A 57,671-nucleotide genomic window follows, 5' to 3' on the forward strand; every position below is an offset into this window, starting at 1 on the left:
GCCGTGATCGGTGAACTTGACCGCGTTGCCGACCAGGTTGAACAGGATCTGGCGCAGTCGGTGGGGATCGCCCAGGAAGGTCTCCGGCAGATCCGATTCCAGATCGAGTTGGAGCTTCAACTGTTTTTCGGCGGCCTTGATGGCCATCATGTCCAAAATTTCGTGCAGGACGCGCGGCAAGTGGAAGGGCCGGATTTCCAGGGCGAGTTTGCCCGATTCGATTTTGCTCACATCCAGGATGTCGTTGATGATGCGCAGGAGGAATTGGGCCGAGCTGTGCGCGATCGCCAGGTGCTTGCGCAGGTGGCCCGGCAGGCCGCTGTCCTCCAGCGAAAGGCCCAGGAAACCGAGAATCGAGTTCATCGGCGTGCGGATCTCGTGGCTCATGTTGGCCAGAAAGATACTTTTGGCGCGGGCGGTGGCCTCGGCCTGGTCGCGCTCTTTCTGAAGCTGGTTGGCGCGCCGCAGCTCTTGCGACACCAGCCGTTCCTTCTCCACCAATTTGCGTTCCTGGTCCAGTTCGCGGTTCTTGCGCGCCAGTTCCTCGGCCTGGGCGCTGGTACGTGCGCGAATGAAGGTGCCCACGAGCGCCAGCGCGAACAGGGCGTAGGCCGTCTTGGCCCACCAGGTCTGCCAGGGCGCGGGTAACTTGACGATGCGGATGTCGGCCCCGGTTTCGTTCCAGAGCCCGCTGTTGTTGCTGGCCTTCACACGGAACCGGTACTCGCCGGGCGGGATGTTGGTGTAGGTGGCGATGCGGCGCTGGCCGACGTCGTTCCAATCCGAATCGAAACCTTCCAGCCGATAGGCGTATTGGTTTTTGCCGGGTGCCGAATACTCCAGGGCCGCGTAGAGGAACGAGATGACGTGGTCGCGGTGGGTGAGGGTCAGCGAAGCCGCGGTGGTGATGGATTGCGGCAGCAGCACGCGCTTGTCGAGAACCTTCCCGATCTGAACCGGTTGGTTGAACATCAGGAAATCCGTAATCACCACCGGCGGTGCATAGGGGTTGTCGACCATGCGATCGGGTTGGAATCGGTTGAACCCGTTCATGCCGCCCATGTACATGGTGCCATCCGGTGCGGTGTAGAAGGCGCCCCTGTAAAACGTGATGTTGTGCAGTTCCTGAAAGTCGTAGGTCTGAAAGTGCCGGTCCCCGGGGTTGAAGCGACAGAGCCCACTGCCGGTGGCCAACCAGAGCTGGCCGCGCTCGTCTTCCTGAATGCCGTAGACCGCGTCGTGGGGCAGTCCATCCGGCTCCTTGAAATGGCGGAAGGCCTGGGTGTCAGGATCCAGCCGGTTCAACCCGTTTTCCGTGCCGCACCACAGGGTGCCGGTTCCGTCGCGATGAATCGCCCAGACCATCGTGTCGCTGAGGCTGTCGGGATTGTCCACATTGGCGAAAAAGTGTTCGATTTCAAGGGGTTCGGCCCGTTTGTCCAGGCGCATGCGGAAGAGTCCCTCGGTGGTGCCGATCCACAGCAGATCGGCGTAGTCCTCGTGAAGGGAGAGTACCGGTTCGGCGGGCAGGCGCATGGCCGCGCCGGGGCGATCGGCGTAGCGAATGAACGCCCCCGATTCGGGGTCATTGCGATCCAATCCACCTTCGGTGCCGATCCACAGTCGTCCCTGACTGTCCTGGTGCAGCAAGGTGATGTGGTTGTCGCTGAGGCTCGAGGGGACCTCCTCGTCCGAGAGGAAGTGGGTGAAGGTCTCCGTTTCGCGGTCGAACCGGTTGAGCCCGCCTTCGTCGGTACCCACCCAAAAGTCGCCGCGACGGTCTTCCAGAAGGGCCGTGATCTCGTCGTTGTTCAGCGATTTCGGATCGTTCGGGTCGTGGCGGAAGTGGTGGAAGTCCCGCGAGTCGGTATCGAACCGATTGAGGCCACCGGCCTCGGTGCCGATCCACAGGGTGCCCTGGCTGTCCTCGAGAATGGCCTGGACCCGGTTGTGGCTCAAGCTGGCCGGGTTGCGCGGGTTGTTGTGGAAGTGTGCGAACTGACGGGTGCGCGCGTCGAACTTGTTGAGGCCGCCGCCGTCGGTGCCGATCCAGACGATGCCCGATCGATCCTCGAAGAGCGAGCTGATTTCGCTGTAGCTCAAGCTTGCGGGGTTGAGGGGATCGGTGCGAAAGCGGATGAATCGTTCGCGATCGGGGCCGATCAGGCTCAGGCCATACAAGGTGCCGACCCAGACGAGGCCCTGCGCGTCGCAGTGAATCGCGTTGACTTGATGGTGGCTCAGGCTGTGGGGATCCTCTTCGTGATGGAGGTACTGGTGGAAGTCTCCCGTTCGCCGGTCGAGGCGCATCAGGCCGGAGGCTTCGGTCCCGATCCACCAGACTCCCGCAGCGTCCTCGACCAGGACGTTGATGTCGCTGCGTCGCAAAGGATGATCGTCGGGGAGGGGTTGTTTCAGCGAGGCGGCATCGTTCTGTATGTACCGGAGCAGGCCCGCGTCGGTACCCAGCCAGATCGCGCCGTCTTCCGTTTCGCGAATGGCCTTGACGCTTTTATCGGCAAGGTGGCGCGCGAGGTCGGCCGGGAGCGGGATCGCTTTCCAACGGCCGTCCTTGACCCAGAACCGGACCACGCCTTGCTCGGTGCCGACCCAAAAGGTGCCCGCCTCATCCTGATACATGGTGAGGACCAGTTCCTCGAGCCGTTCCAGGAAGGCATCGGGATCCTCCGCTGGATCTGGTTCCTCCTCGTCCTCCTCGTCCTCCTCGTCTTCATCCCCCGATTCTTGGCTTCTGGTGGGTGTTTCGCGTTGCGAGGCTGGGGAAACGAAGCGCTCCAAGTGCGGATCGTAGGTGTTCAATCCTCCGTCGGTGCCGATCCACAGCGAGCCTTGCGCATCTTCGAAAAGCACGGTCACGTTGTTGTTGCTCAGGCTGAAGCGGTTTTTGGGATCGTGGCGAAAGCTTTTGAATTGGTAGCCGTCGAACCGATTCAGGCCGTTTTCGGTCCCGATCCAAATGAACCCGGTTCGATCTTGAAGAATGCAGGTCACGATGCCGTCCGACAGGCCCTGCTCCACCGAGAAATGGGCGAACGAAAGGTCCTTCAAGGAGGCCTGGGCGCAGAGGGGTTGGAAGCGTTCGAGGAACGCGGGAATCAACAGCGAGAAGAACAGGACCTGGGGCCAGAGGGAACCGGCGCCGCTCGTTGGTCGTTCGCCGCATGATTCTCGACAGGTCGACAGTTCCAGCCGCGCCGCAGAATCGCGGTCATCGTGATCGCGGCGTCTCAGCATCGGGACCACCGGTTGGGTGAGCCGGCACGGCATCCTGCAAGCGGACTGACCGCGTTCGAACATGGGAAACACATCGGTGCTCCTGGGGCGTGGGGAGGATTGGGTTCGTGGCCTGGGTGGGGTCTTGGCCACGAAAGGCGGGTCGCCGTGTTTTGGGGACAGGTTCGGGATGGTTGCGGGGCGGTTCTTCTCCTTCTTTCGACCGGGATCGACAATTGATTTAGACCCCGACCCGTCGAAAATCCGACGTGGCATCACTTATTTGAATGTCAGCATCGCTTTGTCGAACTCTCGCGGTTTTGCGCACGGGCTCTGCGATCTCCGTGACCACTCTTGAAACAAAGTTGCTCGGAGTGCCCGCATACCGAGAGATTCGTCGTGCCCAGTAGGTACATCCGCCGGATGTACTTTTCGAAGTGATCCAGGCTTCGCAAAATCAAGTGGTAAAAAAGCGAAGCAGATAAGTCGGGCATCCAGATCTCTCGATAGCACTAAATATTGCTGCTCAAATACTTCGATTGGTGGAGCAGGGCCGGTAAGGCAAGCTGTTCCACTTACAGGCTTTGGGTCTCTTTCGCGCGCACGGGCTCTGCGATCTCCGTGACCTCTATTATGTAACAAACTCTGTAAAGCTCGAAGATAAAGATAAAAATATAAAAAGGCGAATGTGCGGGGAGTTCGTCGAAAAACGTCGGCCCGGCGGGCCAACCTACTGCAACGACGCCCCTCTCACAATTGCGGGAACTCCAAGCAATTCGCTTCGATTAGTTACCCACCTGAAACCCGGGCCCCCGGCCTGGGCGGCGACTCCGTGGTAAAGGATCTTCCCCTCTCTCGAAACCAGACCGGGTCGGGGTCGACATCTCCTTCCGACACTCAGCTTGCGCTCTCGGACGCGCCGGCTTCTTTCGGTTCCTCCTCCACCGGTACCAGCGGCAGGCTCAGGTAAAACACGGCGCCCTGTCCCGGCCCCTCGCTCTCGGCCCACACGCGACCGTTCATCTCGCGCATCGCGTTGGCGCAGCTATGCAGACCGAATCCGTGACCGTGTGGTTTGGTCGTGTAGCCGTACTGAAAAATCGTGGTCAACTCGTCCTCTTGGATCCCGACGCCGTTGTCGCGCACGCTGATTTGCACCGTCCCGTTCATCACCCGCGTGCCGATCCAGACTTGGCGGTCGTCTTCCTCGTTCGCGGCAAGGGCCTCGCGTGCGTTTTCCAAGAGGCTGAGGAAGGCGTAGGAGAGTTTGGTGCGAATGCCCTTGATGGTGGGGATCTCCGCCATGTCGCGGTTCAGCCGGATGTGGTAGCGCTCTTCCAACTGGGCATCCGCCAGCAGGATGTCGGTCAGGATTTCGTTGATGTCGAGCGGTTCGTCGTACTGGATCTGGCGAGCGAAGTTGGTCTGTGCGGCCAGGGCGTTGCAGATCTGGTCCACGTAGTGTTGCAGGGCGATCAATTCCCCGCGGAATGTCTTGTGCTCGTCGATCAGCGCGTCGCACAGCTTGATGAGGTAATGGGTGAACTGTTCGAGGCCTTTTTCGGACGACACCCAATCGCGGAAGGCCTGGCCTTTCTCCTCGATCAATCGCTGGCGGATCTTGGTGAGCCTTTGGGTCTTGGAGTCCTTGACCCGCTGGTTGGCCGTTTGTACCGATACCCGAAGGCTGTTGAGTACGTTGCCGATGTTGTGGAGCACGCCACTGGCGATCTCGGCCATGCCCGAGTACCGGGCGCCCTCGATCAGCCCGCGTTGGGTGCGGCGCAGGCGCTCGGTGCGTTCGCGAACCTTGTCTTCCAGGGTTCGGCTGTACTCGCGCAGGTCGTGAATCATGGTGGCCAAGCGCTCCGTCAGGGTGTTGAAGGCTTCGGCCAGGGCGGCCATCTCCTCGCTGCCCCCCGGCTGGGCGCGTTTGTCGAGATCGCCCAGCACCATGGCCGAGGCGGTTTGTCTCAGGCGCTCGATCGGACGCCCCTGAACCCGCGCCGTCATCGAGGAGATCCAGACGCTGAGCGCCAGCACCATCAACCCTACGAGCAGCGCCGCTTTGGTGGCTTTGGTGACGCCCACCAGCGCCGCATCGTGGCTTTGGCTGACCACCACCCGCCAGTCCAATTGGGCGATGTCTTCGATGTTGACCCCGCTGCTGGTGCGCAACGGCGCATGGGCGATGAGGGCGCGTTTGCCGTGGAGATCGCGGCCGTGGTGCCTGTCCGGCGGTGCGGTGCCGAAGCGGGCGTCTTGCGGCAGGTTCATGGGCGAGTCGTCGAAATCCCACCAGGTCGTGTCCGTGACCGCGGTGTTCGCTTCGCCCGAAGCGATGATCAAACCTCGTTTGTCGACGAGATAGACCGCGGTCTCCTTGCCACGGCTCAGTTTCTGGAGGGCGCTTTGGATGGCGCGCATTTGGTAGGTGGAGGTCATGACCCCCGCGATGCGGCCCTGGGTCTTGTCCAGAATCGCCGCCGCGATCCGCAGGGAGGGCAATCCGGTCGACCGCGAGAACTGCAGATCGCCGAACCAACTGGCGCCCAAACCGCTGTTCCACGCCTCGCGCCACCAGATCTCGGTCGCGAACGAGCTGGACGGGGGCTTTTTGCCTTGGGCTGCGACCAGCGAGCCATGGCGGTCGGTGAGGAACAGGTCCTGGTGCGAGTGCTCGTTGGTGCGGAACCTGGCGAATACCATCATTTGGGCGTTGCCGCGGATATTCAGGATAAAGGGACTGTCGGGTGACTCGTTCTGCCAGCGCCGTTCCTTTTCGGCAATCTGGGCGCGGACCCGATCGGGATCCTCCGGATAAGCGTCGTTGGCCTGACGCAACCCCTCCTGAATGACCGGTTCACGACCCAATGCGACCAACTTGTACAGGTGCGATTCCAGGTCGTCGGCCACTCTACCGGCCGCGATCTCGGCCAGGTAGCGGAGATTCTGGCCGACCTGATCGATATGTGCGTCGCGGATGAGGGCCGCCAGCACCACGGTGACCGGAAGGACCGAGAGCGAGGCGACGCCGGTGGTGATCAGGGTTTGTTGGGCCGACAAATTGATGCGGGTGAAAAAGGGAGACTTGGGGCGCATCCGGTAATACCAAACCATCCATCCCAGCAGGATCAGGTGCATCGTGAACAGCGGAATCGCCAGGGCGTGCGCCCCGGGGAAGTCGGTCAGGACGCTGCGCCGGTTCGGCATGGCCACCAAGTCGACGGCGATCATGACGATCGCGCCGGCGAGCATCAGGCCCAGCGCGCTGGGGATGCGCCGCAATCGGTCGGCGATACACACTTCGAGCGGCACCATCAGCAACAGGAACGGGGCGATGTGGAGGTAGTCGGCCATGAACAGCGGGGCCGTGACGGCGTGGATGACCTGTGATCCGGCGAGCCACCAGATCGCCACGCGGTGTTTGCGATGGCGCAGGGCCAGCAGCCAGGAGAGGGTGTGTCCGGCGGCCATCAGGCCCGTACCGGCGAGCAGCCATGCGTACTGGCGGTCGCCGGTGCGCAGCAGGCCGACGATCATCAGCGCGAGGGAAGTCGCGGTTGCGATCGTCGCCAAGGCGGCCACCGGATAAAAGGGATGGCGGGGTCCCGCCCCCAGGATTCGATCCGGCCGAGCGTCACTCATGCTGAACCCCTAGGGCTGTTCGGCCCTGGCCAGGGTCGGGTCTGCAATGATGGCGTTCCGCGCCGATTCGACGTGCTGTCGACACGCCGTGGGTATGCGGGTTTCCCAATCGTGGAACGGCGCCAAATCCACGCCGCCGTTGGCGAGGCTGGCCGTGCGAATGCCGGGTTCCAGCTTTCCTTTGGCCAGGTCCTTCAAGAGATCCGCGACGGCGATGTCCAATTTCTTGGAAGCACTCGTCAACAGGGCGCTTCGCGCGATCGGAAGGGAATAGTATTGATCGCCGTCGACACCGATGGCCATCAGGTTCATTTCGGCGGCCACCACCAGCGCACCGTTTCCGCTGTTGCCGCCCACGCCAAACACCACGTCGGCGCCCTCCGCGATGAATTCACGGGCTTTGACCTTGCCCAGTTCCGGATCGTTGAAGCTGGGCAGGTACACGTTCAGAGTTTGGATGTCCGGATTGACCGAGCGTGCGCCGTTCTGGTAGCCGGTCACGAAGCGCACCACGGGCTCTACATCGGGACCGGAAATGGAAGCGATGATGCCGGTTTGGCTCATACAGGCAGCCAGGACCCCGGCCAGGTAGCCGACCTGGTCCTCGGCGAAATTCAGGCTGGTCACGTTGTCGAGCCCGCCCTCCGGGGAGTAGCAGTCTTCGATGTGGTCCGGACAACCGAAGCCCGGCTCGTAGACGACGTCGACGATGGCGAACTTCAGGTTCGGGTGGCGCCGGGCAGCCCGGGCGGTGGCGTGGCCCATCAGAAACCCGCTCGTGACGATCAGGTCCGGGTTCTGCCCCGCTTGATATTCGATGTGGGCTTCGTAGTCGAATTCACTGGAGGCGCTGGTCGCGGTCAGGGAGATCAGTCCCTGGCGCTCCGCTTCCCGGGCACCTTGCAGGATGTGGGCGTTAAACGTCTTGTCGTCATCCTGGCCGGTATCGAGGATGACCGACACTCGGGCCTTGTCGCCCTGGGTTTCGGGGGCCGGGGGCGCCGATCGATTGCAGGCCGTCCCCAGCCAACAGGGAACCAGCACCCCCAACAGCAGGATGCGAACGGTCCGCTGATGCCTGGGCGGAATAAGGGCTGCGTTCCAAGTGCGCCGGGGTCCGAGCATGGATTGCCTTCCGTATGTGCCGCTTTGTTTTCATTTTCGGTCGGATTCGAGAAAACATGAAGCACTCACGGAAGCTCGTGCACACCATGAAATCGGGAAAATTGTCAGATCGGGATGGAAATGCCCCCATCTCGATTCGCGGTGACTGCGGATTTTTACCATCACGGTCGCAGCAGGAACGGAGTTGTTCAAAATTATAAGTTGCTCGAGTGGTGGTTGAGGAGAACCTCGGCTCACGATACGGAAGGCAGGAAGCGACATGGATGCGGAAAGGGCAGGACAGTGTCTCGCCTATTCCGGGCCCCGATGCATCCGGGTTCCGGATATTTTCTTGACATCCAAGGCACCTGCCCTCGCGACGGGAACCCATGCCACGAGCGAATCGGCCGCCGAACCGTGGATTCGAAGGCCGATCGCTCGATCAGGGCGTCAGGTGTCGCCGATCTTGGTTTCCTCGTCGCGGCGCCACTTCTGGATCTGTTGCCAGAAGTGTTCGGTGAACGCTTCGACCTCGTGAGGCGGATACAGCGCGGTCACTTTTTGGCGAATGGCGTCCTTGGCGATGTCGGATCCGAAGAACTCCCACGTGATTTCGTCGAGATGGGCCAGGTGCTGGTCGCAGAACTCTTCGAACCGTTCGGTCTCGAAGTGCGCTTCGGCCAGGGTGGCGTACTGCTCCACCTTCTCTTCGAGGGAGGCCTTCTCGCGGGCGATCTCGAAGTAGGGCTCCCAACTCTGGTTGAGGCGCATTTTGCGCTCGGTCACCGCGCAGAAGATCGACCAGCGGATGTTGGCCTTGATCAGCCACGGGAAGTGCCAGTGAAGGGAGGTGACCTGCGAGTCCGGACAGGGATTGGCGAAGTCGATGGGATACCAGGTGCCTTCCTTGCTGAGGCACTCGCAGGAGTTGAAATCCCACAGGAAGAAGCTGTTGATGATGATGGTCAGTTTGCGCAGCCAATCCTGATCCTTGACGGACAGGGTGGAGGACCCTTCCACGTACCGACCGTGCAGCGGTGCGGCCGGATTGTAGTGGACCAGCTTGACCTGGGGACCCAGTCCGACACAGCGAATGAAGTGTTCGTGGGGGGCGACCGCGGCCTGCAGGTGCATTACGTGTTTGCCGCTTTGTTCATACGAGGCCCGCAACTCGCCGTCGTTGTCGATCTTGGTGACGCCGACCCAGCCGCCACCGTCGTAGGGCTTCATGAACATGGGATAACCCATCTTCTGACCGACCTCGCCCAGGTTGAACAACCGGGCGTAGCTCTTGAGGGTGTGGTCCAGGTCCTTGCTGCGCTCGTAGGATTTGGGCGGCACCATCCAGGTTTCCGGAATGGGCAGGCCCAGTTTCATCATGGCGCAGTAAGTGGTCTGTTTCTCCATGGACTGAACGGCCCAGGGATTGTTCAGTACGTACAAGTCATTGAGGATGATGGCCTTTTTGATCCATTCCCGACTGGTGTGGTACCAGTGGGTGAGACGATCCAATACCACCGCGTACTTGCAGTGCTGGCGCAGCGAATAGGGTTCGATGGTGACGCGCTCCACGTTGAAGTTGACGGTGTTCCCCTCGTGGGGAATGGCCAGTTGCAGCCTCCTGATGATTTCCTCATAGCAAATGGGCCAGCAGATATCGGCGCCCAGAGAGAGGCCGATCGTCTTGGTGATGTTGCCCATGGGTCACTCCTTGGTTGATCTGGATGAGTCGATGCGACTGGAAACGTACGTGTCGGTGCCGGCTCGAGACGCGGGGTCGGCGGTGGAAGGGGCACGTGAAGGCAGCGAGCGATGGCGAACCCGGCATGGGCACGAGGATCCCAGCGGTCGACCGCCCGACCGGTGCCCATGACCGGCGGGCGCATGGCGGCTCACCACGACCTGTGTCGCGATGGGCAAACCCTTGGTTTCCAATGTCCTGGCTAGGACACCCAGCGCTGCGTCGCTACCCGAATCGCACACCTTGGCTGTGAAACGACTGAACGTTCACCCACCGGCCTGGTGAAAAACCTATTCGTAGACCATCCACAGGGGACCGGGAAACAGCCATGACAAACCTTCGCGAAGGCGATCGCGCCAGTTTTCCCAGTTATGTCCGTCTCGAGCTTCCACGTATCTTACCATCATACCGCTGGCTTGAAGTAGGGGAACCAGCGAACGATTTTCGTAGATCAGCGACTCGTAGGTGCCGCAGCTCACGAACAGTTTTTCCGCCGGTTTGCCGCACTTGTCGCGAAACTGGTTGACGAAGGGCACGATCGGGTCGAAGGCCGGGCCGCGCTTGTGCTTGCCGATGTCGGTGAACGCGAAGGATCCCGATTGCAGCAGCAAGCGACCGAAGGTGCCCTGATTGCGCCAAGCGGTGTAGAGCGAGGCCACGGCGCCGAACGAGGCGCCCATCAGGCCGCGATAGGCGGGGCGCGGGTTCAAGGGGAATTTGGATTCCATGTAGGGCAGCACGCTCTTGACGATGAAGTCGGCGTGGCGCTCGTCGGCGGCGTACTCGCGCAGACGGTCGCCGGCCTGGGTGAGGACCACGATCATCGGCGGGATCTCCAACCGGTGGATCATGTTGTCCAGCACGGTCTGCATCGAGGCGTAGCGCATGTAGTCGTGGCCGTCGTGAACGATCAGCAGGGGATACTGACGGGTCTTGCGAAAGCGGGCCGGCAGGTACACCGAAATGCTGCGTTCACCGAGTGGCGTATCCTCGAGGACGTGGTCCTCGATACTGCCCGGCCGGGTATCGGGATCGTGGTAGGACCACTCCGGCGTTTCGTAACCCTGGGTGTGGCACACGGAATTGAATCCGAAGGGATCGCGGGCCACCTGGGGGTTGTAGGGGTCGTGGACCCAGTGGCTCTTGCCCTTGACCGTGATGTTGAACTTGTATTCGATGCGGCTGCGTTTGGGCAGGTCGAGCGTCAGGTACCAGAGGTCGGTCTTTTTGAGGCGGCCAAACTCTTGGGACGATTCGAGGCCGAACACCCAGTGCATCAGGTAGACGGCGTCCACCTGGCCGCGAAACACGAAGGTGATCGAGGTGCCCTCCATCAGCGGAAAATCGTGACTTTCGATGAAGGTGTCGATATCGGCTTCGGTGACCGTTTCCTTTTCTTCCAAAACTCTGATCGCCAGTGTCACGCTTCCTCCCCTGAGTGGTTGCCGTCCCCCGTTCCATTGGCTTCGGATCGCGCCGGGTCGGGGCTCCGGTGGCGGTCCTGTGGTGCCTCGAACCCTGCTAGATCTCTTCCCATTGCTCCAATTGGCCGCCGACGGAGAGCTTGCGGGTATTTTCGGTGGTGCGCCACCAGTTGCCGTCCCAATCGATGCGGTCACCCTCGTCCAGCGGCACGCAGATCGAATGGGAAAAACGGCGAGCGAAAATGCTGACGCGGTCGAGGCTTTCCAATTGCAGGCGCTTCTCGGCGTGGGGCAGCGGAATCAGGTTGCTGAACAGGCCGAGGCCGGACTCGAAGACCTCGGCGAAACCCTGACCCTGGGGCGGCGTGTCGTGGAACAACACGATGCGCTTGGCGAGCACCATGGCCCCGGCCGACCAGGCCACCAGGGGCTTTTGCGAGAGCATGGGCTCCAGTTTGAAGAGGCGCAGACGGTTCAGCAGGACCGCCACGTGGCCGCCGGCGATCAGGACCCCGCCGCAGCGCTCCAGGATTTCGGAAAGTTCCATGCGGTGGCCGGCGATCGAGGGCCGGTCGCTGGGCTGCCATTTGCGCTCGAATTCGCGATTGGCGCCGCGGATGCGCCGCAGGTGGTGCTCGTCGAGGTTGCGGATCGCCTGCAGGCTGTCTTCGATTTCGGGGCCGATGATTTCGTGGGGCCACTGGTGCTTGGCCATGAGCTCGTGGACCGCGCCCTGGGTCTTGCTCAGGCGGATGCGATAGATCTCCTGGAGGCGTTTGAGGAAGTCCTGGTGCTGGCGGTGGGCCTCGGTGAAGGTCGTGTCGCGACGAAAGACCTCTTCGCCCCGTTGGTGCAGGTTCAGGTTGACCGTCTCCATGCCGAGATGGGCATCCAACTCCTCCAGCTCGGCTTCGCGTTCCTGCCATCCCGCGGTGATGACCGCCAACGGGCCCTTCAAGTCGAGATCGGTGACCGCCCTCGCAATGGTCTGGTTGTGACGTTGCGGCCCTAAAAGCACCACTCTTACCATGGGCAACTCCCTAATTTGTCAAGGGTTTCGTGGAAATATCCGGTTTTGTGCACCCGGCTCTTCAAACCTCGTGTGCGCCGTCGATTCTCCGACCGGGACCGCTGCGCCCGGCTCAGGACGTTCGAAGGCGGGGAGGCGCCGTCGGGAACAGGTTCCGCGAGGGGTGGCGTACATCGCCCAACTCGACTTCGAAAGCCTCCGATCATATCAAATTTCCCTAGATTCCCAAGTAGTTTGTGCCCGTTGGGAAGCGGAGCCTTTTCTGGGATGGTTCGCGGGAATCGGTGGGATGGGCGGGTCCGATCGGCGGTATCCCCGCAAATCCCCATGCCTCGCTTGAATCTTTGTCTCGGGGTAGTAATTTTTGTTGAAAAGGGTTCTTTTCATTCTTAATCTTAGGTAGCTGTCGGACCTGGCCGAAGTCGGGGTTCGAAGCTCGGAAGGTTGGCTGCCAACCATTCCGAGTTGCGGCATTTTCCGTGGGAAGGGACCGGAGGGAACGGTCGCCATATTTTGTTCGGTTTTCCGATGCGCCGTTCGTGTCGGGGCCGGCGAAAGGGGGGGCGATCACATGGTGGACTCACCGTTCCACGTCGATGTCAAGGCCGGCTTTTCCAAACTCATGCCTTGGAGATGACACCGTTCATGAAGATTCTCGATCAGTTCATTGTCAAAACGCTTCCATTGGTTCCCAAACCGATCGTGGCACGTCTGTCGAAACCCTACATCGCCGGAGACAATCTGGACTCGGCGATGGCCGTTTGCCGGGACCTCAACGAGAAGGGTTTCAGGGTCACGGTCGATATTTTGGGGGAGTTCCTGACGAATATTGATCAGGCCGAGGAATCCCTGCTGGGGTACAAACAGGTGCTCGAGGCGCTCGTCGCAAACGAGATCGACGGTAATATTTCCATCAAGCCCACCTTCTTCGGGCTTTTACTTCAATTGGATCGTTGCCGGGAACTGTTGCACGAGTTGCTGACACTCGTCGCCAAACACGAAAATTTCATGCGGTTGGATATGGAAGACACGCCATGCACCGACATGACCATCGACCTCTACGATGCCTATCGCGAGGAGTTCGGACCCAAACGCGTGGGGATCGTGCTCCAGGCGTACCTGCGACGCACGATGGACGATATCGCCGCCATCACGGCGCGCGGCCAGTCGCATTTCCGTCTATGCAAGGGCATTTACGTGGAGCCTGAGAACCTGGCCTACCAGGGGTATGAAGAGGTTCGTGCCAACTTTCTCGAGTGTTTGAAAGCCATGTTCGACGCCGGGGCGTTCGTGGGCATCGCCACCCACGACGATTACCTGGTGGCGGAATCGGAAAAGATCATTCGCGAGCGTGGCCTGGGGCCCGAACACTACGAATTCCAGATGTTGTTGGGGGTCCGTGAGACGTTGCGCGACCAGATTCGCGCGGCGGGACACAACCTGCGCATCTACGTACCGTTCGGCAAGGATTGGTACGGGTATTCGGTGCGGCGTTTGAAGGAGAACCCGGCCTTGGCCGGAACCTTCTTCAAAGCCATGTTCATCAAGGGCTGACCGAAGGAATGCGGCGCCGTCGCGGGGGGCGGCGGTGCCGATTTCTGTGCCGGAAGATGGCGCCTTTGCAGGAATAGGGCTTCGCCGTCGGCGCTTGGCGGCGAGCCGGTAAAAAAAGCGGGAAACCGGAAACCAAGAAAGCCGGGAAGTGGGTTTCACTTCCCGGATATCGCGATCGATGATCACACCGAATGAATTGTGGTGGCTCCCGGAACGGGGTATACCCGTGTTTCCGCGATTGAACGGAGCGATTCGCGGCGGTGCGTCGCCGTTGGCCGGTCCCGCCGATCCGTTGGACCGCAGCGGCATCTCGGTACGACGCATTCACCCGAATCGCCCACCTCGATCTAGAAGGTCTTGGTCAAGCTCATCCAAACGTTGCGGCCCTTTCCACTACGGGTCGTGGTCTCGACGTTTCTCGCGTTGATGTACCGATCGTTGAATGCGTTGTTCACGCCGATATGGAATTCGAAAGATCGATCGAAGAACGCGTTGAAGGCTCGATTGGGTTTCCAACGAACCCAGAAGTTGCTGATGGTGAATTCTTCCGTCACGAAGAAATACTCGGTGCCCCTGGAGAAGATGCTCTCCGGATTTTGATCGGGCTCGAACCAGTGACTGACATCGCCACCCAAGATCACATCGATACTTGGGAACTTGTAGGAAAGCGAGAGTCGCGCCTTGTCGGCGAAGGCATTGGGCACTTTCTCCTTGGTTTCTTCATCGTACAGGTCCAAATGTTCGAAGGATCCGTCCGTCGACCAGTTGCCGATGTAATAGTTGAAGGAAAATTCGTAACCCTCGCGCTTGGCATCGTCGACGTTCTGATAGGTGCCGTAGGGGCTGCCGTCGGGGCTGTCACCCAAGTCCGGTAGGGTTCGAAAAGAAATCATCTGATCGATATCCCCGTTGAAGTACATGCCTTTGACGAGAATGCCCGATGTGCCGCCATTCAAGTTGTCGTTCAGATAGGAGAATCCGCCCTCGTATTCACCCGCGGTTTCCGGTTTCAAATCGGGATTGGGAAGATACCAGTAATGGGGATTCAGGGGGCCGTAGGACGAGGTTTCGTGCGGCGTCGGTGCGCGGAACGCCTCGGAATAGTTGCCGAGCAGTCTCAAGCCGGGCATCACTTCGTACGACACGCCGGCGCGCGGTGAGAAACGGCTTGCATCGTACCCTTCTTCGATGTGGTCGACACTGCGATCGAATTGATCGTAGCGACCTGCGATCAGTAACATGAGACGTTCTTCCAACAGGAAGATATTATCCTGGAAATAAAAACCGTAATCTTTGTAGTCGTTCGGCATGGATCCGAAATCGGACGGTACTCCGTTGCGGACATAGGTCGCGTCTTCTTCGCGGTTGTCGAAATCCATCCCTACCACGATGTGATGGGTGACGTTCGAGCCGATATAGGTGGCAATGTTCTTTAAATTGACACCGCGGCTTTTATCTTCGTTTTTGTAGTCCACCAAAATGTCATTCGACGTGTAATCGGCCGTGCGATCATAATATCCTTCGGATGAGTAGGCCTTGGCCGTAAAGTCGATCCAGTCCGAGTCGGGCTTGTAGTTGTACGTCAGGACGAGATCTTCCTGTCTCAGTTCACCGATCACGGGTCCGTCCTGGGGGAATTGGCCGTGATACACGGTCTGCCAAACGGTTTCGATATCTTCGTTCATATGGAAAAAGGAAAGCGACAAGTATTGGGTATCGGTGGGCCTGTACACGACCTTCCCGAAATAAGTATCGATGTTTTCGTCGTTTTCCACGGTTTCTTCTTCCGAATCAGCTGGTTCCAGATCACCGGTTTCGGCCTGTTTTCCAAACACCATGTAACTGAGCTTGCCGTTGTCGCCGCGTCCGGCCACGGTGGCTGAAAAGCTTTGATGTTCGTTGTCTTCCAAGCGAGACGTGATGTTGAACGAAAGATTCTTCGAGCCGGTCAAATAGTCGGAGGGATCCTTGGTGGTCATGCCGATGATGCCGCCGATCGCCCCACCACCGTGGGATACCGACGAAGCGCCTTTGACCGCTTCGACCTTTTTCAAGATTTCGGGCTCGGTGCGAAATGTCGAAATGTGATTGGAGAACAGGTTGGCCGATCGACGTACGCCATCCTGTTTGATGATGACCCGTTCTTCGGATTGATAACCAAATCCTCGAATGGTGAATTGTTGCCCAATGTTGCGGCTGTGACCACCACCCGTTTCGAACCCGGGAATCTGGGACAGGTTTTCGATGGTACTGCTGCTTCCGAGAAAGTCGTCACCTTCGATGACATCGACGGAACCGGGATAGTCCGCGATCTCCATTTCGGCCCGCGAGCCTATGACCGTGATCCATTCGTGGAACGAGATCATCTCCAAGATAATGGGCGCGTGGAAGGCTTGATTTTTCGCCTTTTTCACGGACACGACCATCGCTTTGTAACCATCGGCTTTGACCACGAGTAGGTAGGAGCCGGGCTCGATGTCGTCGAACGTGAATTCGCCGCTGTTGGTCGTTCGCGTATCGATCATTTTTTGTCGGGAGCTCTTGAGGTCGACGGTTGCCGAATGGACGAGGGAACCACTTTGGTCCTTGATAGTACCGTAGATGCTGTTTTCTTGTTGCGGACCCGCAATGACTGAACAAACCAAAAAAAGTGGAGTGATTAATATGGATGTGATCAGCTTCATAATCAGTCTCCTTCGAGAAAGTGAGGGGAGTGGCGCGACATGGGGACATAGGCATACTTAGATCGTGACGCACTGGGGTCATGCCCACGCGTTCTGCACCAAATCTCCAGGTCGAAAAACTCTTATGTTCGGGGCGGGTCGCTTTTGTCCGCTGCACACTGGGGGTGATATACAATAAAAATCAAAACTCTGATGTGTAGCTATCAGGTTGTATCTTCGGTCAACGAACCGCCCAATGGGGGCTACTTTAGCGCACTGATCCCCGATGTCAATCAGTTTTTGAGACTGAATCTCAATTTAGAAAGCAGAGCGATTTTGCATTGCCTCTTGGATACATGACCCACATCTGCGATTCTCTCGGATAGAGAAAAACTAGCTCAGGTTGAATAATTCATTGTCGTCGAAAGGGTGAAAAGTATAAAAACTGCTCTGGTTTTCACCCCGAACCATCCAGACCTTGGCACACTTCCGCGTCCTCCCCGAGCTCTCCCGAAACAAAGTGGTGCATTCAACCTGAGCTGGGTCTTGCCGTCGTCAAATCTTGATCAGGAAGGCAGGAATGATCGAAAACAGGAAAAGCAAGACCATGATGTGACACCAAATGCCGATCCTTTCCTGGTTTCCCATCTTCATGCATTCCTGCTTCATTTTTTGAATGAACGACCCGTGACCCTTCCCCAGAAACCAGGTGTGCTGTTTCTTTCTCGAAATCGAGCGGGCTGCCCCCGGCCCGGGCGGCGACTCTTAGTGAATAAATATCTTGCACCTACCAAACCACCCAAGCCCGGGCACCCCACCTCCAATCCTTTCGGGGTGCGATTTTTCTCTGAGACCCAAAAAATCGTCGGATGGAAATTAGTGAGCCGCGTCACGCTCGCTTCCGAGTGGGTACAGGGTATTTCGACGCTTTCCCGTAGCCACCCTTGTTCGCGACTTCATTCGCTTGCAAGGTTGGATGTTCATGAAAAAAGTGCCTACCATGCTCTATCTCTTGAATCCAGGCCTCGATCGTCAACACGGCATCATTTCCTTCAAACCGCTCGTAGCAACGCTTCTCGTCTTGTCCGTCTTCGCGGCCGTCGGTTGGACCGGCGCCTTTCGCGAAACGACCTACCGCCTCGCCTCGCTGCTGGTCCCTTCGGCAGGCACCACCGAACAGCCCATCCTCCTCCTGGGCCCCGAACCGGACGCCCATGCCGAGCCCGATTGGCTCGCGTTGTTGGACCACGTGACGGCCGCGGAACCCTCCGTGGTCGCGTTCCTGTTCACGCCCCGGGCACCCGCCACCTTTTTCAATCGGGCGCGGGCGCAGGGCAATGTCTTTTTCGCCCACAATTCGGGCCTCGCCGGCTTTCGGGGGCCCGCCCGTCCGAATCTCGGCGAAACCCTCGAACCCTCCGGAATCGAACTGTCCGGCGGGGATCGGCCGCTGACATTCAGCCTTCCCGATCTCGGCACACTTATCTATGAACGGGTCGCCCAAAGCCCGGCTCCCGGGCACTTCCGCTTCCACCTGGCCTCGATTTCCGGCGACGTGGCCAATGCGACCTACCGACATCTACTCACCGACAGCTTGCCCGAAAGTGCCATCCGCCACCGCGTGATCCTCGTCGCGCCACCCTCGGGCCCCTACCGTTCGACCATTGGTTCGGTGACGCTGCCCAATGGCGACCTCGTCGGTGAGGACGTCTTTTTCGCGGCGGGAATGGCTGCCATGCTCGCCGGTCACTGGGTGAGCGAACTGCCCACCTGGCTCGATCTCGCGCTGCTGCTGGTCACGCTCGTCCTGGCGGCCATCGCCGGGCAATTCCTCTACATCCGCGCCTTCATGAAGACCTTGGTGGTCACGGCCAACTTCTGGCTCTTCGCCTCCTGGGTCGGCCTTCTCGCATTCGGGATCTGGCTGCCGGTCGCCGAAATCCTGATCGGCCTCTTTTTGTTGTCGGGCTTCTGTACCCTGCAACGCTATTTCCTGATCATCGAGCGCGTTCGCCTCTTTCAGTTGGACTACGGCGAAATGGTGCGGCGCCACATTCCCGAGGACGTCGACGCCCATCGCGATCCCTGGCAATGGGCCAACAACTGGGTGGGGCACGCCGTGCCCGGCAAGCGCAGCCTCTTCCTGGAACTCCACCAGGGAACCCTGCAACGGCGCGCCGCCAGTGGGACCGGCGATGTACCCGTCGAGATGCAGTCGTTGGATCCTGGAAAGGAACCCTTCACACGGGCGCTCGCCAATCAAGGCCCCGTCCAGGTGCATCGGCTCCTCTCGGGTGGCGATGACGAGGTCCAGTGGCTCGTGCCGCTTTTCAGCGGGCAACGTCCCTTGGGTTTCTGGGTGGTGGCTTTCGACCGCACGAGCCCCGCGCCGGATGCGGCTGCCCTGGCCGACATCGCCGAACCCCTGACCGCTTGGCTGACCGAACAGATCGAGTCTCAGGGGCGTACCGGTCGCGTCAAGCGCCTGCTGCGCTATCACGTGGACGCCGGCTGCATGGTTCGCATGCGCGCCTTGACCGTCCTGCTCGAACAATACCTGCTGCGCCATCGAGCCACCTCGCCGCAAGTGGCCCGGTCCGGGCCTGCCGCGGACGTGCGCGCCTTCCAGCGGTCCGTGCCGCGATCCGGACGCCGGTCCCTCAAAGCCGGCGCTTGAGAGGGTGACCGTGGACATGTTTCCCCTTTTCCTCTTTCCGCCCGCCAGCCTGGCGGAATCGGTCATCACCACCGTGTGGGTCGGAGCCCTGGTGGTGATTTTCTTCAACCAAACCTTCGGCTGGTCGCTGTCGGGCTTGGTCGTCCCCGGTTACCTGGTCCCGCTGCTGATCCTCAAGCCGGTATCCGTCGCCGTCATCCTGGTGGAAGGCGTGACCGCCTACGCCCTGGTCCGCTTGATGTTCGCCGTGCCGGAACGGGTCGGCTGGTGGCACGTGGTCTTTGGTCGCGACCGATTCTTCGCGCTGGTCCTCTCCAGCATCTTCACCCGGCTCGCCTTCGACACCTGGCTCCTGCCGCAGTGTGCCTCCTGGCTGGCCGCACGGTGGCAGATCCCACTCGAGTTGGGATCCCAGCTTCACAGTTTCGGGCTCATCATCGTGGCCCTGATCGCCAACCAGTTTTGGAAGCCAGGACTGGCACGCGGCCTGGTCTCGCTGGGAACCTGCCTCTGGATCACCTTCCTCCTGGTTCGCTTCGTCCTGCTGCCGTTCACCAACTTCACGCTGGGGAACGTGGCCTACCTGTACGAAGATTTGGCCGCCGGCATCATGGGCACGCCCAAGGCCTACATGATCCTGGTCACCACGGCACTGATCGCCAGCCGCATGAACCAACGATTCGGTTGGGAATTCAACGGCATCCTGTTGCCGGCCTTGCTGGCGCTGCAGTGGTACCAACCGGGGAAAATCGTCCTGTCCTTCGTGGAAGCGATGTTCCTGGTCGTCTGTGCGCGTTTGCTCTTCGCTACCCCGCTGTTTCGCCATCTTTCCATCGAGGGCGGCCGCAAGATCCTGGTGTTCTTCAACCTGTCGTTTCTGTACAAGTACCTGTTGAGTTTTGCCGTGGCCTATTGGATGCCCGAACTCAAGGCGACGGATGCCTTCGGGTTCGGTTATATGCTGTCGACCCTTTTGGCCATCAAGATGTACGAAAAGTCGGCGGTGATTCGGATCAGTCGCGCCACCCTCCAGACGGCCTTCTACGGGACCTTGCTGGCCAACCTGATCGGTTTCGGTCTGGTGATGGTCCAACCCGTCGCGGAACCGGTGGTCGAACAGACCACCTCGGTCGAACGGGAACAAACGCCGGGCAGTCTGCTGGAAGCGCTGTATGCCGAAAAGCCACATCTCTACCAGGCCGCCGCGAGTGCGGGTCGCTTCGGTCTTCAGGTGGGCGATGGCACGGCCTTCGCGCGCTATCTGGCGACGTTGGACGAAGCCAACGGGAAGGACGACCGAGCGACGCTGACCGAGCTGTACCACCGGGCCGAACACTTCGGGCTTCGCGCGCGCCGGTTGGAGGATCGGTACCTGTTGCTGGCGCCGATGCAGACCGAATGGCGCTCGTTCGTCCTGATCCTCGACGCCCAGGGGACGCGTGACTTGATGGTTCAAGTACCGAAGGCGGTGGCCGAGCCGGAAACTGTCGAGGCAGGCCTCGAACTGTTGACCGCGACGGGTGCCCGGTTCTTGGCCATTCACGCCGATTTGACCAAGAAGCGCGACCCGGTCATCGAGTGTGCGCTGAATTCGCCGGTTGACGCCTTGTCGGGCGGTTCTCCGCAGATGTTCGAGGAAAAGCCGATCATTCGCGTCATGTTCAAGAAGCGCGAAATGGGCCTGGCTCAGATGGACCCATCCGCAGATCGCCACGTGCTGGTGGTTCAGGATCGGCTTCATCGCTCGATTCTCCCGGTGACGATCGAGCGCCGGTTCGGCGAACTGTCGCTGATCTGGGGTCGTCCGCGGGATGGGTGCCCTCCACTGAACGCCGGATCCGCCCATCTCCTGGTGTCGCGAGCACGCGTGTCTCAGTGGTCTGAGCGCTCGCGGCGCCGTCACCGTGCACCCGCCGAAATCAAACGGGTCTCCTCGGGGCTGGCCGAGTTCCTGACACGCCGGTTGGAGCGCAGGGCGACCGTCAAGCCCAGGCGCTCTGGCACCCTGAAAGTCGAGGAAATGCTGTTCTACGATCGCGAACTGGTCACACCGCTGATGACCGGCTTGGTGTTCGGGTCCGCCGAGGTCGGCGACGTGGCGGCGAGCGAGCGACTGGCGGGTCCCGCGGCCGGTATCGGCTATCGCGTCACGTTGGTCGAAGAACCCGACGGCCATGCCTATTGGGTCTTCCATCCCAAGAGCGACAAGCGGATCGGCTGTACCTTCGTCGTTCGTCAAAGCGGCGGTCGGGGTGCACATCTGCAGGTACCGCGTCCCTTCGGCGAAACCGGCACCTTCGGGTTCGGGCTGACCCAATTCCAGCAACTCGAAGCGGGCACCCTCCTGATCGGCGACGACCGCGCCGGCCCCGGCGGCAACGTGTTGGATCCGACGCGCATGGAGAATCGGCGCTGTGCGTTCAATCTGTTCCACCAGGTTTTGCTGCGCGAAAGCCGGGCACCACTGGACCTGGTTCAGGTGCGTACCCGCAAGGAACGCTTCACCGGGGAACCCCAAGTCGACCTGTGGTGGGACGGCTCGAGTGTCGTCGGTGCGCGTGCCGGCGGGGAGGCACCCTTGCTCGCGACCTTGCGCACGGAAGGATATCGGCTGGGTCGCGTGGATGGCCTACCCGAAACGACCGGACTGGAAATCCACAATCTCTATCAGGCTCGCTACCTGAACCAGGCGCGCGGGGCTTCGATGTGGGTGCTGTGGCTGACCGCGAAGGTGCGACAGAGCTATCGCGCCATGCCCAACCTGGAACTCGAGTCGGCCCGCATGGCCCAGTTGGCGGTGCCCCAGGAGACGCGCGACCTCAGTATCTGGCAGCCGCGATGGTCGTCGCGAAACCCCGAGCCTGCCCTGATTCGTCGCGTTCGCCATTACCAGTTGACCCGCGACCTGTTGACCCTCGGGGCGCTGCGCGACGGCGGTCATGTGATTCGCTTCCTTCGGGATCGCGGGACCCGTCAGGGATACTTGGCGATCTACGACGAGGAAGACCGTCCCATGCTGTTGGCCAACCTCAACCTGGATCACGGCAACGACGAGACGGGCTTCGTGAGTGAGACCGCCTTTCGGGATCTGGTCCATCGGCGGACTTCGCGGATGATCGGGAGGCGACCATGAGATCCCTGATTCGATTGATGTTCCTGCTGGCACTGACCGCGGTGGCGGTGTCGCTGTTGCGCGACCTGAAGCGCGATTGGATCGCCGGTCGCGGTTTTCAGAATCAATACCAGCGAACGCGCGATGCGGTATCCAGCCTCACCTATCGCCTGGATGAGGGCCACGACCTAGGGTTTGCCGTACCGCCGGCCACGACCAGCATGCGGTTGGTGGTCAATGGTGTGGTTGGCCGGAAGCACGCCGATCCCGACAAGGAGTTCGCGTTCGAGTTGGGTTATCGCTGGCGTGATGGGGAAGGGAAGGTGCTGCATTCGGGCACCTACCACTTCCTCAGCCGCATCTCGCGCGATCCCGCGGGCGTGGCTGAGCGACCGCCCCAATTCTTCGAAGACCGGCGCTGGCAGCCCACCGACGGCCGGGCTTCGATCTTTCACGTGGGGGACTGGGACGAGCTCCCGGAAACGTTGAGTTTCAGCCTGACGAGTCGCGACGCGGAGATCGACTACCTGGTGCTGCGCTGCTACGCTTTGGAACAACTGCCCGAGGACGAAGCCGGCCAGGCCTGGAATCGCATACCGCGCCGGCAGCGTCGGGAACTGGCCAGGGACAACATCTACCCCGCTTCCCGTTTGAACGATGCGGAGCGAGCGGGCCTGATGCGTACCCGGTGGCGTCCGTTGGGACCTACCGGCATCATGGGTCGGGATTACGCGACGCAAGCCCTCTACACCGAAGATCGCGCCAACCCGGTGCGGTCGTCGCATCCGCAGGCTGCCTTGGGGAACGGTTTGGATTTGGCTCCCCAACATGCCGCGACCTACGTTTTGGAAAAAACAGAAAACGCATTGCAACTCGAATTGGTTACCGCGCCCGACTCGGGTCCGGTCACGGTGGAGGTCAGTCAATCGGGCCAGGGGTTGCCGGTGTTCCGTCGCTTCGTGCTGGGTGGCGGTCGCCACGAGCTCGGCGACTGGTCCGCCGGGCTGCTGACCCTGCGGGTCGATCGGCCTGCGCACTTGGCTTTGTGGCGCGACGACACCCTGGTAAACCTTTCCGGTTTCACCACCCCGAGCTACCTGTCCGGGCCCGATAGGGTGCTGGAATACGGGTTCCATTCGGAGGCGGGCGCCGGCCTGCGCCTCGATCTGAGGGCGCCTGCCCCCGCGGATTCGATTACCTGGCAGTACAGCTTCCTCGACGAGCGAGGCCAGGTCCTCGCCGACGGCCAATCGCCCTATCTGCGTGAGCCCTCGCCTTACTTGATCGCCGAAAGCGACAGGCCGGAGTTCGATCGGCTATCCGATACCGCTCGATGGTTTTTCCGCTTACCCGCCGGTGCGCGCCATCTGCGGCTCGCCAGTTCGGCGCCACTTCTGGTTTCCGCCTACGTTCGCCCCGCGAATTGGGTGTTTCGGGAAGTGGAGGAACAGGGTGCCGACCAGTGGTTCTCCCTGCGACCGGAGATCGGCCGAGACGAAAAGGTGTTGATTCGCGTGCTCGACCGCCCGAGCGAGGTGGACGAAGTCGAGCGTCCGTGGCGAGCGGAGCCACTGCTGCCGCGTGGAGACTGGCTGGGTCATTACGTCTGGTTGTCCCGGCCGGAAGAACCCTTTCAAGAAAGCGATCCGCTGTCGACCGTGTACACGCGAACGCGCGTCAATCGAACCCAAAAGGTCCGGTTTCGCGCCAATCCCGGTGAGGACCCGTTGATCCGACCGGCACTGGTGTATTTCAAGGACGGCAAGGCGCCGGTCACCCTGAAGGTGTCCCTCGATGACGAAGTCCTGTTCTCTCAAACGGTTTCTGCCACTCATGGAGATATCGGACTGCCGCCCCTGAAGCAGGGGGTCTACCGTTGGCTGATTAGCTGCGACGATCCATCACTTCAGGTATTCGTCAATTACCGCAGGCCGGGCGGCGTTTATCGGCGCAAACGCATGGCGGCCCGACTGGGGCGGGAACCGCTGCGTTACCTGGTCACCAAACATCACGGGGGCGCCATGTCTCTCAAGGGCTGGTATCTTGGTCGAGAAAGCGGAGACGCGCCCGTGGAACTGAGGATGCGGCTGGAAGGCGTGTCCGGGGGCACGGGCCCGAGCGAGGAGTTCACGTTCACCGTACGCGACGAGGTTCTGGTGGGAGAGACCGGCCAAATCGCGGAAGCCCTGGTCGGCAATGGCCAGGTGCTCGCCGAGCACCAACCCTTCTACTTCCCCATCAAGGCCGACGTTTCCCCTGGAACTTACCGATTGGTGGTAGAAAACCGATCGGGACAAGATGGATACTTGTTGTTGAGCAAAATCTGGCAGACCGAGGAGGCCACGATCGCCCATGGTACGCACCAGCCCTGATCTGTCGAGAACCTGTCCTCATCGGACGGGTCGGGTCCTCGGGCCCATGTTGATATGGATCCTGGCCTGCTCCCTCGTCGGGGCCGGGACGCGAACGGAGAAGCAGGGAGACGCAATGGCCGAATCGCTTTGGAGCAGATGGCGGGCAAGTACCGTCGATGTGGCGGTCAGGATGCCCTCCTCGGGGGAACTGCAGCGCGTTCAGCGCCTGTTTCTCCAAACGCTCCGCGGTGACCGCGGACAGGAACTGCAACGGCAGTGGCGCGCGCTCGGCTGTCGCTTCGCTCCCCTGGGTGACGGAACCATCTGGATACTCGAGGAAACCAGGCGAGAAGGGCGTGGTTTCTACGCCTTTCGCCCGATCGAGGCCCTGCCGGTCGTGATTCAGGCCCCGCACGTGTTCCACGATCTCGGCAGCGGACCGATCGTGGCGCGACTGTTCACCGAGAACCGGTGGCTGGCCGCCGCGTGGAATACGGCACCGCGCCGGGCCAAGCTGGACGACGGTTCGAAATTGGACTTGTCCAATCGCGACGATACCTATTTTCAGGCGTTTACCCTTGCGGCCTCGCAAGTGATGACGCGCGGTCGGGTCGTGCAGATCCACGGCTTCGATGCAGCCAAGCGGCGTACGGCTCAGGGACGGAAATCGGCCGTCATTCTCAGCAGCGGCCAGCGAAAGCCAGGCACCACCCTCACCACGATCGGAGGGTGCATGACCGCCCTGGAGCTGGGCGAGGTGCGGCTGTTCGGGGTCGATGTCTTCGAGTTGGGTGCGACGCGCAACAAACAGGGCCGCCTGTTGCAGGGCGTGGCCGGCGTGGCGTTCGTTCACCTCGAGTTGAATCGGGCGACACGCGAACGACTCGAACGAGAGAGCTCCTTGCGTGGACGGATGGCCAAATGCCTGGCCGACCTGCGCGTCTGCCGTCACCCGCGACGCGGCGGCCGGTAGGTGACCATCCAGAAAGGAAAGGATCACAACTCCCAAGGTGGTTCGGCTGGATGGGCACGGTCTCAGTTCTCAGGCGTCAGGTATCAGCGAGATACTTATTCATAGGTCATTTACCGAAACCTGTAACCTGAGGATTGAGACCGGTTTTCATAGAAAGCCCGGCGACTCCGGAGACCCCTATCAAAATACCCGCCTTCTGGATGGGCAGGATATTGGGTCTCGGCAAGAACCTCACTTTGGGTGGTCGGCGATTCGTGATTCAAGAATTTGATTTTAATATAGTTATGTCTTCGTGCTCTCCGTGTCCTCGGTGGTAGGGAAGAAAAGGCCTCGGTTCGGGCGAAGTGAGCGAAGTAACATCGGGTTTCCGCCCGATAATGATATGCTCTTGATGATCACACCATGACATGAAAACGATGCGACAAAGGTGACATCACTTTGACGACGGATACCTACTATTCCAATGTGAATCCCCATCTGTTGAAACTGATTCCGAAAAAGGCGAACCGTCTTTTGGAGCTGGGTTGTGGTGGTGGGAGTTTGGGTGCCGCCTACAAGGAACACGTGAATCCCGAAGCACACTATCAGGGCGTCGAGCTCGTGGCGGCGGCGGCCCAGGTCGCCCTCCAGAAATTGGATCGCGTCATCCTCGGCAACGTGGAGGTCCTGAGCAACGAGGACCTGGACATCGAAGAGGCATCCTTGGATTGCCTGATTTACGGCGATGTGTTGGAGCATCTCATCGACCCGTGGAAAGAGCTGGCAAAGCGCAAAAAACTACTGAAAAACAAGGGTCATGTCCTGGCTTGTATACCCAATCTGCAACACTGGTCCGTGATCTATAAAATCATCGCCGACCAATGGGCCTACGAAGACAGTGGTATTTTGGACCGAACCCATCTGCGTTTCTTCACCCGGTCCGGCATTCAGGATTTGTTCACCTCGGCCGGCCTGAAAGTGATGCGCATGATCGGGATTCCCGAAAGTGTCGAGAGTGGGACTCCCTTTGTTCGCGGCCTGTTTCCGGTGCTGGAACCCATGGGTATCGACACCCAAAAGTTCGAAACGCAAGCCGGTAATTACCAATATCTGGTGAAAGCCATCCGCGTCATGGATCGTGAATCGGCTTGAACCGGAACCGATGGCGCTCGAGGGCGGAGCGCACAGGGTCCGGGCGCGAAGGGGCACCGCATTCATTGCGCGAGTGCGGTCAGGTAGACGGTTGATGATATATCATGTGTTGGTTTTTTGAGGTTTGTCGATCGTCTGAAAGGCGTTGAATGAACCTGTGAGCGACATCACTCCATCGAGATCAGGGTAGTCCCGCGAGGATCCGTAGTCATCGGTATGCAGGCGCTCGAATCGTGAATGCGCAAGAGAATCATGCAGTATCGAGGATTGGAGTTGGGATCATGAAGGACCCCTTTCACATTGTGCTGCCGTTACTGTGTCTGTTCGTTTCCAATATACCTTTGAACGGCTCTCCGGAGCCTTCGCGGATCCAGTGGGAGCCGTTGGCCTCCAGCCATCTGCTGCGAGGTGTCTCACCCACCGCGACCCAAAAAGAGTCCGTCCTTCGGCTGGCGCCGGGTGAAGAGACCCTGCTTCGTTTGAGCCGCGCGGACCTGCTCCGGGTGGAGCTGCACCAGGGTGCCTGGGCGCCGGACGAGCGCGCCGAAGATGGCCTGAGCATGTGGGTCGGCGATGAGGACGGCCTCTTCGCACGGCAGCGTATCGATGCCCTTCGCGGGGGAGCCTTTTCCAAACAGCTCGGGAAAGGCCATGTGTTGCTGCGCCAAGGCCGTGACAGCAAAAAAACCGCCCGACTGGTGCTGTTTCGCGGTCGGTCGATCGGCTTCCTGGAGGGGCTACATTGGAACCCTGTCGCACAGCCGTCGCCCAAAGGGTATCTGGGAACCGAGGATGGACCGGGTACACGCCTCTATTCCGCGATTTCCACCCAACGCCCGATGGTCCTTTCGGTGGAAGGACCCGCGCGATTGCGCTTGGATAGCCGGGCCCTGTTTCCCAACGGTGGAAGTGGCGCGTCCTACGATCTACTGATTCACGTGGACGGTGAGTGGCGCGAACGATTGGTGTGTTACGGGTCGCAGTCGTCTTCGCTGACCTGGCGGGACGAAACGGGCCGAACCGTGGGTGTCGGTTCACTTCAGCGGGGTTACCTGACGTTGCCCGAGGGTGTTTTTCAAGTGAGTGTCACACCCACCAGCGATGTGTTGTTGAACCTCTCCAAACAGGGTGGGCCGCCCCTGCTGCTCGATCGAATCAACGGCGTGGTCCGCGATGTGCCGGCCCCCCGCGTCGAGGACGATCTTCGCAAATGGGTGGTCCGGCCCGAGTCCGATCACCAGAAGCGCGTCCGCGAGGTTTTCGATCTGGCCCGGAACGACGAGGTACGTGAAGCCGGTCTGGCGGCAGCGGCCTTGCTGGACCAAATGGTGGTACAACACGGTGGCGACGGCGCCTGGCACCTTTGGGCCCATGAATTCCGCCAACGCTGGACCCATTTCCGCACCTACCTGCCGGAGCGTGCGGATCGGCTGGAACCTCTGGATTCGGACAAGTTCCCGAACCTCCAGTTGGCTCATGGATCGGGAACCCTCGAGTACCGTATCCCGGCTCTGCCGTATCCCACCGAGGTACGGCTCCACGTTCGGCCGCGCCAGATCGGGGAAGCGATCGAAGTCGGTGCCGTGTTCGGCGATGCGGAACCGATTTCGTTGCGTTTGGATCCGAACCACGCGACCGATGATTTCGGGGGCTCCCGTCCGGTCAGCCTGCGCATGCGCGTACCCCCAGGCGTGACGCGTGTCGCCTTGACGTTGCCGAATTCGGTCGGCGTGGCCTTTCAACTGGCCCACGGTCGCACACCGCGCCTGGATGAACGACAACTGCATTGTTACCGCGAGCTGTTGGGCGAGGCGCCACTGGGATGGTTTCTCGATGGGCGCCCGACCGATGGCGAATCCACTCCCGAGAGCCTCGCGGCGAGACTCCTGTCCCGACACTTCAGTCACTTGGCCGAGTGGCTTGGTATCCGAGAAACGGACTCCCGGCATTCGGCGACCGCGCATTCCGTGACCGACCTCGACGCGGCCTCCGCGACCCGGTTACGCAATCGAGCCGCGAGCCTCGAGCGGTCGGGGGACTCGATGGGTGCCCTAAAAATTCGTCGGGACCTGGTCCTGCTCGGTGGCAGGGAAGAGGACCGGCTGAACCTCGCCCATGTGCTCACGGACTTGGGCGAGCACTATCTCGCGGAACGACAACTCAAGTGGTTGGTGACCCACGCGGACGCCGCGGAGGTGCGCCGTCGTGCCGTCGACACGCTCGAAGTCCGCTACCGGCGCTTCGACCAGGGGCGTGGCCTGCTCTCGCTCCATGCCGCTCACTTCCGACGTGAAGGTGATGTGGCCGCCTTGCGTCGCTTGACCGCGGTACTCTCCGAGCGCGGGGAGTTCCGACTGGCCCAGGACGCTCTGGCCCTCGACGATGCCCCGGATCCCGAACTGGCCGCCGGCGTCGCGCTCGCCAACGAATCGTGGTCCGCTTTCACTCGCGCGCTGTCCCAAATGGACACTGCCTCCCGTGCTTTTTGGCGAGGTCGGCGAGCGCTTGAAGACGGTGACGAGACCAAAGCCATCGAATCCTTCATCGCGGCCGGTGCTCGCGGCCAGGCTTGGGTTGCCTATCTCCAGGGTGACGCCGAAATCCGGCAGAAGTCCACGCAAACCGTGGAACAGGCCTTTGCCGCCCTTCTGGCCGACGAGGCCCATCGGGCCACCCATCCCGGTGAACGGGGCTGGGTGACCGATTTCGGCCTCGCGAACGGCTACGCGGAGAGCAGAACCCTCTATCACCGGCGCCTGAACCGCTATCGCCAGGTCCTGCGCGCCACGGAGGATCGGCCCTTGACCTTGCGGGTCGACGGGCCGGCCAAGTTGCAACTGGCCCTGCGCCACCATCTCGAAGAGGACGAGGCCCCTCGGCCGGACAGCGGTTGTGCCTTGTGGGTCGACGGTGGCGTCCATTGGATTCAGATGCACCGCACCGAGCGATCGCAGGCCTATCAGGTTCTCGGTGAGTCGAGCCGAGTCGGCACCAACGCGTTCCACGAGGTGGATCTGGGGCCCGGCCATCACGAGCTGAATCTAAGGGTGACCGGTACGCCGGTTTTGGTCCGCGTGAGGCGCCGGGACGTTCGGCACCAACCGGCCGAGAGCCGTACCTTGCGCCGGCCTGGCGTTTTCGAAACCTGGAGTGCACGTGGCCACGCCGCCGATTGGCAATCTCTGGCGCCCGATCTCGTCGCCGCCTACCTCCTGCGAAAGCCCGAGCTGACCGATCATGAGCGCGCGCGGCTGGCCGAAACTCTCGAAACCCTACCTCCGGCCCAGCAATCGACGGCCGCCTACCGCATCGCTTCCGGGTCGGATGCCGCGGGTGGGATGCTTCGCCCCGACCAGCATCCACAAAGGCTGATGGCGCTCGATCTGGCGCGAAAACGGATGTTCGCACCTTCGGATGTGATCGACCCCCATCGCCAGATGCAGGGGCTGCTCTACCTGTTTCGCGAACCCGACCTGAAGCAGCGGGCGCTGGTGCGAGCCGCGGCCCTGAGCGATGCCTTCCGAGACGACCCGCGCCTGGACCCGCTCTTCGCCGCCTTCAAACGCGAGACCATCTGGCAGGTGCTGCGATCCGTCGACGACTATGCCGGGATCCGGCCGATCGACGCCCAAGCGCCCGCGGCGAACCAGTTCCTCCGCGTTCGCGATATCTTGCTCGGCGATCCGGAACCACGCGTCGTTCGGTTGTGGGATCGGCAGTCGCTGTTCCTCACCGCCGGTCGGCGCGGGTTCACGTTTCCCAAATTCCGGGCGCGCACCGTGTTTCCGCTGATGTCCAAACCGATCACGATGCACTACCGGTTCGACCGCGGCGCGCGCCATCAACTGGTCTTGCCGCCGGGCGACGGGACCTGGCAGGAAGCCGGGATTTCGGTACCGCCCGGCGTCGCGCAACTGGAAATCACGGTGGCCGAGGCGCCCGCCAACCAGGCGTTGGAAATTTTGTGCGAACCCGACAGGGTGCGCTGCGCTCCCGAAAGGCCCCGCAACTTCATGGCCGCCACGCGGGGTCAACCGTTGAAACTCAGGCTCTTCGAGCCCACCTGGTTGCGGGTGGAGACGTTGGTCGGCAGGAACCCCGTCACCAGCTACCGTTTCATTCAAGACACGCCCACGACCCTGATCCTGAAGCCCCGCGACGGCGAGCGGCAGAGCTTTTATCGGCTCGCCACCCGCCGTTTTCGCCGTGAGGAAGATCAGCGTCCGGCTTCTCTGGAACGCATGGACCTCTACGCGGCTCGCCCCTTCTTTCAGGTGGCCCCTCAAACCTTCGACTTCGATCGGTGGGAACCCGAGTTTCGGCAGGGTGAAGTGGGTCCCGACAAGACCTGGGACCTTCAGGTCGGTGCGCGCCGCCGTGAACAGCCACTGGACGAAGAACGCCCGGACGGCAAGGACGAGTTTCGCACCGTTCAACTGGATTGGCGCTCGCGCGACCACCTCGATGCCTGGCGTTTCCGGCTGATGGCCCGTCAACGCGAATTCGACAACCATTCGCTCGGGCTTGAGGGACTGCACGCGATGCCGCTCTGGGGCGGGAACCTGAAGACTCGGGCGCGCCTGTTCGGGCAGCGCGTCACGTTCCAAACCGCGAGTCAACCGGATCGAAACGAATGGTCGGCCGATCTACAGCTCACTTGGAACCGCTACTTTTCGTTGCCGGGACGGTGGCGCCATCGTTTCCAGGCACAGGCCTTCGGCCGCCACCTCAGCCTGGACCAGATGCCTCGGGACATCCGCGGCGCGGTGGATTTCGACGTGTTCACGCGCTACAAGGATCAACACAAATCCGGTTTGCGCCTGAATGAACGCTTTTATTTTCAGCCCTATGCCGACGCTCGCCTGACGTTCGACCTGAACCTCACCACCAATCCGGATGTCTTCGACGATGTCGATTCGATGGGTTACCGCGTCGGTTGGGATCAATTGATCGGTCCCTTGGAGGCTTCCGTGTTCAGCAGTGGCCGCCATTTCGGCAAGGACGAGCACCGAACCCGCGCCTATTGGCGCCAGCGCCACGGAATCGATTTGCGCTGGCGGCGCCAACAGCGCGGTGCGCGCCGTCTCGAAGCCGGGATCCGCTTCCAGATCACGGACGCGGAGAGCCGGGGCTGGTCGATCTATCTCAGCCGGCTCTGGGGTGCACGCGGCGATTACCGGCATTACGCGGCCGGCGACGTCATGTTCCGTGGGTTGAAGAGCGAGCACAACGCTCGTGTGGAGGCACGCCTGTGAAAACCGAAACCGTCTTCCAATGGCTGAGCCAGGACCTGAGCGAGCTCGAGCTGCACATGCAGCGTCCGGCGTTGACGGCGCTTGCCGGTGACTTCCTGCGTCACCGCGAGCATCGGCCCGAGCGGGATCGGGAGCCCGACCCGGTGCTGGCGCTGCTGTATTTCCTGCGCGCCCGGGTTCAAGCCATGCCGCAACGGATCCTGCAGTTGAACCAGCGTTACGAGGTGTTCAGCCGACGGTACCATGCGGCCACGGCTTGGCAGCGCCGGCAACACCTGTTGGATTTCGCACGAGACCTGGGAGCCGATCGGCGCCAACTCAAGGCCGATGCCCGTGCGATCGGACGCCACCTGGATCACGAGGCGCTGGGGGATCGCTACCGGCGTCGGCGATCCGATCTGGAGCACCAGTGGGTGTGGTTGATCGGCCGGCTCGGCGCGTTGGCGGCACCTTGGTACGGTGCCGCCGGGCAACGGGTGGAGGACCATTGGTATCCGTTGAGCTGGGAGCAAATGCTCCATCAGGCCCAAGCCTATCGCGACAATCCCGAAGTGGTGACGGCGGCCTTCGAGGTCGTCGCCGACATGGTGGTGCGCATGCCCGTGGAAGTCGCCCACGGGCTGTTCGATCAGCGCGCCAAGGTCGCTCTGGCGGGCTACGCCGGGCACGGCGATCATCCGTTGTGGGCACGTTGCGCCTGTCTGCGTCTGGTCGCGACGCTCGACGGCGATCGATTCATGGACCTCGCCTACGATGTGTTCGCCACACCGGATCTCGATGACATGCGCTTCCTACGGGCGCGGGTCCTTTCGCTGCTGCCCCAGGTCGATCGCATCGATGCGCGCGGTTGTCTCGTGCGCAAGGCCCTCGAGGACCCCAGCGAGCACGTGCGGCAGGCCTGTGTCTCGAGTCTGGTTCGTCAGCCGTTGGCGGTGATCGCCGACCGCTATCCGGCCTTGCTGTTCGATGACGAGGCGGAATCGGTGGCCGGTCGTGCCGTCTTGGGGTTGGTCGAGCTTGCCGAACGTCGAGAAACCCGTCCCTGGGCCCTGCGGGCGCTGCTGCGGGCGATCGGCACCTTCGACCGTGGGTTCCCCGCCACTGCGGCCTTGGCCGCCTGCGTCCCGATGGTGGCGGTTTGGCGGCGTCGGCAGGTGGATGCCGTCGGCGACGTGGTGGCACTGCTTCAGGGCGCGGTGGTTCAGGCTCGGGAGAGCTATGTCGAAGAGGCGCAGCGTCGCAAGGCCGGCATGGTGTTCGAAGCGCTGTGGTGTGAAGGAAACGAGGTGGTTCGGGCCATTCGCGATCGGTTGCGGGAGCTGACGCACGGGCTGGCACCGGGCAAGCGGATAAGGATTCCGCGCGAGTGGTGCGGGGAGCACATGCGTCCGGACCTCGTTCGCATCCTGGCGGTTCTGGTTCAGGATGACTACGGCTTCGATCTGGAGGGGTGTCGCGGTCGTTGGTATGTGCGCAAGGGGCCGGTCTTCGGATTCCGTTGGTGGCGGTGGTGGCACGAACTCACCCATCCCGCGACCGACAAGCGCCAGGGGCACCGCCACACCGTGGGGCGCCTGTCCTTCGCCGAAACGCGCGTACCCAGTGGGCTGATGGCGGAGTGTTCCCCGACCAAGGTTCCCGGGGAACCGCTGCTGATTGCCGGCGAAGGAGACTGGCGGCCCTTCCTGCCCCTTCCCGACGATGTGCTTTCCTGTCTGGACCTCGGGATGGGACGCCATCGCGTGCAGTTCCACTGTAGCGAGGGGCTCGTGACGCTCACCGCACCCGAGCGGTTATGGAGCCGCGTGCGTGCGGCGTGGAAGCTGACGCGGGGATTCGCCCACTATGCTCGATTGAGGAATTGGCAGGAGTGCGATGGCTTCGCGCCCAACGCCTATGCCCAGGCGCTCCGCAAGTTGGGTTTTCACCTTTCGATCGAGAGTGGCGATACCCGCAAGCCGGTGGATTCGGGCGTCGCCCGCTTTTTCGCGGCCGCGACACCCGCCATGGGCCTGTCGGAACTCTGGACGAGCTTCAAGGAGTACGCGGTCCAAATCTATGAAAACCAGCTTTGGGATCTCACACTTTTTTGCCTGCTGGTACTCGCGCTGTTTCTGGCCCGTCATGCCTGGTCGTTCTATGCCATCCGTCGTGCCCGCAAACGCATCGGCCTCGTGATCGGTGGTTGGGGCACACGCGGAAAATCAGGGACCGAGCGCCTCAAGGCCGCGCTTTTCAACGCCATGGGGAAACGGGTCTTCTCCAAGACCACCGGTTGCGAAGCCCGGTTCATCTTCGCCGACACCTATGGCCGGCAATGGGACCTGCCGTTGTTTCGGCCTCACGGAAAGGCCTCGATCTGGGAGCAGGGCGAGGTGGTCAAGCAGGCGGCGGCCATGGGGACCGATGTATTTCTCTGGGAATGTATGGGTTTGACGCCCGAGTACGTGCGCACGTTGCAGCGCGGTTGGATGCGCGACGACCTGGCGACCATCACCAACACCTATCCCGATCACGAAGATTTGCAGGGCCCTTCCGGATGGGATGTGGCCCGCACCATCTCCATGTTCATTCCGGAACGCTCCCGTCTCTTTACCAGCGAGACCCAAATGAAGCCGTTGCTCGAAACCGAGGCGGCGCGCAAGCACAGCCAATTCGACCACGTCGGCGAGTTGGACGTGGGCCTGCTGCCCCAGGATCTGCTGGACCGCTTTCCCTACGCGGAGCACCCGAACAACATCGCCCTGGTGTTGCGCATGGCCGAAGCGCTCGGACGCCCGCGCGATTGGGCGCTCAAGGCGATGGCCGATCGCGTCGTGCCCGATGTGGGCGTGTTGAAACAGTTTGCCGCGGCGCCGGTGGAGGGACGCCGTCTGGTCCTGATCAACGGGATGTCGGCCAACGAGCGCCTGGGAGCCCTGACCAATTGGCGGCGGCTCGGGTTCGACAAGCTGGATCCGGTGAAGAACTGCGACATCTGCGTCACCCTCCTGGTCAACAACCGCGAGGATCGCGTGGCTCGCTCCCAGGTGTTCGCCCAAATGTTGGTTCGCGACATGCCCGCCGACCACGTCGTGCTGGTCGGTTCCAACCTGCGTGGGATGCAGGGCTTCATCGACGCGGCCTGGCAGAGTTATCGCCAGGAGCTCTCCCTGTGGGACGGCGAGCGCGAGGCCGTCGCGTGTGCCCAGCGACTGGCGCGCCGTTTTCGCCTGGCGGTGGACGAAGCGATGGTGCGGGGAAGGCTCGCCGTTCAGTTGGCCGGCTTGGGCATGGCCGAATCGATGCGGGCTCGGGCCCTCGATCTGTGGAACCGGGATGACGCCTTGGCCGCCCTGATCGCGGAACACGTCGATGCCGATCGGGCCGCGTTCACGATGGCCTGCCACCGCGAGCTGATGCAGGAGTTTCGCGGGTGGAGCGAGATACGGGCCGCGTTGGCACGGGGCGACTCAGGAGATCGGGCCTTGGAACAACGGTTTTTCGATTGGGTTCGGGCCGCCTTGGTTCGTCGCCTGACGGTGATCGACGATCCGGCGGTGCAGGGCGGCGCCATCATCCAACGCATTCACGCCATGACGCCGATCGGCATGGAGAACCGGATTCTTGGCGTGCAAAACATCAAGGGACCGGGACTGGCCGTCATCGAGCGCTTCCAGAAGTGGGAGGAAACGGCGGCCACGTGCGCGCTGCTTCAGGCCGACGACCGGGCCAAGGTCCTGCAGGGCCTCTCGCAATTGCAGGAGCGCGACGAGGTCGGCTTTCTCGGCAGGCCCTCGGTCGCCGAGGCCATGGCGGCGATTCGTCTCGAGGCATGGGATGACGAGGTGCGCCGGAAATGGAACCAGGTGCACCGAACCTTCGCGGAGAACCGCGCGGCCGGCTCCCGGAAACGCCGCGAGAACGGCGATGCGGCCCGCTGGCTGATGGCGGGGTTGCGTTGGTTTGAAGCGTTGTTCGAGGCGGGCCAGGCCGTGAAACGGCGGCGACGGGCGCAGGCGATCTACCGAGATCTGGCCGACGAACGGATCGGTTACCAGCGAGCGATCACCGAGCTGACCCGAATCAACCGCGATCAGGAGCCCGATTGGTTGTACCGGCGCCTGACGGCCTTTTCGCCGTTCGCGGCGGGTTCGCGCGGCGGCAAGCGGCGGCGTTTGCCGATCGAATCGGTCAGGAGCCTGTGGCCGATTTCGCGCGGCTAGGAGGGTTTCGAGCCAATCGTTCGATCGACGTCAATCCAAGCTTTTGAGCCCGCCCGATTCGAACCAGCGCTTGTCGGCCGTGACCGATTTGGCGACCACCGCACCAATGCCCGATTTGGTTTCTTGCCAGACGTCGTCGTTCAACAGGCGGCGATGGAAAAGCAGGTGGCGGATATCCATCACCTGGCCGATATCTTCGAGCAGCTTCAGCACCAGGCGAATGGTGTCCACCTCGCCGATTTGGATCACCGCATCCAGCGACTGGCGCACCAGGTCCGGGCGTTCGTCGGCCAGGATCGGCAAAACCGCCTCGCGCACTTCTTTCTTGGGGTGGGCGATGATGGCTCGGAGTTGATCGTCACTGACCCGACCAAGCGAACCCATCTTTTGAAGTGCGCGCAGGAGTTGCGGTTCCAGGCCCTTGTGGGTTTGGATCGCCAGGGCCAATCGGTCGGCCAGATCCTTGTCCGTCGAGGCGGCCAGACCTTCGACGATACAACGCCATTCGCTTTCGTCGAACTCGTTCTTGGGTTTGCCGAACTGCTCGATCAGGTAATCCTCGATCCACTTTTCACCGGTGGGCGCCGTGCTCAATTCGGCCAGCATGGTCTGGCGCACGTTGAGGTAGCAGCGGTAATCGAGCAGCAGCGATTCGAGCACCTCGCGATCCTTGAGTTGCGGCAGGCAGTCTTTCCAGAAATCGATGTCTTGGCCGCATTGATCGACGATGACGCCGAACTCGGTCACCAGCCGGCGCCACTCGGCACCGTCGGCCTGATCGCCGGGTGCGAGCAGGCGCTCGTGGAGAAAGTGCAGGTTCTGCAGGTGCAGCTCCCAGAATCCGATCAGCTCGGCCTCCAGGAAGGTGCGTAGGTGGCGATTGGCGAGCGGCACGAAATCGATGCGCCGGCAGTACATGTCGAACTGTTTGTTCTTTTCGTCCAGGGACTTGAGCAGATTGCCCAGCTTCTTCAAGATCAGGCGCATGGTGACCGCACGGTTCTGGTCCAGGTTGCCGTAGACCCGTTGGGCGAAGGTCAGCCATTCCTGCATGCCGTTGCGCATGCGCGCCAGCCGCAGGCGAATGTCTTCCTTCGCGTTTTCGCCGAACAATTCCGCACTCTGGCGTGTGACCGCGGCGAGGCCGCGTCGCCAGTTCTTTCCGGTACGGGTCCAGACTTTGGCGGCCCAGTCTACCTGTTGATCCAGTTTCAGGTCGATGATCAGCGATTCGTTGCGCGCACTCAAGTTGGACTGGAATTCTTCCAACATGGTCAACCAATCCGGTTGAGGCTGGCGCGATTCGAAAAACGCGGTCAGGTACTCCGTCGTCCACAGCACCTCCGTGTTCGAATCGGTGACGGCCGGCATGCTGTAGCCCGGGGGAAGCTGGCTTTCGTCGCCTTGATTCAGGTGGCACCGCAGCAGGACGGCGCGGGCTTCCCAGGGTTTGTCCTCGCCGGATCCCTTGCCGTTGAGTTCCGTCAGGGCGTTGGGCGGGCCGGCCATGAGCAACAGCCGTTTGGCGTTGCGCCGCACGATGTCGTCCTCGTCGTGGAGGGCCATCATCATCAGAGGGTAGTCCTCGGGTTGCAGCAAGGCCACGCCCAGCTCCAACAGGTCGTCCGGGAGCGGGTACATCTCGGCCAGTCGGGGCCACAGCTCGGCGAAGAAACCCTTCGGTGCGTATTCGCGCAAATAGTTCAGGACGTGGATGTTGCGTGGTGCGGCCACTTCGCTCGCCTGACTGGTGTAGTAGGTGTCGAACACCCGCAGCGACAGGCGGGTCAGGTTCTCGGCCGTGATGCCCGGCAGATGGGCCATGACCGGTACGACCAGGTTGGGATTGAAGCCGGAGCTCGTGTCGTCGGAGAGCATCAGCACTTCGCCGAGGGCCTCGACCCCCTCTTCGATCCGCAACAGTTGGGAAACCAGGCTTACCACGTAGGTGAACGAGCCGTGGTCCTCGCGTGGGTCGGTGTGGTCCATCATGGCATGCCACTTCTTGAGCAGGCTGGCGGTGTCCAGCTCGTCGACGGCCCGCAGCCAGTCCAGGAACCCCTCGCGCAGGTCGCTGGATTCCTCCTGGAACATGAAATGTGTGTAGTGTTTGCTTTGGGGGGCGAGCCGCCAACCGCGGCAGAGACCCAGCAACGCCGAACGCACCCGCACCGGCTGTTGGGTGGAAGTCACCAGGCGCAGTGCTTGGCGCGAGACCTTGGCGATCGAGCGGGCGCCCAGGTCGCCGGGTTCCATGCGCGTCAGTTCGGCACAGATGCCGGCGAGCAGGTCGGGCTCGTCGCTTTCACCGAAACTGTGCAGCAGCAACTCGAGAAAACCGCTGTCGCCCAACTTGCGGCGCAGCAGGTTTTCCCACCAATGGGCGGGGAAGCCCTGCTTGAGAGCGCAGAGGTAGACGATGCGGAGCTGGTCCGGTGGCCAGGGCAGGATCTTGCGATAGCGAAAATACAGTTCCAGGTGGAAGAGGTTGAGCGTCAGCGCTTCGGCCTTCTGCAGGCGCGTCAGACGCTCCAACCTGCCGTTGAGGCGCAGGATCAGCGCGTCCAGGCCGAGGTGTCGGGCGATGTGGGGTTTGAGGCAGTCGTGACGCAGGCGGTAGGATTCCGAATCGGCCTCGAACCGCAGAAATCCCTGGGCACACCAATCTTTGCAGAGTTGCTCGAGCTCTTCCTGGCTGCATTCCAAGCCCGAAAACACCCAGAGGATCTTTTGCTTGGACAGCAGGTGGTTGTTCCGATCCGGATCGACGAGGCGCGCCAACACCATTTCGCTCAGGTGTCGCCGGCCGCTGTCGTAGTGGCCGAAAATCGATTCGAAATAGCGGTTGAGGAGACCGGTCGCCCCACCGCGGGTGCGGTAGAAATCCAGGCTCGGTTCCGTGCCGGCGGCGATCGCCTCTTCCACCAGCCGGTGGCCGACCAGTTGGATGTCGGTCAGGCGTGCGCGCATGTCGCCGCCCACGTCGGGCTGGGCCAGGTCGTCGTAGATCTTTTTGCCCAGTTGGCCGTCGGGCGGGAGGCCGACCGATTCCAGGGTGGCGTCGAACATGTAGCACATGTGCTCCAGATCCATGTGCTTCAGGTGATACGCGTTGTTCAGCAGGGACGGGATGTGGGTCGCGTGGGCGTGGAGTTGGGCCAGGTATCGCCAATCGAGGGAACACAGCACGTGCATGCGGTCGTTGCCGATTTCGATGTTGCCCAGGAATTTGAAGAACCCGCGCCGTTCCTCCTCCGGGAAGCTATGGCGGAACAGACGTTCCAAATCGTCGAAAATCAGGACCACGTTGTGGTTGCGTTCGATCGTGAAGGCGCGCAGAAATTCGGTGATGCTGATCCAACTGACCTCTTTGATTTCGCGAAGCCAGCGTTGCCAGTTCTCGTCGAGCAGGGTGCGAAGGCTGTCCGCGAAGCGGTTCAGCAGGTTCGGCCCGCAGTCGGTTTCGATGATGAAGAGATCTTCGCGATCCGAGATGGCGGGCACCAGGCCGGCATCGATCAGCGAGGTCTTGCCGCAACCCGATTCGCCATAGAGTAGGGTGGCGTGTTGGTTGAGCACCAACTGCGTCAGCTTGCGGGCTTCCGAGTCGCGACCAAAAAAGGTCTCGCGGCTCACTTGTGAAAAAGGGTCCAAATGCCGGAAGGGATTGTTCGTCGAGTTACGTGCAACCATGCGGGTTCCGTCCGAAATCAGCCGAGATCCGCCGCTCTTGGGGTCGAGTCGGGTCTCGTCGGCTCACCATATGAATTGGGATCGTGAAGTAGGTTCCGTCATTATGCCATATCGGTTGCAGTTGCGACGGCTCAAATTTTTGCGGCGTGGACCGCTCCTGAAATGGGAAGATTCGCCCCGAAAAGCCGCCTGTACGCAAAGTGTCGTGTCCTCCGCAATCTCTCGTCGCGGCAAGCCGAAGGGGGATCGTTCGAGGCCCCGCGAGCCGAGCGGGACGGCGTACGAGGCCGGAAAGGGCCGGTGGGTTCATCGGGCGAATGAACGAGCCGAAGTGGTCCCGAGAAGCTTCTCCTCGATTGGTTGCTCGCGTTCCTGGCCTCGAAGGCGACATCTCGAGTCATGATGACTCCCGAATTCAAAGAGATGTGTCGCATCTACGCCAAAGCGGCGTATCCTCGCGATGTTCAAATTCCGTGACGGGGGGAATTGTCTCGACACCGATTTCCAAGGTATGGTTGTGGCAAACCAAGGTGTGCGATCCAGAGCGTCGCGGTTTCCATTTCGGCCGATGTGCGTGTCTCCCCCAGACTTTTCACTGCCCGGAGTGCCGCGTGCGCGACATGGGTGCCTCTCGGACGGACGAGCTCTCGAGCTTTCATCGCCGGATTTTCCGGAACCGTATCCAGCCAGGGGTGTCCCGAGCAAGTCGGCGTATCTGGTTCTCTCTCCCTGTCATGTTTGATTCGAGTTGGGCGTATCGCCCCGTTTTCTGGATTGGTGAATGAGTTCCGCGCGGCCACCTTCACGGGTGGCGGCATTCCCGCGCGTCGCGATGGCGTGGCCGGATGGCGGCGCGCTGTGCCCTTTGAAATCGAAAGGGGTTCACCGCACATTCACGCTGCTTTCATATTCCTCGGTTACAGAATCCATTGAGGCTGCCATGTCCAAGAAGAGAAAAATATCCGCTTCTGCGGCGATGGCCGAGTCCCACGGGCCGGTCTATCGCTTCTTCGAAAAGTTGTTCGGCATCGACCTGCGCGCGCTGGCGGCGTTTCGGGTCGCCATTTCCGGTTTGATCCTGGTCGATCTCGCCATTCGGGTGACCGACCTGCGCGCGTTCTACACCGATGCGGGCGTCCTGCCCCGCGAGTTGCTGTGGGATGCCTATTCCCACCGCTTTTTTCTGTTCTGTCTGCATTCCTATTCCGGTTCGGCCCTATGGCAGGGAGTGTTGTTCGCGGTCGCGGCCATCTTCGCCGTCTGTTTGCTGGTGGGCTACCGCACCCGTTGGACCGGACCCATCTCCTGGCTCTTGTTGATGTCCCTGCAACTGCGCAACCCCATGATCCTTCAGGCCGGCGACACCTTGATCCGCATGCTGCTCTTCTGGGCGCTGTTCCTGCCGATGGGCGCGCGATTCAGCGTCGATGCGGCACTGGACGATTCGCCCAGGCAACCGCCCCGGCGGGTCTTCAACCCGGCCAGCGCGGCCCTGCTGTTGCAGATGTTCATGATGTACTTTTTCACCTACCTGCTCAAAGACGGCCAGAATTGGAAAGACGGCACCGCGCTGTTCTATGCGCTGAGCGTCGATCAGTTCACGCGCCCGCTCGGGCAGTGGATGGTTCAGTTTCACGATCTGAACCGCGTGTCCACCTACGCGACCATCTGGCTGGAGGCGATCGGACCCTTCCTGCCGTTTCTGCCCTTGTTCACCAAATGGTTCCGCGGGTTCGCCATCCTCAGTTTCGGCTCCCTCCACGTGGGCATCGCCATGACCATGGACGTGGGGCTCTTTTCCTATATCTCGCTGATCGGCTGGCTGCCCTATCTGCCGACCGAGTTCTGGGATTTCTGGCAGCGGCGATTCGATACCCGATCCGGTGAAGGGCTGACCCTGTTTTTCGACGGCGATTGCGGCTTCTGCAAAAAGGCGGTGCTCGTGATTCGGGTATTCGCCATGCTGCCCAAGGCCGAGGTCGTCTCGGCCCAAGCCGATCCCGGGGCGGCCGAACTGATGGATGCCCACCATTCGTGGGTCGTGCGTACCCCGGACGGCACCATGCACGTGGAGTTTCCGGCCTTCGTGGCGATCTGTCGGGCGGCACCGTTGTGGCGCTTCGTCGCGCCCATCCTGGCTTTGGGGCCGATGGTCGCGCTGGGGAACCGGGCCTATCGATTGGTGGCCGATCGTCGTCGTCTTTTCAGCAAGATCACCCGTCGCATGAAGTACCGCCCGCGCACCTGGAAGAGCAATCCGGTCGCCCAGGGCTTCGTGGTGGTGTGCCTGGTCTACGTGTTCGCCTGGAACGTGCGCACCGTGGAATTCGACTACTGGGTGAAGTACTTCCCCCGCAGTTGGAACTGGTACGGCAACATGATTCGGCTGGATCAGTATTGGAGCATGTTCGCGCCCAATCCCACCAAAGTCGACGGTTGGTTTTTGATACCGGCGAAGTTGGAGGACGGAACCCAGGTGGACCTGTACGCCGATGGCGGCGAGGTGAACTACGCCAAGCCCGAAGTGCCTTGTTACCAACACAGGAACATGCGTTGGCGCAAATACATGATGAATCTCAAGATTCTCAAGAACAAGCGGCATCGCGAACCGTTTTCCGAATATTTTTGCAGCTCGTGGGACCGGCAAGCCGAGCCCGCCCGTCACGTGACTTCCTTGGAGCTGGTTTTCATGCGCGAGTATTCGAAACCACCCGACATTCCGCCCGACAAACCCCAACGCATCAGCTTGCTGCATTACGAAAGCGGCAGTTATCGAGGTAAACCATGAACGACAGCCGACATTCGGCTTCTCCCCAAGGGACCCGACTCCTGGCGATGGTGGCGGTTCTGGCCCTGGTGGGAGGTCTGGTTTGGTGGCAGTTTCTCCGCGAGCCGGTGCCGGCGTCGCCCGAATCGAACGGCAAGGGGCCCTCGACCGAACAGGTGAATAACGGTGGCGTCGACGGGAAGGGTGACGGCACGTCCTCCTCGACCACCGCCAAGAGCCAGAGGGAAGCGGTGGCCCGGAAACACCAAACCGTGACCGTTCAGGGGAAGGTGGTCTACGAGCGGGGCGGTGTCCCGGCCGTGGGGGCGACGGTGATCATTCGGACCGAAGCCCGCGGGATGGAGGTGGACCGCACCCGCTCCGATGCGGAGGGGAACTTCAGCTTGGCCGGGCCCATGGTCGGTCCCCATGCCTTGTTCGCCTACGATGGCGAGCACGTGTCCTTCGATGGGGGCGAGGCCGGTCACCTGCTGAACATCGCGCCGGGCACCAAGGAGGTAGGGCCGATCAAACTGGTCCTGCATCGCGGTTTGCCGATCGTCGTGATGGTGCGCGATCGAGGCACCGGTGAAGGCATCGGCGGCGCCTCGGTCACGCTCAGCCAAGAATTGACCGTTGCCGCCGAAACCGGCGCGGGTGGCGAAGCCCGGCTCTCGGTGCCGGGCGGGATTTGGCGTCTGGGTGCGGAGGCCGAAGGTTACGCGAGCGAAGAGATGGTGATCCAGGTCCGCAAGGGCAAGAGCAACCGATTTCTGCTGGACCTGAGCCGTTCGGGCCACCTGGGCGGTGTGGTCCTCGACGAGCGTCGCCAACCGGTAGCGGATGCCCGAGTCGTCGTACGCCAGGAATCGCGTGAACTGGTTTTGGCCAGCGACGAAGAGGGCGCCTTCGAAACGGACACGCTCAAGCCCGGCGTGCCGTTTCGGCTGCTGGCGGTCGCGCCCGGGTACGGCGCATCGCAAGATGCGGGGTACGTCATCCCTCGGGACTCGGCATCCCTGGAAGTCGAGCTGGTGCTGCGCGGCACCGACACGCCGCTCGAGCCGCTTGAGGTCGAAGGCGTGGTATTGGACGAAACGGGCTCGCCGGTGGCGCAGGCCCTCGTGAAGCCCTATCCCGATTTGGATGCCTCGATCGCCTCCACGACGACCGACGATCGGGGGCGATTCTTCATCGCCTTACCGCGGGCCACCATTCGCACCGAACTGTGGGTCGAGGCGCTCGGCTACCTGCCGACCCGGGTCGGCCTCAATCCCTATGGCAACCCGCCCGGCGAACAGTTCGTGCGGGTGGTGGTGATGTCCGCCAATACCGCGTCCGGTTACGTTTTCGATGTGGCGGGCGAGAGCATTCAGGGCGCGCGGGTCTGGGCTTCCGCGGAGGGGTTCGGCGGCTCGGCGGCTCCGCTGCCAAGCACCGAAACGACGGTGGACGGCGGCTTCGAGCTGCTGGGTCTGCCTCCCGAGTTCACGATTCACGCTTGGGCCGCGGGTTACGGAACGGTTCAAGCAGGCCCCTTCACCGAACCCATGGACGATTTGGAATTGGTATTGGAGCCGGGTCACGTGCTCGATCTGCGGGTTGCCGAAATGGGTTCCGCCCGACCGATTTCCCAATTCAAGGTTTCCCTGATCGACGATGGCGCGAGTTCCGGCAACCGGGCATCCCAGCCTTTTTCGCGCTTGGCCGACTATCCCGACGCCGGTTTCGCCGCGCTCCTGGCGGGCGAAATCTTCGTCAGCGATGTCCAGGGTCGACTGTACCTGGAGAACCTGCCCTCGGACGTGGTGCTTCGGGTCGAAGTCACCGCCGAAGGCTATTCGCCCTCGCGTCCCCAGGAATTGAAGACCGCGCCGCCCGATCGGGTCCAACCCCACACGATCTTTCTCGATAGGGGCGAGGTCCGGGTGGCCGGCCGCGTGCGCTCGGGTCAGGGGATGGGCGTGCCGGCGGGGCTCTCGCTCTGGCTGGCGGCCTTGCCCGAAACCGTGCCGGCCCCCGATTTCTGGCCGCTCGATCGCGGGGGAGGCGGTGCCGGCGACGCCTACCGGCGCCAGGACCTCGCCACCAACGGGATGTTCTCCTTCGAGAACGTGCCGGCCGATCGCCATCTGGCCCTCGCCGTGTGCGACGGAACGCGACCCCTGGCCATGATGCCGGTATCGATTGAAACTGACTCTAGATCCCACGAAAATATTGACTTCGTGGTGGCGCCCGGGACCGTCGTCGCCATCATCGACCGGGCCAGTTACCCCAACGCCACCACCGTGTCGATCTCGCGCCAGGGCAAACCGCTGGCAACTCAGGACGTGGGTTTCTCCAGCGCCCGCACCAGCCTGACCTTCGAGGACCTGATGCCCTTTACCTACGAGGTCATCCTGGATCGCGAGGACCCCCGGGAGGGGCCCCTGGCTCCAGTGACCGAGGTGGCGCAACTCTCGCTCGGGCAGCGCCATACGGTGGTGTTTCAAACCAAGCCGACGTCCAAGGTGGAGGGCCGCATCACGGTGGACGGCCTGCCCTATGCCGCCAAGCCCGTGTTCCTGTTCGACATGATCGGCAATCCGCCCTTGGAGGCCTATACCGACAATGGCGGCCGGTTCGGATTCGAGACGGTGCCGATCGGCATGCACCTGGTGGTCGCTCCTGGCAGTGACCGCATCGGGCGTCTGCACGATCACGGGCGCAGCGCGACGATTCACGTGACCGAGGCCCCGTTTTTCCAGGAGTTCGATTTCGACGAAACCATCACCGTGCGCGGCAGGATCGTCGATTGTCTGGTGACCCGGGTCCAGTTGCAGGGCCAAAGCGGCAACGCAGCCCGGTTCCTCAGTGCGACCTTGAACGGCGAGGGTTCCTTTGCGATCGGCGGTGTGGCACCCGGTACCTACCGCCTCCACACCGATTGTCCGCCCTCGCCCACCGGGAATCTTATCCCTGTGGGATCGGCGTTCACCGTGCCGGAGGATTCCGACGACATCGACCTGGGCGATATCAGTCCCTTCGCCGATGCCCGTCTGGAGGTGCAACTGCGGCCGCTGACGTCCCACCTGAGCGGCGCCCAGGTCCTCCTCGATGTCTTCGATGGGTCCGGTCGTCTGCTGATGTCCCAGAGCGGGCGTCCGGCGGATGGTGCCATGGTGTTCGCCGGGTTGCCGGATGCCTCGGTGCGGTTGGTGGCCAAGCCCGATGGGGGCCAGCCGTTCCGCCCGGAGCCGGGCGAACAGTGGATCGAATTGCAACGAGGCGAGACCACGGCGATCGAGGTGGCCTTGCGCTCCATCACCCCCTAGTCGGCGGCTCGCCGCAACTGCTCAATCGTCGTGGCTTTGCAGAGTTCCCGTCGATAGGGGGTTTCCGGCAGGATCTTGGTTGGACGGGACTCCTGCACGACGAGGCTTGACCATCGCGCAAATCCCGGGAACGAAACAACGCCGAAAATGGAAAATCTTCTCGAAGTTATTGGGCCCCACTCGGTTTTAGGGCGGTTTGTCACCGCCCTTTCCAGTTCAAATGTCCTGATGCTTGTTTGACCTAGTTCGCCACGATCAGGGTCATGCCGTCGCGGATGGTCAGCATCACCTTGTCGAGGTCGACCTGGGCGCGAACGTGTTCGTTGAAGGCGCAGATCGCCTTCGTGGATTCGTCCTGCTCCGCCGCGTCTTGGAGGACGCGTCCGCTCCACAGCACATTGTCGGCGACGATCAAGCCGCCGGGCCGCATCTTGGGGAGGATCAGGTCGAAGTAGGTGATGTAGCCGACTTTGTCGGCGTCTATGAAGGCCATGTCGAAGGGGCCTTCCAGTTGGGCCAGGGATTCGGCGGCCGGACCCAGTTTGATCTCGATTTTGGAACCGTGGGGACTCTTGTCGAAATAGGTGCGTGCCGTCGCGGCATTCTCGGGACTGATTTCGCAGGTGTACAGCTTGCCGTCCTCGGGGAGTGCCGAGGCCAGCATCAGGCCGCTGTAGCCGGTGAAGGTGCCCACCTCGACGATGCGCTTGGCGCCGCAGATGCGGGCCAGGACCTTGAGGAAGTTCCCTTCGAGCGAACCCACCTGCATTTGCGGCAGGTCCACATGGGCATAGGTGTGGTCCCTGAGTTCGTCCATCAGCGCGGGGACTTCGCGGGAATGTGCGACCGCGTAGGTTTCGAGACGTTCATCTACCAATGTAATCATGGATCCTCCTCGGAATGGAAAATAGGACTTGATATGGGGGACTTTCGTGCTTCGGGCATACCGGGTTCGCGGTCCCTCCGAACCGCCGAATCACACCGGATGGTATGAGCGGGGCCCAGGGGCCGCGGGCGCGGCCGCTGCATCGCGACGAAACGCGCCCGCGCCGGTGTCACGGGATGTCGGCAAGGGCGCGCGATCTCAATTGTCTTTGGCCTTGGGATGGCTCGGGATTTCGAACCAGGGGCCGCGCAGCATTTTCGTCAACATGCCTTTGATGTGGCTGAAATACTCCATGTAGTCTTCCTGGCTGCGACGCAACACCTCGTAGGCCTCCTCGCGGTGATAGATCTCGGGGATCTCCACGGCGCGGCGGGTGGCGCGATCCGAGGACAGGTAGTCGGGCGCCTCCTTGTAGGTCAGGAAGTAGTGGCGCAGGCGGTCGATCAGCGGCTTGGGCAGTTCCTCGATGTCTCGGATGTGGCCGTACAGGCGATCGTCCTTCATCACGGCCACGATCTTGTCGTCCGCTTCGTTGCCGTCCAACATGCGCAGTCCGCCGATGGGGATCGCCTGAAGGAAGAAGTTCCCGTGATTGATGTTCTTCTCCGTCAGGATACAGACGTCGAGAGGGTCGTTGTCGCCCACGATATCGTCGCGTTCGAGCCGCTCGTTGCAGCGTTCGGCCACCTTTTCGGCGCAGTAGGTCTGCGGGATCAGGCCGTAGAGGGTGGGGCAGATGTTGGAGTACTTTTGCGGTCGGTCCACCTTGAGGTGCCCGGTGACCTTGTCCAATTCGTACTTGATGGTGTCGTTGGATACCATCTCCACATAGCAGGTGACCAGCTCGGGCGCGTCGGGCCCGATCGTGACCCCGTGCCAGGGGTGTTGCTGGAAGAGTTGGCCCATCATGTCCCAAATGGGATCGGTCGGTTGTGTCATGATCATTCCTTCAATTTTCGCAAAGAGCGGTTGAGACGATTGCGAGGATGTGAACCATTGTCAAAAGCAGGAGCGCGGAGGCGAGCCGGACCCAGGCTGGCATGGCCGGTCATCGATCGAAAGAAGCTGCGTCGTCCGCGTGACGCCGTGAGACCCTTGTCGGGTGGGCACCTTTTTTCCCGCGCAGTTATAGCACTGAAGGCGGTTGGGCGCCACGTCGGTTTTCGAAGAATGGAGAATTGCGTCGCGGATCACCGGAGAGAAGGGGAAGGGGCGCCGGTGACGTCCGGGATTCTGGGGTTGTGGAGTGGAGGTAATCGTGAGGCGTGCCGCTCTCGCGTGCGGCATCGAGGGGCGGCTGATGGGACTAATCGGTCCGCGCGTCGGGGTCTTGAGTGGCGGATCGGGCCAACCAGTCGACCGGTTTCAGGAAGTCGCGGTAGAGGCGCGCTTCGGGCGTGCCCGGCTCGGGATGGTAGTCGTATTCCCAACGCACCAGCGGCGGTAGGGACATCAAGATCGATTCGGTGCGTCCGCCGGACTGGATGCCGAACAGGGTGCCGCGGTCGAAGAGCAGGTTGAACTCCACGTAGCGGCCGCGCCGGTAGAGTTGGAACTGGCGATGGCGCTCCTCGTAGGCCGTATCGCGGCGGCGTGCCACGAGGGGCAGATAGGCGGGCAGGAAGTGGTCGCCCACCGAGCGGGTGAAACCGAAACAATGGTCGAAACCGCCCTGGTTCAAATCGTCGAAAAACAGGCCGCCGACGCCGCGCGTCTCGTTGCGGTGTTTGAGGAAAAAGTAGCGATCGCACCATTCCTTGAACCGTGGGTAGAAGGCCCCGTCGAAAGGGGTGCAGGCGGCCTGGGCGGTTCGGTGCCAATGCACGGCGTCTTCTTCGAAGGGATAGTAGGGGGTGAGATCGAAGCCACCGCCGAACCACCAGATCGCCGGTGCGCCGGGTTTGGTGGCCGTAAAGAAGCGCACGTTCATATGGGTCGTGGGAATGAAGGGGTTGGTGGGGTGAATGACGAGACTCACACCCATGGCCTCGAAGGCGCGACCGGCCAATTCCGGACGGTGGGCCGTGGCCGAGCCCGGCAGGCTGGCGCCGTGTACTCGTGAAAAATTGACTCCCGCTTTCTCGAACAGGGTGCCGCTCAGGACCCGGGTGATGCCGCCACCGCCTTCGTCGCGGGTCCAGCGATCCTCGGCGAATCGGGCGCCGCCTTCCGCTTCTTCCAGGCCGGCGCAGATGCGATCCTGGAGATCGGTGAGCCAGCGATGGATCGGTTCGGTTTCGATGCGCTCGGCGTGCTTGGGCGATTGGCTGGATGAATGGGTCATGGGCTCCCCCGTGGGTGGTTTCGGCCAAAACTCTAGCGCATCGGCCCGACCCCTGTCCAGGTCACCGGCACCTGGAACGGGGTCCCCGTGACGGGTCTCGCGAATGGTGCAGCCACCGAACCGGGCTGCTTGCAAAAAAGCCGCGAGGGACGGGAACGATCGTGGTAAAACCAGGTAGTTACGACACTCGCGAGACCGATCGGTCGGCGATGGTCGGGTGTCGTGCGATTTCCCTTCAGGAGTGCTGCTCCCATGGTTCTACCCTCCAAGAATACCTGGATTCGCATCGGTGCCGCCTGCGGTTTGCTGGCGGTGGCACTGGGTGCCTTCGGTGCGCACGGTCTCAAGCCGATCTTGCTGGAAAACGGCAACCTGGCCACCTTCGAAACCGCCGCGCGCTACCACCTGATTCACGCCGTCGCCATGCTCCTGCCCTTGGCCTACCGCGATCGCGCTTTGTGTGCGGCTCACTTTTTTCTGTTGGGCCTGGTTTTCTTTTCGGGAAGCCTCTATGTTTTGGCGATCACCGATACCAAATGGTTGGGTGCCGTGGCGCCCATCGGGGGCCTCTCGTTCATCGCGGGATGGGCCTGGATTTTTCTCAAAGGCGGTGTCGCCGAGGACTGAGAAAAACCTGCAGCCCCCTGTTTTTTTTGGATGAAATTCCCATTTTAGTTCCGCACCCCTAGCGCAAATGAGCTAAAATGTGGAAGCGATTCAAGACAAATATTCTCGATTGTGGCTGTTGTGCCAAGTCGCAATGCCTATTTCGCAATTCTCAGCCGAGTTTGCTAGAAAGGAATACCCGTACTTCATGAAACCCAATAACCGGATATTGGTCGTTGATGACAACATATCGATCCACCGGGATTTCAAAAAGGTATTGAGCAACCCACGCGCCGAAGAAAAGCGCAAGTTGGCTCAAATCGAGAAGGGTCTGTTCCAAGATATCGCCGAGGAAGAAGAAGAGAATTCTCTACTGGAATACCAGAATTACGAGGTCGATTCCGCCTTTCAGGGCGAAGAAGCGCTGCAGATGGTGATCAAGGCCCACGAAGAGGGGCGCGGTTACGCCATGGTTTTCATGGATGTGCGCATGCCGCCCGGTTGGGACGGCATCGAGACCATCGCCCGCATTTGGGAGCGTTATCCCGACATCGAAATGGTCATTTGTACCGCCTATTCCGATTACTCCTGGGAAAAGATCTTGGCCCAGTTGGGTACCACCGACCGGCTCTTGTTCCTGCGCAAGCCGTTCGACACCACGGCCGTCAAGCAAATGGCCCTTTCCCAGACCCGCAAGTGGAACCTCTCCCAGCAGGCACAACGCTATGTGCGCCAGTTGGAGAGCGAGATCAAGGAACGCAAGCGCAGTGAAGAACGTCTGCACTACCTGGCCCATCACGACAGCTTGACCAATCTGGCCAACCGCACCCAGTTCTACGAAAAGCTGGTGAAGACACTGGAAGTGGCCAAGGAACACGATTCCAAGTTGGCGCTGTTTTTCGTTGATCTGGACCGGTTCAAGGAAATCAACGACACCCTCGGCTACCACAACGGCGATTTGATCCTCAAGCAGATCGCCCAGCGCCTGCGCAAGGTCATCGGGGATTCGGGCCTGGTGGCGCGTTTCGGCGGTGACGAGTTCGCGGTCCTGATGCATTCCGTCTCGTCCAAGGAGGATGCCGCCTTTCTGGCTACCCGCATTCACGACGTGTTGGAACCCAACTTCAACCTCGAGGACCTGCAGTTGGAAGTGCGCGCCAGTATCGGCATCGTCCTGTTTCCCGATCACGGCGAAGACGCCGACACCCTCATGCGCCGCGCCGATATGATGATGTCCGTCGCCAAGAAGTCCGATCCCGGTTACACCTTTTACGATCCCAAATTCGACCACTACAGTCCGCGTCGCCTGATGTTGTTGGGCGAGTTGCGGCGCGCCATCAACAACAACGATCTGTGTCTGTACTACCAACCCAAGATCTCCTTCGAAACCGGGTACATCATTGGTTGCGAGGCGCTGGTGCGTTGGCATCATCCCAAGATCGGCCGCATTTTTCCCGATGAGTTCGTGCCCTTGGCCGAACGCAGCGGCCTGATCAAGCCCTTGTCGATGTGGGTGCTCAAGGAAGCGCCGCGACAGTGGGAGGAATGGCACAACTTGGGGATCACCATGTCGATTTCGGTGAACCTCAGTGTGCGCGACCTATTCGATTCCCACATTCCCGAAAAGATCGCCGAGATCCTGGACCACCACAACATGCCGCCCGAGATGTTGATCCTGGAAATCACCGAAAGTGCCATGATGGAGGATCCCCAGCAGGCGCGCAGCATTTTGAGCCGCCTGAACGACATGGGCATCAAGCTGGCCATCGACGATTTTGGCACGGGCTACAGTTCCCTGGCGTATTTGAAAAACCTTCCGGTCGACGAGATCAAGATCGACAAGAGCTTCGTCATGGAGCTCGACACCGACGAGGACGACGCCACCATTGTCAAGTCCACCATCGACCTGGGCCACACCCTGGGGCTGAGTGTCACGGCCGAAGGTGTGGAAAAGGGCGAAGGGTGGGAGATGCTGCGCGAGTTGGGTTGTGATTTCGCTCAGGGTTATTTCATGGGGAGACCCATGCCGGTCAACGAATTGACCGAATGGTTGGAGAAATCTTCGTGGGGCTTACGCGCCCACGCCGACAGCGTCAAGGACGGCCCTGGCGGCGTGTGACGCATGGCGTGACGGCTTCAGGGCGAACCCGAACGCCGAGTGGTTCGTCGCGCCCGGTGGGCCCGTTTGGGGATGTCCATGTGCTGGATGAACCTTCGAAAGTGGACCACGCTTCGCTGTTTCAAGAGGTGAAACAACGCAGCCGTTCACGGCCCATCTCTTGCCCAACGGCAAAGCCCTTTTCATTGCTCCAGCGCTTCCTATGTGGGTCGCTCGCGATTTCCGCATTCTAACTTGGGGGCTTTGCGATGTGATGTGATGGGGGCTGCGCTTTTCTCGTCCCAGCTTGGTTTTGGGATTCGGACCTCGATGCTCGTCCGAACAACCCTCCTCACATTCGAGATGGTTTCATTTGCTAGAATATGGGAAAAATGCAACGGCCGGAGCGTCTTGTGTACATCAAGAAGATTCACATCGAAAACGTTCGTGGACTGCCCCCACTGGATATCGACCTGAAAAGACCTGGTGGCGGCTACGCCGGCATGACGGTTGTGGCCGGCCCGAACGGATCGGGGAAGACATCCCTGCTTCAAGCTCTCGCGCTGGCGACCTACGGTGATGATGTGAATCCCTATCCAGCCTCCTACTGGCTTCGCCAAGGTCACGGTTCAATGGTGATTCGATTGGATCTGAAGGCGGAGGCAGAGAGGATTTCCCCAAATCAACCATTGACGGCTGAATACGGCATAAACGGCAATGTGGTGGAGGAGAACCGCCCGTCGTCACTGGACGAAGAGCTCGGGAAAGAAAAGGGCTGGTTCCTCGTCGGTTACGGCCCTTTGCGGCGCCTTGGCTCGGCTGAAGAAGAGACGATGAAACCGGCCATGTTTCGTTGCCATACCCTGATGAAGGAGTCCTCGACCCTCAACGAGACCGTTCGATGGCTCAAGGATCTGAACCACCGTGCCCTGGAGGGTGACGAACCGTCCAAGCGGCTGGAAAACGGCCTCCTCCGCCTTTTGGGTGACGGGTTGCTTCCCGATGGTGTCGTGCCCTTGAGGATCAGTTCCAAAGGTCTGGTGGTGAAAGAAGGCGATCAAGAATTAATCCTTACCCAGCTCAGCGACGGCTATCGCACCGTCATTGCCGTCATCATGGATATGGTTCGCCATTTGGATGCGGCTTTTTTTGGATTCCAGTTCGAAGAAGATCGCCAAAGAGGCCATGGGATCTGTCCTCATTCGGGTGTGGTTCTCATCGACGAGATCGATACCCACCTCCATCCGAGTTGGCAACAAGCGATTGGGTTTTGGCTGAAATCGCGCTTTCCGAACATTCAATTCATCGTGACCACGCACAGTCCCTTCATTTGCCAATCCGCCGATCCAAATGGCCTCTTCCGTCTCCATCGCGAGGGAGGTCATTTCGTTTCGGACGCGGTGTATCACACGGTCGTGAACGGATCGGTGGACGAAGCCACCCTGACCGAACTTTTTGGATTGAATCACAGTCATTCCCGCGAATCGGAACACTTGAGGTCCCAGCTCGCGCGACTGGATGCCAAGTTGTTTCGGGGACGAATCAGCGACGAGGAGAAGCGGCTGCGTCAAGAAATTATGGAACAACTGCCAACGGGGGGCGGAGAAGTGCAGCGGCTTTTACGGAAGTTCACGGAGACCGGCGCATGATTCGTCTTCATCGACTCGATCTCTCCGATGAGGCGGAAAAAGATTTGCTGGATTTGAAGGCCAACATTACAGACGTCGGCTCGGCAAGGAAGCGGAGTGCACGAGCGTTGTTCAATCGCGCCAGGCAAGCGAATTTGTTCCAGAAAAAAGTAATCTCGACACTGAGCGGTATGAATGGTCGATCCCAACGGTGTTTCTACTGTCTCTCGGACCGAGGTAGCGCCGTGGATCATTATCGACCAATCGATGATGACCCGGATGCGGCATTTAACTGGGATAACTACATTTTGGCCTGTAGTGTCTGCAACAGCTCCGAGAAGAACAAAGCCTTCCCGGTAGACGAGGCCGGAAAGCCTACTCTTTTGAATCCGGTGGATGTGGATCCTCATGCCTATTTGCCCTTGAACAAGATCGGTGAATTCCTGTGGTTCGATGAAGAAACGGATGAAACACCGGAAGTCAAGCGGGTTCGAAGCGTTAACAATGCCACGCTCAAATACCTCGGCCTCAATGAATATCAAGACCTGATTCACGAACGTGGGAGCGCGTGGGTAATGATTGAAACGTTGCTTCCGATGCTCACTCGAAATACCGATCAAAGAGCCGCGGAAATCAAAAAAATGCTTACCGAATCGCCGCTCGTACTATCGGTTTTGGCGTTTATGGTTCACATCTATTCGAATCATTCGGAACCATTGGAATATCTGGGTGAGCGTCTGTACCGTGCCATTGCCGATTGCCCGGAAACTCAGAAGTGGGTCGATCCCGAGTTGCGCTCCAGACCGGAGGAACACCGAATCATGCAGGAGCTTTGCGGCAAAAGATGCGTCGATGTCCAAACAACGGGTGACGATCATTGCATCCATTTCGAAGAGGACATCAGCGTGTCTACCCGCGCGTCAAACGCACCCGAAGCCAAAGGCAAAAAATTACTACACGCCTACAACCGCAAAGGTAAAGTCGTGTTTCAATTCCACGGGCTCGAGTTGGTGGCACCGCCCAGCCATTGGACGATCGGCCCTCGGCCAGATTCGGAGATTTGATTCTGGATTGAAAAACTACCCGACTCATTGCGCGAGCGTTCGGGTTCCAAAGAATCCACGGTGTTTTGGTCGCCATCAAGCTTCGAAGTGGACTTTGCGTTCGAGGCCCAGCTTTTTCATTCGGCTCTGGAGGGTGGAGGGCTTCAGGCCCAGGATCTCGGCAGCGCCGCCCGGTCCGTAGACTTTTCCGTTCACGCGATTGAGCACCATGCGGATGTGGCGTTTCTGCGCTTCGTCTAGCGAGATCATCGGTGCTTCCGCCGACGCGTCGGCTGACGGAGTCGGGGATTCGCCCACGCCGGCCTTCACATCCGAGCTGTGGGACAAATCGAACAGGTTCGGCGTCAGGACACTGCCGCGAGCCAGGATCGCGGCTCTTTCCAGGAGGTTACCCAGCTCGCGGATGTTTCCTGGCCAGGAGTATTGGCGCAGTCGAGCCAGGGTGTTCTCCGATAGCAACAACGGTGGTTTGCCAAGCCGGCGACCCAACCGACCCAACAGGGAATCACACAAAGGACCCAAGTCTTCGAGGCGCTGCCGCAGCGGCGGCAACTGAACCGGGAACACGTTCAATCGGTAGTAGAGATCCTCGCGGAAACGCCGTTCGCCGATCGCTTCCTGCAGGTTCACGTTGGTGGCCGCCAGAATCCGAACATCGACCTTGATCGTGCGATCGCTGCCCACCGGTTCGAAGGTCCCTTCCTGGATCACGCGCAGCAGTTTGGCCTGCAGGGGCAGCGGTAATTCGCCGATTTCGTCGAGGAAGAGCGTTCCGCCGTTGGCCATGCGAAAGCGGCCGGGACGGTCCTTGACGGCGCCCGTGAACGCGCCCTTGACGACCCCGAAGAGCTCGCTCTCCAGAAGGCTCTCCGGGATGGCGGCGCAATTGAGTTTGACCATCGGCTGCCGGCGCCGCTCGCTCCATTGGTGGATGAACGCCGCGATGCCTTCCTTGCCCGTGCCCGTCTCGCCGTGAATCAGGACCGGTGTCGGCGTCGGCGCAACCTGGCGGGCGCGTTCGCCCAGCTCTCGCACGGCCGGGTTCTTCGATTGGAGCGGGCTCAGAAGATCTCCAGCCTGGTGTTCTTCGCGCAGTATGCGTTCGCGTTCGTTCGATTCGCGCATCAGTTGGTGCAATAGCTGACTCTGGGCGGCCTGGTGAATCGCCATGGCCAGGACCTGCGCATAGATTTCCACCAACTGGATCGTCTGTGAATCGTAGGTGCCGCAGCGCTCCCGATCGAAGGTGATGATGCCCTGGGCGTTGCCGCCGAAACAAAGCGGAATGACCATGCAGGCGTGGCCGTGGGGGAAATCGAGCACGCCGTCGAAGGGGTCTCCTTCGCCGTGGGCGTGGTCTTCTTCGTAGAACAGGCGCGGGCCGCAGGTCGCCAACGCTTCGCGGATCGAGGTGAAATTGTCCAGTGAAATGGCGTGACGCAGCACCCGTGCATCGGCCAGCGGGCCACGCGCGGCCTTGACCACCAGGTGATCGGACTCCAGGAGAAACACCGCCACCAGGTCGAACGGTGCCAACCGCAGCATCCAGTCCAATCCGTAGTTCAGCAACGGCCCGATATCATGGGGATCGCTCGCCGCCAACTGCATGATGCGGCTGAGGTCCTTGGTCAAATCTTCGGTGGTCGACATGAAAGCTCCTTACCCAGGGTGAGCCGCTACGGGCGAGGACTGAAAACGATCGGCGCGGCCGGTGCGTGGCGTGCGTTTGTTTCGAGGGGCTCAAACGAAAAGCATACAACAGTCTGGCGCTCGGTCTCTTTCTTCTTGTACCTGTCGTGATCCTTCAACGAAAAAGGCCCGCCAGCGAACGGGGCCGGCGGGCAGGAGGCGCGTCCGGAAGGTCCCGGACGCATTCAGGATCAAAGTTCTGATTACAGAGTAGATGAACACCGCACGAAAAGTGTTCACCTGCCACAGGAGGGGTTAGGCCAGCCGAGAACTTACGGCTGTGGCGCGAACGATCGCCGCGATGCGCACCGCCTCGTGGATGGCTTCCTCGCTCACACCGTGTTGTGTCAGCACTTCCTCGTGGCTGCGGATACACATCTCGCACCCGTTGATGGCGCTGACGGCGATGCTGAACAGCTCGAACGTCGCCTTGTCGGTGGCCGGTTTCATCAGCCGTTGCATGCGCAGCCGGGCCGGCAATTGGCTGTAGATCTCCTTGCCGATCATGTGGCGAAACCGGTAGTAGACGTTGTTCATGCTCATCAAGGCCGCGGCGGCTTTGGCGTCCTCGACCGTTTCCTCCGCCAGGGCTCCGGTGGCCGCGCCGTCCTCGTGAATCGCCGCCGCCAGCTCCCGGTCGCCTTCGTTGTAAGCACAGGCCAGAGCGGTGCCATAGGCCTGCTGCGGGCTCAAAGCACTCGGTTTGAACAGGTTTTTCAGGTTCAGCTTAATGTCTTTGGCGGCCTGGGGCAGTGTGCCGGCAAAGGCGTTGATCCGTTCGGCGACGGCCGTACTCATGCGACACCCAGGGTCGCTTCACCCTTCTGCCAGTTGCAGGGGCATAGCTCGTCGGTTTGCAGGCCGTCCAACACGCGCAAGACCTCGTCCACGTTACGACCGACGCTCAAATCGTTGACGGACACCCAGCGGATGATGCCCTCGGGGTCGACGATGAAGGTCGCGCGCAGGGCCACGCCCTCTTCCTTGTGCAAGATGCCCAGCGCTTCGGACAGCTCGCGCTTGGTGTCGGCCAGCATGGGGTAGGGGAGATCGCGCAGGTCTTCGTGGTCCTTGCGCCACGCCAAGTGGACGAAGTGAGTGTCGGTGGAAATGCCCAGGATCTGGGTGTCGCGATCGGCGAAATCCTCTTCGCGGCGGCCGAATTCGGCGATTTCCGTGGGGCAGATGAACGTGAAATCCATCGGCCAGAAAAACAAGACCTTCCATTTTCCTTCGTAGCTCTCGTGGCTGATGTCGGTAAACTCTTTGCCCGCTTCGAGGCTCACGGCCGCTTTCAATTGAAATTCGGGACATTGATCGCCAATGGTCAGCATGGGTCCTCCTGTGGATCCGAACAATGAAATTCCGCCAGAGCGGTTGTGTACGGGAGAGCCTTAGAGCACCTGGAATGCCAACTTGATAACTCGTTTAGAACAAGAGTCTTGGTGTGTGTTTGCGATGCGGGGCGCATTATTTGACGGGCGATGTACCGAAATGCCGGTATTCTTCACCGGTATTTCGGTGTTGCGCGAAATGT

At 61.0% G+C, this 57,671-nt stretch carries 29 protein-coding genes (1 of these 29 cut by a window edge); 14 read left to right on the top strand and 15 right to left on the bottom strand.

Translation table 11 applies throughout. The features are described from left to right. From J3U87_RS04710 to J3U87_RS04735, 6 genes are all read right to left on the bottom strand, one after another. Positions 1-3,318, bottom strand: the 5' portion of a protein-coding gene (locus J3U87_RS04710; RefSeq protein ID WP_237384479.1) for a hybrid sensor histidine kinase/response regulator. Its footprint begins 1,356 nt before the window's first position; 3,318 of the gene's 4,674 nt are visible here — the first part of the coding sequence; it begins with the start codon at positions 3,316-3,318; its stop codon lies beyond the left edge, outside the window. Between the two features lie 813 nt (positions 3,319-4,131). Beyond that, the gene (locus J3U87_RS04715) at positions 4,132-6,882 is read right to left on the bottom strand and encodes an ATP-binding protein (protein WP_237381877.1); all 2,751 of its coding nucleotides are present in this window, start codon (positions 6,880-6,882) and stop codon (positions 4,132-4,134) included. Between the two features lie 9 nt (positions 6,883-6,891). Further along, complete coding sequence (locus J3U87_RS04720; protein WP_237381878.1) at positions 6,892-8,007, bottom strand: BMP family ABC transporter substrate-binding protein; 1,116 nt, start codon at positions 8,005-8,007, stop codon at positions 6,892-6,894. A 429-nt stretch (positions 8,008-8,436) separates the two neighbouring features. Continuing rightward, positions 8,437-9,687 (bottom strand): ATP-grasp domain-containing protein, encoded by a 1,251-nt coding sequence (locus tag J3U87_RS04725; protein ID WP_237381879.1) that lies wholly within the window; start codon positions 9,685-9,687, stop codon positions 8,437-8,439. A 330-nt stretch (positions 9,688-10,017) separates the two neighbouring features. After that, positions 10,018-11,151 carry an alpha/beta hydrolase-fold protein gene (locus J3U87_RS04730; protein ID WP_237381880.1) on the bottom strand — a complete coding sequence of 378 codons (1,134 nt, stop codon included), beginning with the start codon at positions 11,149-11,151 and terminating at the stop codon, positions 10,018-10,020. Positions 11,152-11,248: 97 nt separating this feature from the next. Continuing rightward, positions 11,249-12,181 carry a Type 1 glutamine amidotransferase-like domain-containing protein gene (locus J3U87_RS04735; RefSeq protein WP_237381881.1) on the bottom strand — a complete coding sequence of 311 codons (933 nt, stop codon included), beginning with the start codon at positions 12,179-12,181 and terminating at the stop codon, positions 11,249-11,251. A gap of 645 nt (positions 12,182-12,826) precedes the next feature. Here J3U87_RS04735 and J3U87_RS04740 point away from each other — a divergent pair. Continuing rightward, positions 12,827-13,735 carry a proline dehydrogenase family protein gene (locus J3U87_RS04740; RefSeq protein ID WP_237381882.1) on the top strand — a complete coding sequence of 303 codons (909 nt, stop codon included), beginning with the start codon at positions 12,827-12,829 and terminating at the stop codon, positions 13,733-13,735. A gap of 347 nt (positions 13,736-14,082) precedes the next feature. Here J3U87_RS04740 and J3U87_RS04745 read toward each other — a convergent pair whose 3' ends face one another. Together J3U87_RS04745 and J3U87_RS04750 are read right to left on the bottom strand one after the other, a co-directional pair. Continuing rightward, positions 14,083-16,419, bottom strand: a complete 2,337-nt coding sequence (locus J3U87_RS04745; RefSeq protein ID WP_237381883.1) for a TonB-dependent receptor — start codon at positions 16,417-16,419, stop codon at positions 14,083-14,085. A gap of 508 nt (positions 16,420-16,927) precedes the next feature. Next, a complete protein-coding gene (locus J3U87_RS04750) occupies positions 16,928-17,185 on the bottom strand; it encodes a hypothetical protein (protein WP_237381884.1) in 258 nt (85 codons plus the stop codon). Between the two features lie 195 nt (positions 17,186-17,380). Between J3U87_RS04750 and J3U87_RS04755 the strand changes: the two genes are divergently transcribed. From J3U87_RS04755 to J3U87_RS04785, 7 genes are all read left to right on the top strand, one after another. Beyond that, positions 17,381-19,075, top strand: coding sequence for a hypothetical protein (locus J3U87_RS04755; protein WP_237381885.1), 1,695 nt, complete (start codon positions 17,381-17,383; stop codon positions 19,073-19,075). A 16-nt stretch (positions 19,076-19,091) separates the two neighbouring features. Beyond that, positions 19,092-22,208: a poly-gamma-glutamate biosynthesis protein PgsC/CapC gene (locus J3U87_RS04760; RefSeq protein WP_237381886.1), complete on the top strand. Its 3,117-nt coding sequence runs from the start codon at positions 19,092-19,094 to the stop codon at positions 22,206-22,208. Further along, complete coding sequence (locus J3U87_RS04765) at positions 22,205-24,559, top strand: hypothetical protein (RefSeq protein ID WP_237381887.1); 2,355 nt, start codon at positions 22,205-22,207, stop codon at positions 24,557-24,559. Before J3U87_RS04760 ends, J3U87_RS04765 begins: the two co-directional genes overlap by 4 nt. A 115-nt stretch (positions 24,560-24,674) precedes the next feature. Beyond that, positions 24,675-25,514 carry a hypothetical protein gene (locus J3U87_RS04770; RefSeq protein WP_237381888.1) on the top strand — a complete coding sequence of 280 codons (840 nt, stop codon included), beginning with the start codon at positions 24,675-24,677 and terminating at the stop codon, positions 25,512-25,514. 438 nt (positions 25,515-25,952) lie between these two features. Further along, a complete protein-coding gene (locus J3U87_RS04775) occupies positions 25,953-26,645 on the top strand; it encodes a class I SAM-dependent methyltransferase (protein WP_237381889.1) in 693 nt (230 codons plus the stop codon). A 281-nt stretch (positions 26,646-26,926) separates the two neighbouring features. After that, positions 26,927-31,900, top strand: a complete 4,974-nt coding sequence (locus J3U87_RS04780; RefSeq protein WP_237381890.1) for a hypothetical protein — start codon at positions 26,927-26,929, stop codon at positions 31,898-31,900. Then, the gene (locus J3U87_RS04785; protein ID WP_237381891.1) at positions 31,897-36,105 is read left to right on the top strand and encodes a hypothetical protein; all 4,209 of its coding nucleotides are present in this window, start codon (positions 31,897-31,899) and stop codon (positions 36,103-36,105) included. Before J3U87_RS04780 ends, J3U87_RS04785 begins: the two co-directional genes overlap by 4 nt. Before the next feature lie 30 nt (positions 36,106-36,135). Here the strand turns inward: J3U87_RS04785 and J3U87_RS04790 are convergent, their stop codons facing one another. Beyond that, positions 36,136-39,798 (bottom strand): ATP-binding protein, encoded by a 3,663-nt coding sequence (locus J3U87_RS04790; protein ID WP_237381892.1) that lies wholly within the window; start codon positions 39,796-39,798, stop codon positions 36,136-36,138. Positions 39,799-40,738: 940 nt separating this feature from the next. Between J3U87_RS04790 and J3U87_RS04795 the strand changes: the two genes are divergently transcribed. Next, positions 40,739-42,586 carry a DCC1-like thiol-disulfide oxidoreductase family protein gene (locus J3U87_RS04795; protein WP_237381893.1) on the top strand — a complete coding sequence of 616 codons (1,848 nt, stop codon included), beginning with the start codon at positions 40,739-40,741 and terminating at the stop codon, positions 42,584-42,586. Then, entirely contained in the window at positions 42,583-45,879 is a 3,297-nt protein-coding gene (locus J3U87_RS04800) for a carboxypeptidase-like regulatory domain-containing protein (protein ID WP_237381894.1), read from the top strand. Before J3U87_RS04795 ends, J3U87_RS04800 begins: the two co-directional genes overlap by 4 nt. A 241-nt stretch (positions 45,880-46,120) precedes the next feature. Here J3U87_RS04800 and J3U87_RS04805 read toward each other — a convergent pair whose 3' ends face one another. The 3 genes from J3U87_RS04805 to hemF form a co-directional block, all read right to left on the bottom strand. Further along, positions 46,121-46,765: an O-methyltransferase gene (locus J3U87_RS04805; protein ID WP_237381895.1), complete on the bottom strand. Its 645-nt coding sequence runs from the start codon at positions 46,763-46,765 to the stop codon at positions 46,121-46,123. 198 nt (positions 46,766-46,963) lie between these two features. Next, entirely contained in the window at positions 46,964-47,704 is a 741-nt protein-coding gene (locus J3U87_RS04810) for an inorganic pyrophosphatase (protein ID WP_237381896.1), read from the bottom strand. A gap of 367 nt (positions 47,705-48,071) precedes the next feature. Then, a complete protein-coding gene (hemF, locus tag J3U87_RS04815; protein WP_237381897.1) occupies positions 48,072-49,049 on the bottom strand; it encodes an oxygen-dependent coproporphyrinogen oxidase in 978 nt (325 codons plus the stop codon). Between the two features lie 252 nt (positions 49,050-49,301). On the opposite strand from hemF, the gene J3U87_RS04820 reads away from it, so the two are divergent. From J3U87_RS04820 to J3U87_RS04835, 4 genes are all read left to right on the top strand, one after another. Then, a complete protein-coding gene (locus J3U87_RS04820) occupies positions 49,302-49,676 on the top strand; it encodes a DUF423 domain-containing protein (RefSeq protein ID WP_237381898.1) in 375 nt (124 codons plus the stop codon). Positions 49,677-49,863: 187 nt separating this feature from the next. Next, positions 49,864-51,774, top strand: a complete 1,911-nt coding sequence (locus J3U87_RS04825) for a two-component system response regulator (protein ID WP_237381899.1) — start codon at positions 49,864-49,866, stop codon at positions 51,772-51,774. A 392-nt stretch (positions 51,775-52,166) separates the two neighbouring features. After that, a complete protein-coding gene (locus J3U87_RS04830; RefSeq protein WP_237381900.1) occupies positions 52,167-53,402 on the top strand; it encodes an AAA family ATPase in 1,236 nt (411 codons plus the stop codon). Then, positions 53,399-54,445 carry an HNH endonuclease gene (locus J3U87_RS04835; protein ID WP_237381901.1) on the top strand — a complete coding sequence of 349 codons (1,047 nt, stop codon included), beginning with the start codon at positions 53,399-53,401 and terminating at the stop codon, positions 54,443-54,445. Before J3U87_RS04830 ends, J3U87_RS04835 begins: the two co-directional genes overlap by 4 nt. A 75-nt stretch (positions 54,446-54,520) precedes the next feature. Here J3U87_RS04835 and J3U87_RS04840 read toward each other — a convergent pair whose 3' ends face one another. From J3U87_RS04840 to J3U87_RS04850, 3 genes are all read right to left on the bottom strand, one after another. After that, positions 54,521-56,095 carry a sigma-54-dependent Fis family transcriptional regulator gene (locus J3U87_RS04840; RefSeq protein ID WP_237381902.1) on the bottom strand — a complete coding sequence of 525 codons (1,575 nt, stop codon included), beginning with the start codon at positions 56,093-56,095 and terminating at the stop codon, positions 54,521-54,523. Between the two features lie 294 nt (positions 56,096-56,389). Beyond that, positions 56,390-56,932 (bottom strand): carboxymuconolactone decarboxylase family protein, encoded by a 543-nt coding sequence (locus J3U87_RS04845; protein WP_237381903.1) that lies wholly within the window; start codon positions 56,930-56,932, stop codon positions 56,390-56,392. After that, positions 56,929-57,468 carry a peroxiredoxin gene (locus J3U87_RS04850; protein ID WP_237381904.1) on the bottom strand — a complete coding sequence of 180 codons (540 nt, stop codon included), beginning with the start codon at positions 57,466-57,468 and terminating at the stop codon, positions 56,929-56,931. Before J3U87_RS04850 ends, J3U87_RS04845 begins: the two co-directional genes overlap by 4 nt. Positions 57,469-57,671: the final 203 nt, after the last annotated feature.

Origin of the sequence: Sulfidibacter corallicola (genome assembly GCF_017498545.1) — a bacterium.
Taxonomy (GTDB): Bacteria; Acidobacteriota; Holophagae; order Acanthopleuribacterales; family Acanthopleuribacteraceae; genus Sulfidibacter; species Sulfidibacter corallicola.

What these genes read in the sequence shown, in the direction of transcription:
- J3U87_RS04715 (WP_237381877.1), bottom strand. Translation starts at nt 6,882, where the DNA reads ATGAGTGACGCTCGGCCGGATCGAATCCTGGGGGCGGGACCCCGCCAT.
- J3U87_RS04720 (WP_237381878.1), bottom strand. Translation starts at nt 8,007, where the DNA reads ATGCTCGGACCCCGGCGCACTTGGAACGCAGCCCTTATTCCGCCCAGG.
- J3U87_RS04725 (WP_237381879.1), bottom strand. Translation starts at nt 9,687, where the DNA reads ATGGGCAACATCACCAAGACGATCGGCCTCTCTCTGGGCGCCGATATC.
- J3U87_RS04735 (WP_237381881.1), bottom strand. Translation starts at nt 12,181, where the DNA reads ATGGTAAGAGTGGTGCTTTTAGGGCCGCAACGTCACAACCAGACCATT.
- J3U87_RS04740 (WP_237381882.1), top strand. Translation starts at nt 12,827, where the DNA reads ATGAAGATTCTCGATCAGTTCATTGTCAAAACGCTTCCATTGGTTCCC.
- J3U87_RS04745 (WP_237381883.1), bottom strand. Translation starts at nt 16,419, where the DNA reads ATGAAGCTGATCACATCCATATTAATCACTCCACTTTTTTTGGTTTGT.
- J3U87_RS04755 (WP_237381885.1), top strand. Translation starts at nt 17,381, where the DNA reads ATGAAAAAAGTGCCTACCATGCTCTATCTCTTGAATCCAGGCCTCGAT.
- J3U87_RS04760 (WP_237381886.1), top strand. Translation starts at nt 19,092, where the DNA reads ATGTTTCCCCTTTTCCTCTTTCCGCCCGCCAGCCTGGCGGAATCGGTC.
- J3U87_RS04765 (WP_237381887.1), top strand. Translation starts at nt 22,205, where the DNA reads ATGAGATCCCTGATTCGATTGATGTTCCTGCTGGCACTGACCGCGGTG.
- J3U87_RS04770 (WP_237381888.1), top strand. Translation starts at nt 24,675, where the DNA reads ATGGCCGAATCGCTTTGGAGCAGATGGCGGGCAAGTACCGTCGATGTG.
- J3U87_RS04780 (WP_237381890.1), top strand. Translation starts at nt 26,927, where the DNA reads ATGAAGGACCCCTTTCACATTGTGCTGCCGTTACTGTGTCTGTTCGTT.
- J3U87_RS04790 (WP_237381892.1), bottom strand. Translation starts at nt 39,798, where the DNA reads ATGGTTGCACGTAACTCGACGAACAATCCCTTCCGGCATTTGGACCCT.
- J3U87_RS04795 (WP_237381893.1), top strand. Translation starts at nt 40,739, where the DNA reads ATGTCCAAGAAGAGAAAAATATCCGCTTCTGCGGCGATGGCCGAGTCC.
- J3U87_RS04800 (WP_237381894.1), top strand. Translation starts at nt 42,583, where the DNA reads ATGAACGACAGCCGACATTCGGCTTCTCCCCAAGGGACCCGACTCCTG.
- J3U87_RS04805 (WP_237381895.1), bottom strand. Translation starts at nt 46,765, where the DNA reads ATGATTACATTGGTAGATGAACGTCTCGAAACCTACGCGGTCGCACAT.
- J3U87_RS04810 (WP_237381896.1), bottom strand. Translation starts at nt 47,704, where the DNA reads ATGACACAACCGACCGATCCCATTTGGGACATGATGGGCCAACTCTTC.
- hemF (WP_237381897.1), bottom strand. Translation starts at nt 49,049, where the DNA reads ATGACCCATTCATCCAGCCAATCGCCCAAGCACGCCGAGCGCATCGAA.
- J3U87_RS04820 (WP_237381898.1), top strand. Translation starts at nt 49,302, where the DNA reads ATGGTTCTACCCTCCAAGAATACCTGGATTCGCATCGGTGCCGCCTGC.
- J3U87_RS04825 (WP_237381899.1), top strand. Translation starts at nt 49,864, where the DNA reads ATGAAACCCAATAACCGGATATTGGTCGTTGATGACAACATATCGATC.
- J3U87_RS04835 (WP_237381901.1), top strand. Translation starts at nt 53,399, where the DNA reads ATGATTCGTCTTCATCGACTCGATCTCTCCGATGAGGCGGAAAAAGAT.
- J3U87_RS04840 (WP_237381902.1), bottom strand. Translation starts at nt 56,095, where the DNA reads ATGTCGACCACCGAAGATTTGACCAAGGACCTCAGCCGCATCATGCAG.
- J3U87_RS04845 (WP_237381903.1), bottom strand. Translation starts at nt 56,932, where the DNA reads ATGAGTACGGCCGTCGCCGAACGGATCAACGCCTTTGCCGGCACACTG.
- J3U87_RS04850 (WP_237381904.1), bottom strand. Translation starts at nt 57,468, where the DNA reads ATGCTGACCATTGGCGATCAATGTCCCGAATTTCAATTGAAAGCGGCC.